This window comes from Actinophytocola sp. (assembly GCF_045807065.1).
Taxonomy (GTDB): Bacteria; Actinomycetota; Actinomycetes; order Mycobacteriales; family Pseudonocardiaceae; genus Actinophytocola.
The window spans coordinates 1-57230 of sequence record NZ_JBJMIE010000042.1 but is presented as its reverse complement, the minus strand read 5'-3'; the positions used below and the strand labels follow the sequence as shown (position 1 = coordinate 57230).

The window sequence follows — 57230 nt, the reverse complement described above, 5'->3', positions numbered from 1 at the left end:
GACCGCACCAACTCCCACCGACAGGACCGTGGACGGACTCGGGCGGAGCGTCCGGCGAAAATCGGGCAGGCTCCCGGCTCGCCACTGCTCGGCGGTCTGCTTGGCGTACCACCGGATCAGCCAGTTGAGAGTGGTCACCTCCACTCGTCCAGCGCTGTACAGCCGTACCAGCCGCCAGTGCAGCGCGGCCTGGATACCCTTCGTCTTCATCGCCCATTCGCCCGTGTTCCTGATCGGCCCGCGAACGGCGAAGTAGTAGCGCACCCGTTTCCACGTCGCGGACGCGAACTTCTGCGTGGCGTTGAGCGCTATGCCGAGCTCCTCGTGCTCGTCGAACTCCGCCGGGTTCCTGCCGTGCTCGGCTTCCCGCATCCGCCTGCGGATGTAGGAGGTCAACGCTTCCGACCCGGACCATACGACGACCAGCGCGCCAACCACGAACAGCATTCGGGGCCACAGGCTTCGCCAGGACATTCCAGAGGTCCTGACGTCCAGTGTGGCGAACAGGCCGAACACGACGACGCCGAACGCTGTCACGGCCCATGCGAACGACCGTGGCTCTCCGTCCCGCAACGGGGGCGGCGTGCCGCGTCGCGGTGACGTCGGATCGGGGTGGAAGTACTTCCACGCGCGGTCTGCTCGGTTGCCCTTCGCACGTTCCGCGGCGACGGTCGCGGAGTTCAGCCGGTCGAGCTCCTCCTGCACCGCTCCGCTGAAGATCATGTCGAGGTGCCGCGTGATCTCGGCCTGCCGTTGCTGAACGAGTGCCCGGAAGTCGTCGAGTACGACCCGCAGCGCGGCGTGTCGCGGATTGGGTGCGCTGTCGGGATCGACTGCGCACTGCACCAGCTCGCCGATGACCACGATGGCCGCCCACCATTCATCGTGCGGCTCGCGCTCGGCCACACGTATGGCGTGTTCGAGCTTGTCCAGCTCGTTGGCTCCCAGTTGGTTCAACGAACGTTCACTCAGGACGGAGATGGCGTAGTAGTACGCGACCTCCGTGGAGGCATACCCCACGTTGAGCGCCTGCCTGATGAGATCCTCCGCCGGCCTCGGTACTCCGCCGTCGATGAGGTTGCGTGCCACTTGGAACTTCTTCTCGGGGGAGTCGTCGGCGGCGACTTGGTAGATGGTTTCGTGCTTGTGGAAGACTGCGTCACCTTCAACGTAACCGATCTGGGCATCAACCGTCGCGTTTCCGGTCGCGGTGTTGGTCGCCTGTGAACCGCCGGCCGGCTTGGGGTCAGGCATCACGATCCGCCCTTGCCCGTGTCCGAGCCGAACTGGACACTGCCGTGCACCACACCGATCTGCGCGACGACGTTCGCGTTGCCCGTGGCCTCGTTCTTGACGCGATAGCGCTTCTCGTCCGCCCCACCCCGGTCGGACCGTTCTCCGGTGTCCACGATTCCGGAGATGACGGCCACCGCGAACGCGGCGGCGTTGTCGGCCGCGACCTGCGGCATCCCCTGCCGGTCGGTGAACCGCTTCGTCCTGCTGGCGAAGTCGCTGATGCCGCGGATCGTGATGGAGAGCGTCGACAGGTTCAGCTGGCTCGCCTGGGCGACTCCGGCGCTTTCCATCTCGACGGCCACCGCGTCGTTGTAGTGGTCGTGCAACTGCTTCGCGACGGGTGACGCCGAAGACTCCAAAAGTACCTCGCCGGCGGCGATGGGGCAGAAATAGACCGTCGGTTTGCCCGACATCGCCGACCACCGGACATCATCCTGGTTGACATGCCGGGCCACCTGTTCGAGCTCGTGTGAGCTGTCCCAGGCACGTGGCCGAGCCTTGAACCCGTCGTCTCGGCTGCTTCCGCCGTGGTAGCCGTAAACCCGCGTCGCCACCACGACGTCACCCAGCTGGAGCCACCCGTGCAGCGCTCCGGCGATCCCGACGAACATCACGGCAGTCGGGCAGAACTCGTTGATCGCCCGCTCGGTGATGGTCGCCGCCGGCGCGTTGCCCTCGCCGATGACCGCCAGCCCGACCTGCCGGTCCGGGTGGTCCGCGAGCGACCCGACTTCGAACAGTGTGCCAGCGTTGTGCCGATGCGTTCGCACGTCGGTCAGGTGTCGTCGAACCGCTGTGAATTCTCGTTGCAGTGCGGTGAGGATCACGATCATTGGCTCGCTCCGATTTTTACGGTCCCCCATGAACCGAAGTCTCGACGGTAGACCGCGACCCTATTTCTCGTCAACATGACGGTAATGTCGATCATTGCTTGTCGTCACGTTGACGATAACCTAGACTGCACGCATGACATCCGAAGACGGCTGGACGATCCCCACGGTGGCCGTCGCAGTCGACCTGGCAATACTCACCGTCCAGTCAGGACAGCTGCAGATATTACTCGTACGTCGTGGCATCGAGCCGTTCCTCGGGACGTGGGCGTTACCCGGCGGCTTCCTGGCATCCGAGGACGAGGACATCGACACCGCGGCGGCGCGGGAGCTCGCAGAGGAGACCGGGCTGGCGGTGGAGCGCCTGCACCTGGAACAGCTGCGCACCTACGGCGCTCCTGACCGTGATCCACGGCGCCGCGTCGTCACGGTGTGCTATCTCGCGCTGGTGCCTGACCTGCCGTTACCGGCGGCAGGCGGTGACGCACAGGCGGCGGAATGGAAACCCGTCGACAAGATCCTCAGAACAAGACGACCGCTCGCTTTCGACCACAAGAAGATCGTCGGCGACGCCGTCGAGCGGGCACGGAGCAAGCTCGAATACACCAACCTGGCCACCGCATTCTGCCCACCGGTGTTCACCGTCACCGAGCTGCGGAACGTCTACGAGATCGTGTGGGGGCAGCAGTTGGACCCGCGCAACTTCCACCGCAAGGTGACCAGCGTCGAGAACTTCCTCGACCCCACGGGCGAGCAGAGCATCAAGAACGGCGGCCGCCCGGCAATGCTTTACCGGCGTGGTTCGGCGACCGTGCTGTACCCACCGATCCTCCGGGGCTGACAAGGCGCCGACACTTCACGTCGGGCGGCATGGGACGGCCCTCCCCCAGAGGCGGCGGACACGCGCAGTGCGGGGCCCGCCTCCCACTCCTCGGCCAGCACCCGCAGCGAGACGTCCGGCGCCTCGCGCCGGGCCAGGTCGAGCAGACCCGGGCCGGTGCCGCGCCGACCAGGTCCAAGGTCTGGACGGTGAAGGTGCGCCGCAGCGCGGCGAGGTCGGGGTGAGCAGCGCCGCCAGCCGGCGCACCACCGCGGCGGTCTCGTCCCGCGGCGCCTCGGCGCGAAGGGTGGCACCATCGCCTGACCTGCCCGCAGCAGCAGATCCCGCGCGGCGAAGCCGGCGGCGGCGTGGGGTCCGCGACATCGAGGACCTCGCCGCGAACCCGCGCGCCGGGGGCGGGCAGTGCGTCGAGCGCGTGGGCGACGCGGGTGTTCACCGAGGAAGACTGGACCAAAAGAGAACCGGAAGGCAACCTGGGTGATCCGGTCAGGTGTCGGCCTTTCGGGCGTCAGCAGACCCGCTCTCCGTGCCCCGCCCTGTGGCTGTGCGCTGAATGGCGACTCCGCCTGCGCGATCAGGCGCAGCACGGTGCTTCTGGCTGTCTAGCGTTCTTCTCGCGCACTCAACTGGTGCGCCTGTCGAGGGAGGGAACTCATGAGGATGACCCAGGCGGCGGCACTTGTCGCCGGTGTGGTGCTCAGCGCGGGGTTGGCGGCCGGCACGGCCAAGGCCGATACCGTCGGGCCGTACAGCTACGTCCAGCTGAGCGGCTGCACCATTGGCAGCACGCACGCGGTCCTCTGGTACAACAACGCCAACGGTCAGTGGCACGGCCAGATCACCGGCGGCCACTACAACGACATCATCTACCTGGACTACTCCGACTCGCCGCAGCTCGGGTACAACACGGACGTCAGCTCGGTGGGGCCGGGCCAGACCTCGGTCAACACCCCGGACGAGGTCGCCGGGTGGGGCAGGGTGGAGCTGTTCCCGGCCAGCGGTGGTCACTGCGTCGGTGTCTGGCACGTCGCGCCGTAGCGCCTCCGGTCCGCTCCCGTGCTCATCGGGAGCGGACCGCCGACCGTCGCAGTTCCTCGGCGGTGGCGCCGAACTCGGCGCGTAGCGCGCGGCCGAGGTGCCGGTGGTCGAGTAGCCCCCAGCGCGCGGCGATCGCTGCCGTCGTGCGTCCGGCGAGCGTGGGATCCAGCAGGTCACGGCGGATGCGGCGCAGCCGTTCGTGTCGTACCCACGCGGCGAAACCGCGTTCGTGCCGCTGGAACAACCGGTGCAGGTACCGGGGTGAGATGCCGTGCCGGCGGGCGACCGACGTGACCGACAGGTCGGGGTCGCCAAGGTTGGCCAGCACGTGGACAACGATCTGATCCAGCAGTTCGACGGTCACGTCGGTCCGTCGCGCCGGCTCGTCGGTGAGTGTGCCGGCCAGCAGCGTGGCGAGCGCATCGCCCAGCCGTGGTCGGATCGCGCCCGTCAGCTCGTCGGCGTGGTCGCCGATACCGCACAGCAGGGCCGCCAGCACCGCTCGCATCCCGTCGTCCCCGGCGAGCGGCGCGGCGATGTGGTGGCGCAACCGGTCGGCGTGGCGGCCAAGCATCGCGCGTGGCACGCTGGCGGCCACGACGTCGCACCGCTCCGTCACCCTGATCGAGTAGGGTCTGGTGGTGTCGAACACGACCAGCTGCCCCGCTCGCACGCGGCTCTGCCGCTCGCCCTGCGCCACCGTCCAGGACCCCCGCCGATGCCAGGTCACCTTCACCAGCTCGGGGTCGGTCGAGGTGATCCACTCCGCCGGCCGGCACACCTCATGCGGCTCGCTCCGCACTCTGGCGACCGCCACCCGCCCAGCCCGGACCGCGACGACGCTGGCCCAGAACGGCGCCGTGTCCGGAGCCGTCACCCGCAGCGGCACCAGGGCCGCCGACGCCGCCTGCTGCAAGTCCTGCGCCGACGCGCACTCCACCGAAAACCCGCTCACGCGCTTCCCCTCTCCACACGCAGACCAGTCGATGGACAACGCTAGGGACGCGGCGCTACACACCGCTTACCTGCGCGGGCGGTTCGAGTAGCCGCCATGAGGCGAGGGCATGGCAGGCTGCCCGCTGGCCACTGCCACACCTGCCAACAACCCATCCCGACACCCAGATCAAGCACTTGGCGGCCGCATCATCGACATCAACCCCACGCCGGCGAAGTTCGTGCGAAGCGCCCTGTCGGGACCATATCGGTCGGAAAAGCTGCCAGGCGGACCTCGACGTGAATGCAGCGCAAGCCGCCCCAGGGGCACGAACGCACACTTCGCGAACCGGGGCCGTGGATGAGTCATCGGCGGCTGGAGCCGTCTTTCACCCACTGGCCGTCGCGTCCGCGACCTCGCCATCACCGCCGAAGCCCTGTTCCGACGACCACCGTTCCCGGCCAATCGTCGACCAAGACGGGGCAGGTCATGGTCGAGCCGAGTCCGCCAGTTACACGCTTTGACGATCAGGTCGAACCGCCGTCAGATACAATGACCGCCCTGGCGGCCTCGTCGGCATCGTGATCGCGGGCGTCATCATCTCCGTGTTGCTGAACGAAGACGTGGTGGAGTGGTACCGGCGGTGAGTAGCGCCAGAGTGTCAGTAGTGTCTAATGCACGATCAGATCGGTCAGCCAGGTGCCGATGTTCACGCCGGCGCCGCTCAGCGCCAGGCCGATGAGGGCCAGGGCGACAACCACACCACCGAGGCGCCGCATGACTCCCGCGTTGTCGCCCTTGGCGCCGCCGAGCCAGAGAATTAACAGCGCTACCAGCAGAAGAAACAGCGGAATGACGTTGTCGAGAATCCAGTTTTGCAGACCGCCTGTGCCCAGCGTCGGTGGCCCGTCAGGTGTCGGTTGAGCAACTTCGAAAGCCATCGACACGGCGGCCGCGCTCGCGCGAATATACATGGGTGATCCTCATCGAGTCTGTGGCGCTTCGCTGTCGCTCAACGTACTTCGTGGCTGTTGGCTGGGAGCTGGCTCGACCCGACCGGTCGACGGACGGTAGACAAGCTGTGTCCGGGGACCTTTGTAGTCAAGGTTCTTCGGGCGACCGTAGTCACGATCACCGGCGGGTGCTGTGTTCGGCGTCATCATCGCCCTCTTTGGTGTTGCGTGGACATCGTCGTGGACATTTCGCCTGTTGGCTGCCTTGTCGTTTCCTTCGAGGATCACGGTTCGACGCCGCCGCGCGTTCGAAGTCGATGACCTGGTCGCCCCGGCAGGGCTGTTACCCGTGTGGCGGGGTTGGGCGACAGCGGGGACGGGTGGTCGTGCCTCCGGCCGTCCGGCCGTGACCGTCCTGGTTTTCTCCTTGCCGTTTGCTCTTTCGCGGACTCCGCTCCAGAACCCACCTTGTGCCGACGCGGAGTTGTGCGATGGGCGATTGGGTCGGGTCCGGCGGGTGCGCTCGGCTGTCGGGTTGGAGATGCCCACCGCGCCCATGGAGAGGTCGACCATCTGCCAGATGCGTTGCAGTGGGCGCCCAGCGCGGATGAACACCAGTGTGACGATGGCCCCGAGTAGCATTTGGACCGTGAGGGACAGGTTCATGCCAGGGCCGAAGATCAGTTGCAGGAACTTGGAGTGCACGCCGGCCAGTATCGCGAGTACGAGGACGTTGAGCACCACTGCGGCGGCCGCCTTGCCAACCCGTCGAAGGATCTCGTGGTGGACCACGGCGACCAAGCCGATGATCGGAGCGGTGAGTGTGAGAATCCGCAGGAGCAGTTGGGCCAGCAGCACGGCGAACTTGGCGAACAGTTGGAACAGTGAGTAGACGAGCGCTTGCAGGAATGACAGGAACCCGGCACCCATGCGAGATCCGTCCGTGCCGGTGAAGGTCCCGGCGGTAGGCCCGAGCTGGTAGACGAACTGCTTGTACCGCGACTTCTTCCCGTTCTCTGTCTGGTTCCTGGATTTCTCGTTGGTGCTCTGCGCCTCCTGTTCCCAGGTCCACGCCTGCGCGTCGAGCAGTGTGCGGCCGAGCTTCCGCGCCTGCTCGGTGTCCGGACTGCCGAACTCACCGCGCAACCAGTTGTCGTACACCACCTTCGTGTGCAGCTCGGTTGGCAGTGTGTCCCTGGCGTCACCCTTCTTCTCCGGCTCGACAAAGCCGTTCTGGATGCCCGTGGTGACTCCGACGATCGTGTCGTCTATCCGGCCGTAGTTGCCCACCATTACCACAGTCGACGACGCGAACCACATCCCGCAGAGCGCGAAAAGTGCTCGCTTCGACACCGAGGCCAGGTCACCGCGCCAGATATGCCGGAACATGAGTACGGCGAGAACCAGCAGGAACAAGCCGGCGAGCTTGAGGTAGATGTTGTCGAACACCTGTTGGGCGAGGTCTTTCACCTTGTTGTTCAGACGCTCGAGGATGCGACCGTCGTACAGCGCGTAGTGTAGTGAGTTCGTGACTCCCACCACGAACTTTCCCAGGTTGAACAACTGGTTTCCGGTCCAGGTGTCAATGGTCGTCATCGGGTCGGTGACCGGCTTCGGGAGAACGCAGTTGTCGTCGTACACCTGCCAGACCATGCCCGCGTAGCCGTAGTCGCGGTACACGCTGCCCTCACTCCCGTGGCCTCGTGACGGGTCGACCGCACCCACCAGACCCGCACCTGGTCGCTGTATGTCCGGCGCGTCGGTACACGCATTCCTCACGGCTCGGTCAACCGCGTCGAAGACCTTGTCGCACGCCTCGGGCAGGTAGGGCATACTGGGGATCTTGCCGAGAATATCGGTGCACGGGTTCGGTATGTCTGGAATGGAATGACGACTCTTTGCCTCGGCGGAGGTGCCCGGTGTCATGTTGAACGCGAGAATCGCCGACACCAGGATGACGGATCGAGTCCGAGCTCGTAACCGCGGCTTGCCAGCGGTTGTGCGCCGACGTCGCCTGATGCCGACCACAGCGACCAGCAACACCGTCATCAGTGTCAGCACGTACGTCTCCGCATACTTTCGATGCCTGCCAGGTGATGGTCGTTTCGTCCTCGGTCGTCGACCTACCCGAGCGGTTCGGACCGGGCCGGTTCCGCGCTGCTGAACGGTGCCGCACCAGCGCTCCACCATGTTGCCCGCTCGATGTCGGCAAACTGTTGTGAGATTGTTGAACAGTTGATGACTGGGATACCCGTGGTTATCCGGGTGCTGTCTATCAGAGGACGCGCTGTGGCGACGAGATTCAGAGTTCTGGGCGATGTCGAGGCGTGGGTCGACGGACGGCAGGTTGACCCTGGTCATGCCCGTCAGCGGGCCGTGTTGGTGGCTCTGCTGGTCGATGTTGGCCGTGCGGTACCGACCGGGGTCCTCGCCGAGCGCGTGTGGGGGGAGCGGTTGCCGGCGCGGGCCGACCGTTCTCTTGCCAGCTATGTGTCACGTCTTCGGCAGGTGCTGGCGGGTGCGGAAGATGTTGGCATAGAACGGCGACTGGCCGGCTATGTGGTGACGACCGCGCCCGAGTCGGTGGATCTGTTCGTCAGTCGACGCCTACTCGCCCAAGCTCGCTCGGTTGGAGCTGATGACGCCGCCGCCGAGCTCTTCGCGCAGGGACTGAACCTGTGGCGAGGCGAGGCCTTCGGCGGACTGGACACTCCGTGGATCAATGCCACCCGGCTCGCGCTGAACCAGGAACGGCTGGCCGCCGAGCTTGACCGGACCGACGTCGAGCTGCGGCTTGGCCGCCACAAGGAGTTGCTCGCCCGGGTGTTGGCGCAAGTATCGGCATACCCCTTGGACGAGAGGTGCGCCAGCCAACTCATGACAGTGCTGTACCGTTGTGGACGGCAGGCTGAGGCCCTTGAGTGTTATCAACAGATCCGACTGCGGCTCGCAGAACAGCTCGGCGTCGATCCCGGCCAGCCGTTGCAGCAACTGCACCAACGAATTCTCAACGCCGACCCGACGCTGATCATCTCCACACCGGCCCCCGACACCGGTGTCGCGGCAGGGCACGCCACCGGAACTCGGACACATCGACAACTTCCGCGTGACCTGAACACGTTTGTCGGCCGGGACCAGGAAGTGGCCACCCTCACCGGCCTCCTCACCACGGAACCCACGTCGGCGGCGGGACCGGTCGTGGTCATCCACGGCGCGCCAGGAGTGGGTAAGTCGGCGCTCGCCGTGCGTGCGGCACATCTGGTGATGCCACGTTTCCCGGATGGGCAGCTGCACGTCAACCTGCGTGGCGCGACACCGGGCATGCGGCCGCTGTCCGCGGTGGAGGCCGTGCACCACCTGCTGCGGACGCTGGGCGTCGCCAACACGGAGATACCGTCTGGCGTAGAAGAAGCGGCCGCACGGCTGCGTACCGTGGTGGCCGGGCGGCGGCTGCTTATCATGCTGGACAACGCCGCCAGCACCGGTCAGGTACGACCGCTGCTGCCCGGCGGTCCGGACACCGCTGTGCTGATCACCAGCCGAAGCCGTTTGGCGGCACTCGAAGGCGCGACTCACCTGGTCCTCGGTCCGCTCACTCCCGACGAGGCCCGTATGATGCTCGCGAGCCTGCTTCCGGACATTAGACCGGTGGAGTTCGAAGCGACCTACCGGCTGGCGGAGCTGTGCGACCATCTGCCGTTGGGGCTGCACGTAGCCGCTGCCCGGCTCAACGCCCGACCGAGCTGGCGCGTGCACGACATGGTCGACCGGCTGGCCAACGAGCGGCACCGGCTCACCGAGCTCGCCGCCGACGACATCGCCTTGCGCAGCAGCCTCGCTGTCAGCCACACCGCCCTTCACGACAGTGCCAACCACATCGACCGGAAGGCAGCCCGAGCACTCTGCCTCTTCGGACTGCTACCCAGCACCGACACCGACTCGGACCTCGCCGCCGCAGTGCTCGACACGACGCCCGCCGAGGCTGACCTGATCACCGAGCGCCTGCTCGACGCGCACCTGATGGAGGAACCCAAGCCCGGGCGGTTGCACATGCACGACCTCACCAGGCTCTTCGCGCACGAACTCGGCACCAGAACCCTCGCGCCGGCGGAACGACACATGCTGATAATTCGCGTGCTGAGCTACTACATCGCCACGACCTGTCGAGCCAATGCGCTGGTCTACCCACATCGAGCGCACCACCCCGCACCCGAGGTTACCGCGCCGCCCAAACCGTTGGCCAACCACGACGAAGCGCTGCAGTGGCTCGACGAACAACACCACAACATGGTCGCGGTAGTCCTACAAGCTTGGCAGGGTCCCGCCGAGGAGGTCCGCCTCGGCGTCGGGCTCGCCCTGGCTCTGCACTGGTACCGCTTTCTCCACTCCGGCGTGAGCGACCTACCCGACACGATCAGCTTCCTCGACAGCGTCGTCGCAGCAGCCGAGCGCCTCGGGCACTCTGTCGCGCTGGCGCACGCACACGGCAACCTGGCCATGCATCTGAGCCAGATCGGTCAGCTCGACCAGGCACGTGCCCACCTTCTCGAGGAACTGGCCATCTGCCAGGAGATCCGCGACCGGTTCGGTGAGCAGCGTGCGCTGGGCAACCTCGGCCACACCCATCTCGCCCAGCGGCAACCGGAGCAGGCCATCGCCTACCTTCAACAACAACTGGACCTCGCCCGGGACATCGGCGTGCCCCTCGGCCAGGCTTTCGCGCTGGTCAACCTCGGCAAGGCGAACCACCAACTCGGCAATTCCGGCGAGGCCATCACCATGGTCGAGAAAGGGCTGTCCTGGTATAATAAAACCGGCGATCACTATCGGCAGTGCGACGCACACGAGATACTGGCGAAGATTCATGTCGACCGAGGGAACTACGAGCAGGCGATCACGATCATGACCCGCGGGCTCGACCTCGCCCGTAGACACACATATCGCTACGGGGAGATATGGGCACTCACCACGCTCGCCAGAGCTCACCGGCTACACGGTGAACCGGACCGGGCGCGCTACTACGCGGAGCAAGCCGTGCGGCTCAGCCAGGACCTGCACGGTACCCAGGTCAGGGCAGACGCATTCGACGAGTATGCGCGACTACCCGGACCCAAGAAGCCGCCACAGCCATGACAGACGACGGGCAGTCCGCTGGGTGTGGCCGGGGACCGACGGCGCCGATCCCCGGCCGATCGACCTACGGCATCATCCGGCAACAGGGGATGTCGCCGGCCACGAAGACTTCGACCGAGCTTCGAGAATGTTCGGCGGTGACCGACCTGAGCGCTGAACCTGCGACCGCGAAGATGAGAACGAGTGCCCCACCAACAAAGATTTTGAACATTTCTGCGATCCTTTCACTATGCGTTTTCGGGCACAGGAGGATCCGGCCACGTGATTTGTGGCAGTTTCCACCTGGATTGTGGCGAGATGGGATGCCGCTCGAATGCGAAATAGCCGAGGCTTTTCTTACTGCTTTGCGTCGTGGTCAACAAAGCAGGTTGCCGTACCGGCACGTTGTCGTGTGAATTTGTTCGGTCGGCGGGCCTCTCGGGTGCTTCCAGGGCCGGTTCATCCATCCTCCGCTCACCGGCACGTCGAGGGCGAGATATTCGGCACTCTCCGGTCGTCGCGAATTTTGCTGAGGAATGTTGTTCATGCGGCAATAGTGCGATACAACGAAAAACGCGCACCAGCCTGACCACAGCGGCACCGAGGAGTTTGTGATCACAGTGCCCCGGCACGTCCTGCGCGGCCGGCCCCGCCCGCCGGCCCCGGTGCACATCCTGGCCGCGCGTGAACTGACAGCCGCGATGCGGCAGCTTCGGGTGGCCACCGGCGACAGCCTGTCGAGTGCGGTGGCGATGCTGAACCCGGCGATCACATCCCTGTATCCGGGCGCTACCTGGGCCGACGCAGGAACGCACGTACGTGCGCACCCACATCTGGTTGACGAGGCCTTCCTGCAGGCTTTGGAGAAGGGCCATCATTCACGGCTAGATCTTTACCGGCTGCCCGCGTGGATCAACCTCACAAAGGTCGGCGACAGGACCCGGCTCTACACCAGCCGGGTGCCGGGATGGCTGGTTCGCGCCTACGATCTCGCGTTCGGCGCGGATGGCTACCTGGTGGACATGTACGCCTGGAGCAACGCCCTGTTGGCCGACCAGCTCCGGGATGTCCCCCGGCGGCTGCGCGACCTGCCCGCGCACGTGCCACCGGGTCGAGAACTCGACTTCTTCACCGAACACTTCCCCGATACCGACGGTCGCGTGTCCGCCGTGCTGGCGGCTCAGGCCGAGGCTGTCGTCGGGTTGCGTGACGTACGTTCAAGCCCCAACGCGCCGTGGTGGCCGTCGGCGGCGGACGAGTCGAGCGCCGAGGACGAAACCCCGGAAGGGCTACTTGTCGCTCCCGACAGCCAACTGGTCGCCAGCTGGGTACTGCACAACACCGGCTCGGTGCCCTGGCGCCACCGGGTGGTGTACCGGGTCGGCAGTTACTTGGGCGGAGTGCGGACGCCCGCGTTCATCGTCATCCCCGACGTCGACCCCGGCTCGTCCGTGCGGATCCAATGTCCGATGCGGGTACCGAAAACCCCTGGCACCTACCGGGCCTGTCTGAAGCAAGGGTGGCCGGATGGCACCTACTGCTTTCCGACCACACTGCTCGGGCTGTTCGTCACCGTGGTCGTGGCACCTGCCGATCTGATCGATCCGCTGCCGGAATGGGTTGATCATGCCGGATGAGTACTCATCTGACCAGCGACGCCACACGTTGCGGCGGCTACGCGGTGACATGTCGTTGCGGGCGTTCACAGAGCTCCTTGCCGCCAACGGCCTTGCGGCAGGCCGGCTGAGCCGGCACCGTCTTCGCGACGTCGAGTCCGGCGACTCGGAACTGCCCGACGCCCTGTGGGATGACATCGCGGCGGCAATGATCGCCAGTGGCCGTGCGGCAGGCGACGTGGCCGGACTTCGGATGGCCGGACTCCCCATCGAGCCAGTGCCCGTACCCACTCCCCGCCAGCGGCTCGAACGGTGGACCCGTGCGGCGGACCAGCTCAGCGACAATCGGTGGTGGCGATACCCGCTCACCTTGGTCGCACGCGCGACCAATCCGGCGAACATGGGCCAGTACCGCGGAATTCTCGCACGTCATGGCGTCGACCGCGTGCGTATTCTCCACGAGGCACGCAAACGCTTCGAACGCGGCGCGGCCACCGCCGGACAATGGCAGGCGAGCCCGGATGACGGCGTAGCCGTCGACCGCGTCCACTCCGTGCTCGCCGCGGAGATGACACGAGGCGAGCTGTTCCTGCTTCCCGTGCGGCTGTACAACACGGGTTCGGTTCCGTGGCGTGACCGTTTGCTGTATCGGATCGGACCGCCGGTCTCGTCGGCCACGCCGTTCACGCCCCCGATGCTGCCGGTGCCCGACACAGATCCCGGCCACGCGTGCGACATGCAGATCCCCGGGCGCGCCCAGTGGTTCCTGAGCAACGCCGTGATCAACATGGTCATGGTGTTCCCGGACTTCTCCTCCTGTCTACCCGGCCACCTGCCGGTCTGGGTCGACACACGCGAGCCGGAGCTCGACCACTCCCTGCCACTCCCACCGGGGTTTCCCGAGGCCCCACCAGCGAAATGAATCCCTACGATCGAAGCCAGCCGGTGACGACCGTGACCAATCTGCGCATCTCGGAAACCTGGAACAGCCAGCAGAAAACCACGTACGACACCACCGCACAACAGCAGCCGGCCCCGAAATAGAGCATTTCGGCGACCTTCGCCGTCGGTGCCGCAGCCAGCATATAATGCGTGAACACCGCGGTGAACACACTTGCCGCCAGCCCGGCCAGCAGGGCACGCGACATCGTCCGCGTGGCGCCGTGTGCCCAGATCACTATTTTCCGTCGCCGGAGTAGGTGGCGCGCGATCGCGATCTCGAGCAGGAAGGATATCGCCAACGCTCCCATCGTCCCCGCCGTGGCGTACCTCGGGTGAAGGACGACGAAGGCCGCGATACTGAGCACGATCCGGAGAAGATAGGTCGGAAAACCCAGCAGTGCCACTGTGCGCAGATCCTCGAATGCCCAGAATGCCATGAGAACAATCTGACTGAGCGAGAACGGAACCAACGCGACGGCCGCTACGGCGATGACTGGCGCCATGCCCGCCAGATCGGCCGGGCTGAACCGCCCCCACTGGAACAGCAACCGGCCGATGTCGCCGCTCAGCACGAGGAACACGACGGATACCGGGACCAGCAACAGGACGCAGTAGACACAGGCGAAGTCGGCCTGTGCCGCCACGTCACCACGGTCGAGGCCGTGCGCCGCCTCGCTCATCCGCGGCAACACCACCGTGTTGATCGACAAGGTGATCACGCCGTGCGCCGCGGCCATCAACAGGTAAACGTTGTTGAAGATGAAGAGACCGGCATAACCCTGGACGGATGCGCGGTTAGCGAGGATGGCGATGACGACGATACTCGCCTGACCTGAGCCCGCGGCGACCAGGCCCCAGAGAAAGTTGCGGGCCACGCTCCGCAGCGGCAACAGGGAGAAGTCAAATCGCGCTCGAAAAGTGACTCTGACCGACCGCAGGAATGGAATCAGCACGACGACCTGGAATATCGATGCCATCAGGGTGGCACCAGCGATGAGGATGGCGATCCACCGCGGGAACGTCGCCGGCGAGTCCTGACCGTCGCGCAGCGAGCCGGCGACGTACCAGGCAATGGCGGAAACGAGCATGTTGGCACCGACGGGGGCCCACGCCGCGGGACGGAACCTCCGATGAACGTTTAGCACGGCCGAGTACACGAGGTACATACCGGAGAAGATGAAGGTGGGAATGACCAGGTACAGGAACTGGGTCAGCAATGCCCGCGCCTGGACGTCCGCGAACAGGTTAGCGAGAAGATCCACCGACAGCCACATTGCTGTCGCGAGAATGCCCAGGCACACGAACGTCAGCGTGACGAGACGCTGAACGAACAAGACTTCATCCTCGCCGGACTCGAGCACGGCGCCAGTCAGGAGCCGTACCAGAAATCCACTGAACGCGGCACCCAATATCACTGACTCGACGACAGCGGGCACCAGAACGGCGTTGGCATAGATATCCGCCACCAGGCTACCGCCGAGCGCGGCTCCGAGACTCGCCGTCCGAACGTACCCCGTCAGCCGGCTGACCGCGCTAGCAACGGCAACCCCTCGCGCCTCGACCAACACCGACTTGCCCCGGTCAGACGGCCGACGATGCATATCGACATTCAAGCACCGCTTCCCCGGACGACGGTGCTGACGTGGGCGCCTGTCCATGAACTGTCGTGGAAATGGGCCATGACACCGGCCATACCACGCAAGTTGAGCGTGAAAGCCCCGATTCGCATGGCCTTGTCGCGATCTCGACCGTCGCGTCCGCTGGAGAAGACCGTGCCGGGGCCCGAGGTCCTTCACTCGCACGGTGCAGCGGTACCACCACGTGCGGAACCCACCAGGCCTTACTTCGCTGGTTATGCGTGATTCAACACGCACGCAACTATCGGTCAACATCGATCGGCGAAAGTGGTGGCGCAGGGGGGAGGAGGCTCCGTGCCAGTGGTGTATCCCAGCCGATGTCCGCTGGCACGGAGCTTTAAAATTACGTTGTCGCATAGAAGGCACGCACCAGGCGTGAGCGGTTACTGAAGCTTTTTCATCCTGTGGTAGCTGGGCGATCCAGATCGAGGCGCTGTCGCTGGCTTCGAGGATCTCGTCGGCAGTCCAGTCCAGGTGCTCGCGGGTGCGGGCGTCGGCCGGGAGGACGATAAGGCCGTCGGAGATCTGGGCGACGCCGAGGCGTTTGAGCTTACGCCAGATCGTGATCCGCGGTGTGGAGGGCTCGCGGGGTATCCGGTAGGACAGCAGCACCCAGTCGCCGGGGCCGCCAGGCTGGGACGCTCGGATCACCACGACCACCACCCTCCGCGCAGCACACCAGGACACCACCGTCTGCACTGTAACCTTGGTTGCTTTGAGCCCGATGATCGTCGGTAGCGGAGGCGGGTGCGATGAGGCTGGCCGCGCGCTCTCGCAGGCTGCTGGTGGCGGCGGGTGCCGTGGTGGTCGCCTTGGTCGTGGTCCTCGTCGTGGTCACACGCAGCGGCGGTGGGCAGCCGTCGACCGCGGCGTCGCCGTTGCGGACGGCTGGCGAGATGGCGTTGCCGGGGGATTCCTCGCGCTTCGACTACGCCAGCCTGGACGCCGACCGCGGCTTGTTGTTCGTGGCGCATCTGGGCGCCAGCGAGGTCATCGAAATCGACATCCACGCCCACCGAGTGGTACGCACGATCCAGAACCTGTCGCAGGTGCACGGGGTGCTGGTGGTGCCCGCGTTGCATCGGGTGTTCGCGACCGCGACCGGCGCGAACCGGATGGTCGTCCTGGACGAGGACACCGGGACCGTCGTCGGCCAGGCGCCGACGGGCGAGTATCCGGACGGGCTGGCCTACGACCCGCGCCGGGGTGCGATCTGGACGACCAACGAGTCCGGTGGTTCGGAAACGGTGATCGACGCCGCCACTGGAGCCGTGCGCGGCACTGTCACGTTGGGTGGTGAGGTCGGCAACGTCGCCTACGACCCGGCCAGCGACCGGATGCTGGTCGACGTCCAAGGCCGGGATGACCTCGCCGTGATCGACCCGGCTGACCTCACAGTCGAGCGACGGGTCCCGCTGCCGGGTTGCGACCACGACCACGGCCTCGCCCTGGACACCACGGACCGGTTGGCGTTCGTGGCCTGCGACGGCAACGCGACCCTGCTGACCGTGGACCTGAACACTTGGCAGGTGATCGGCACCAGCATGGTCGGCGACGATCCGGATGTGTTGGCGTACGACGCGGCTGCGCACCGGCTCTACGTCGCCGCGGAGAGCGGCCCGGTCACGGTGCTGGATCTGCGCGACCGCCGGCTGACGGTGACCGGGTCGGCGCATCTGGCCGACGGGGCGCATGTGGTAGCAGTGGATCCGGGCAGCCACCACAGCTTCTACCCGGTACCTACCGGGGCGGACGGTCGTCCCGCGCTGCTCGAGCAGGAGCCTGCCCGGTAGCGCGGGGCAATCATCCACTGCGGTCAGCTGGCGGGTTGCACGTGGGCGGCGTCCACTGCGGACCGGAGGGCTTTGGCGAAGGTGACGCCGTCGTCGACGGCCCAGAAGTGGGCCGATGCCGGCGGTGTCCAGGTCGATCGGCGGCTGGGAGCCCGGTGGTGTCGGGGCTGGGATGGCGGTGGCGTCCAGCGCGGCCTTCACGCCCTGGGCGAGCGCGGCGGGGTTGCCGCTCATGGCGTGGAGGTGGGGCCGCCAGATCAGCGGGTCCTGCTGCAGCAGGTGTTTGTGCAGTGGGCACGGAGGACGGCTACGGCTACGACGTCGTGCGCCGGTTGCGCCTGGCGGGGCTGACCGAGGTCGGGGACGCCTCGGTCTACGGCACGCTGCGCCGGCTGTACAACCAGGGCGCGCTCACGTCGTACGTGGTGCCGAGCGAGGAGGGGCCGCACCGCGAGTACTACGGCCTGAACGACACCGGCCGCCGCCGGCTCGCCGAGTCGTCCGCCGTGTGGCACGGCTTCGCCGCCACGATGACCGATCTGTTGGGAGCGAACGCGTGAACACCAACCACGCCACCGACACTCACGCCGAGATCTGCGTCGCCGAGCTGCGGCAGGTGCTCGCGACCTGCCGCACGCCGAGGTGGACGCGATCATCGACGACATCGCACCGCGGCTCGCGGACACGGCGGCGGCCGGCGAGCTCGGCCACCGGTCGAGCTCGCGGCGGAACTGCGTGCCGCGGCCGGCTTCCCGACCGGCGGGACCCGCCGGACACTCGCCGCGCGAGTCGCGTTGTGGACGCTCGTGATAGCCACCGGCACCGCGCCTACGGCGGCTTCATCTGCCACCAACTGGTCGGCGACGACGCCCGCTACTCCATGCCGGTCATCGCCGTGGCGCTCGTCGGCTCGTGGTTCCTGGTCGTCCGGCTCGGTCGCGACGCCGCCGCCGTCGAGCTGCCCGAGGTCCGCACCGTACGGGAGCTCCTCGTCGGCGCGACGTCCCCTCGAATGCTCGACGCCCTGCGGCTGGTCGAGCTGGGCTGGCTGCTCGCCCGCTTCCCGCTGATCCTCATCGGCACCCTGCTGCTCGCCGTCCAGTTCGGTTGGGACACCACGATGCCCGCGCTGGTCGCGGTCGCGGCGGCCGGCTACCGCTCCCTGACCGACCGGCGTTTGGCTGTGGCTCAGCGTGCCGGCCGGCGCGTGGGCGATCGGCACGGCCCCGCGGGTGACGACCTACGTCTCGTTGTTCGTGGAAGGTCACATCGGCTACGTGAACGGCTGGCCGGCGCCGGACGTCTACCTCGCGGGTAGGCGTCGGGGGTCGGCTTGGCATGATGCCGACCGCCACTTGATCATGTCACCGGGAGGAAGCCGCGTTGGTCGCCGTACGAAAGGCTGTGCTCGTCGGTCTGGTGGTGGTCAACGTCGCCGTGGTCGCGTGGGTCCTGCTGTCATTCCGGGACGGGGTGCTCGGCAGCGCCTACCGCATGGACCTGGATGTCTACCGGGTCGCTGTGGACGTGTGGTGGCGGGGCGGTGACCTGTACGCGGAGTTGCCCACGCTGCAGAACGGCTGGCAGCTGCCCTACATCTACCCGCCGTTCGCGGTCGTCGTGCTGGCGCCGTTCGCCGTGGTGCCGTTCTGGCTGGCCAGCGCGGTCTTCGCGCTCGTCACGATCGCGGCGGTGGCACTGGTGCTCGTGCTGGTGCTCCGCGCCCTGGACGTGCGACCCACCGCACTGCTGGTCGGCACGCTGCTGCCGGTGTCCCTGGCACTGGAGCCGGTACGCGAGACGCTGTACTTCGGCCAGGTCAACGCGTTCTTGATGGTGCTGGTCGTGGCGGACTGCCTGGTCCGCTCCCCACGTTGGCCGCGCGGCGCGCTGGTGGGCATCGCCGCGGCGGTGAAGCTGACGCCCGCGGTCTTCGTGCTGTTCTTCCTGCTGCGCGGCGACCGTCGGGCCGCACTCACCGCGGGCGTGTCGTTCCTGTGCGCGACGGCCGTCGGGTTCCTGGTGAGCTGGTCGAACTCCGTGCGGTTCTGGACGCACGAGGCGTTCTTCTCCGCCCAGTTCCGCGGCATGTCCAACGAGATGAACCAGTCGCTCAAGGTGCTGCTGGTGCGGTTCGGCGTGGACCCGAAGCTGCTGTGGCCGCTGCTCGCGGTCGCGGTGCTCGGCGTGACCGCCATCGGCATGCGACGGGCGTTCGCCGCGGGATGGCCGGCGTGGGCGTTGAGCCTCAACGCGCTCGGCACGCTGCTGTTCTCCCCCGTGTCGTACTCGCATCACTGGGTGTGGATCGTGCCGATCCTGCTGACCGGCGGCGTCTTCGCCTGGCGCACCCGACGCGTGACCGCGATCGCCGCCGTCGCCGCGGGGACGCTGCTCTTCGCCCTCGCGCCACACTGGTGGTGGGACCCGAAGGCACCATGGGGCGTCTGGCGCCTGCTGACCGGGAACGCCTACGTGTGGGCCGCGGCGGTCGTCCTCGCCGTCGCCGCGTCGCCGCTTCGGGAATGGCGCCGCGGTCGTCGTCGGGGGAACGAGCCGGCCCGGTCAGCCGAGCTGTGACCAGGCCTCGTTCACCACGTCCGCGACGGCTCGCGGGTTTCCGCCGAGGTCGCCGTTCGCGTGGGTGACGGTCACGGTCAGCTCGGCGCTCGTGCGCTGGCAGTTGACCACGAACGTCTGCCCGGTCGTGTCGTTCCGCACCACGCACGACACCGGGCCGAACTCGACCATCTCCTCCGGGGGCTTGTCGACGCCGAGGTACCCGGGGTCGGAGTAGGCCACGTACTGCGGCGACGCGCTGGGCGAACGCACCACCTCCAGCGAGAACATCGACTCGAGCTCTTCGTTCGCGTACTGCTGCACGACTGCACCAGCGCCGTCGCGGCTCGCCGACAGGCGGGCCGAGCTCTCCTTGTCCCACGTGGCCTGGTGGTCCACCAGCTTCGTCATGTCGCCGCTCTGGCCGTTGCGCTCGCGCACCTTCTGCAGGTCCGGGTACCGGTAGTAGTCACCGAGCCGCGCCGGCGCCGAGACGGCGGCCGACGAGCCGCCGCCACCGTCACCACCGAACAGCAGCCACGCGCCACTCGCCAGACCGGCGCCGACGACCACGCCGACAACGCCGGCGACGACCGCGACCGCACGACCGCCGTTCGGCGGGGCCGGGGACTCCGGGTGCGGTTCGTACCACCCGCCGGTCTCATGCGGTTCCATCGACACCGGATCTCCTGTTCCCCCGGCACCAACACCGGTCGACTCGACACCTGGCTTGAGCTGGGTCCGCCGACACGCGGACCCACGCTCAAGTTAGCGGCGGGGGTCGGCAGATGCGGTGGGAACGGCGGAGATCGTCACGTGCCCGTGACGGCCCGCACCTCCCGCTGCAGGATGTCCTGCAACGGCGCGTCGTCGCTGTTGCTGAGGACGACGCCGACCCAGCCGGTGTACGGGTAGATGTTCCAGCTGGCGGCGCTGCCGGGGTTGACGCCGGAGTGGCCGTTGGTGCCGGTGCCGGGGGCGGCCACGAGCGTCGCCTGCCGGGTCCACTGCTCGTTGTACTCGTGCACCTCCTCCCGGCTGTAGAAGACGCGTTGCAGGTCCTGCGGTCGGCGTGGCCAGGCTGTGCGTTCAGCAGCGGCGTGCCGGCCGCCACCACGCCGGCGGCCGCCAACCCGCCCCACCCGAGCAACCGCCGCCGGTCGACACCACGTACGGACTCCGACGAACTGACCGTCGATGCGCTGTGATCCATGCCCGCCACTGAAGACGCAACACCGTTGCACGCCGTATGCGATTCCGACATCCGCGATACACGGCTACGGGTGCACGGGGTCAACGCCAGGCGGTGACGGTGACGGGGTCGTTCGTGGCGATGTGGCCGGGGGTGAGGACGGTGGCCTTCAGGCCGAAGCTGACGCCGTCGGGTTCGCGGCGGTAGTCGGCGAGGGTGCGCAGCGGTTCGGGGCCGCGGCGGTGGCCGGTGGCCTGGTCGGTCATGGTCATCGCGCAGCGGATGGCCAGTTCGCTGAAGCCGACGCCGGTGGTGCCGATCGTCATGTGGTGCACGCGGTCCTCGGTGTGTGGGGCTGGCCAGCCGGTGATGACGATGTTGGGACGAAACCGGGTCATCGGCACCGCACTGGCGCCGCGGCGCTGAATGTGGGTGTTGAGCAGGTCCAAAGAGGACTCGGTGGTGATCGGCACCGTGGTGGGGTCGGGCCGGCGGGCACGCGCGGCCCTGGCGGGTTCACGGACGAGCCGAGCGGGCCTGCCCAGCACGTCACCGAGCCACCTCGCGACATCGTCACCCTGGTCGATGCCGGTACCCGGCCACTTCTCGACATCGAGCTTGACCAGAGTGTCGATCGCCTCGCGGCCGGAGTCCCCGCCGTCGTCCTCCCGGGAGAGCGCGTAGGCCTCGTCGATGAACAGCACGCCGCCCTTCGCGCTGTCGGACCGGTTCCTCGTCCTCGGCGTGTCATCGTGAACCCGCCTGATCTTCTCGACCAGCTCCCGGTCCCGGGCCGCACCAGCGGACTCGCGGCGGGTCTTGGCGGCATAGTAGGTCGACGGTGCGATCCCGGCAGGCGTGTGCTTGAGCGCCTCCAGGACCGGCTGGACACCGTGTTCCTCCCGCTGGGCGTCGACGAACTCGACCTTCATCGCGACGGACGGTCCAGCTCCGCCGCAAAGAAACTGGCCGCTGACTTCAAATCTGGTTCACACGCCGCAGCTCACGGTTCTCCCGCTCCAACTCGGCGATCCTGGCGGCCTCGGTCGAGGTCGTCCCCGACCGCACCCCGCCATCGGTCTCGGCCTACTTCACCCACGTCCGCAACGCCTCCGGATGCACACCCAACTGGTCCGAGATCCGTTTGATCGCCCCACCAGCAGACGCCGGATCCCGCCTGGCCTCGACCGCCAAACGCGTCACCCGCTCACGCAACTCATCCGGGTACTTCCGTGGTGCCGCCATAACTCCAGATCCTCCGGGTGTTCAATGTCTCCATCAAACCCGGGGCGGGACACTCGGCCACCTCAGTCTCCTGTCCGTCACGTATGAGGTTCAGCCGGGTCCATTGCCGGCGGAACTGCCTCAACCTAGCCGAACCCCTGTCAATGTGGGCTAGTCACGGGGATGATCGGCGCGGGTCGAGTCGGTGCCGACCGGCCAGAGGAAGGGGAACCAGGATGGGTAGGACGCCGCTGCGGCTGTACATGTCCATGTCGGTCGACGGGTACATCGCCGGGCCGGACGACCGGCCGGGCCAGGAGCTCGGCCGCGACGGAGGGCGGCTGTTCAACTGGCTCGACGACCGGATGTCCGAGGGGATCAACGGGCAGGTGTACGCCGAGGCCAGCTCGACCGGCGCCGTGATATCCGGACGCCGCACCTACGAGCTGGCCGGTCGATGGCACGGCGACCACCACGACGGCGTGCCGATCCACGTGCTCACCCACCACATCGACCCGGCCGACGAGCCACCGGGCAGCGTGAAGTACTACACCGACGTCAACGCGTGCGCCGACGAGGCCCGAGAAGCGGCGGGAGATCGAGCCGTGCTGGTCCACGGCGCGGGTGCGGCGCAGGCGTTGCTGGCGGCCAGCCAGCTCGACGAACTCGAACTGCACCTCGTCCCCGTACTGCTGGGTGACGGGCGGCGGCTGTTCGAGCCGACCGGACACGGCCACATCGAACTGGAGCTCGTCCGGCGGCTCGAAGGCCGCGACGCCACACATCTGCGTTACCGCATAGTCCATTGAGGAACCCGGCCATGACTGCCGCATTGCGGACGGTCGACGCTCAGTCGGTGGGCTGGGCCTTGGTCGTCGCCGCCGGTGCCAGGACGGCAAGGTCTGCCTCCGCGGCCGTGTACCGGTCCCTGAAGCCGAAGGCGCTGGGCGACGGCCCGTGCGCGCGCAGGAGTTCCAGCCGCTCGACCGCCTCCTCGACGGTGGGCACGTGGCCGGCCGGAACCCACCACATAACCTGGAACGCCGTCTTCGGCAGCTCGAACCACTCGGCGCGGCGCCGGAGCACGTCCAGGTGACCGCTGCGGTAGACGTAGTCCCACAGGCTCTCGCGGCTCTCCCAGACCGACATGTTCACGATGACGTCCGCGCCGAGTGAGGTCCGGATCGCGGTGGCGTCGTTGCCCCCGTCGCCGACCAGTCGCCACACGAACCCGGGCGACCGGTCGGCGACGCTGTTCAGGGTGTCCAGCATCGACGTGAAGCCGTGCGTGCGCGGGTCGTCCAGAGGGTGTCTCAGGGTGCCCACGTTGAGCTGGGCGAGGTGGTGTCCGCTCATGCCACTCACCTCACCATCCCGCACCTTCTAAGTCAATCGTCATTATTTTTAGAAGTCTCGACCGCGACACAACACATTCCAGGCCGCGGATCCATGCGGGCCCGCAGCCCTTCGGCGCCCTCGACAAGCCCCTCTAGCAGCGCCAGGTTCATGCCGCAGATCAGCGCGGGATGCCGCTCCGAGAGGACGTGGAACGGGCAGTTGACCAGGCGAAGGACGGCGCCGTCCGCCCGCGGCTCGTAGCCGCGCGCGGACAGCACGGCCCGCATCGCGTCGAGGTCCTCGATCGGTCCGGCGGCGGCCAGCGCGGCCCGCCCCTCCCGCGCGGCGGCGGCCCGCAACTCGTCGTCCAGCCGGGCGCAGTCCGCCACCTCGGCCAGCAGGTCGGCGGCGGTGCGGTAGTCCCGAGCGGGAACCGAGACGTGGTGTTCGGCGCCGGACCGGCGGTAGAGCTTGGCCGGCCGACCCGCGCCCGGACCCGAACGCCCGGTGAGCCGCCGGCTCTCGGTGACGAGCAACCCGGCGTCGACGAGCTTGTCGAGGTGGAACGCGGCGAGCGTCCGCTGGATCCCGGCACCCTCGGCGGCCTCGTTCCGGCTCACCTCGTGGTCCTGGGCAACCACGTACTCGTACAGCCGCCGCCGGACAGCGTCCTGCAGCACGACGATCGCCTCGATGTCCTCCATCCCACCATTCTAAGAACAACGCAGGCTTTCGTTAGAAACGGTCGCCAGAAACACCGCCTCGGCCCGGCAGCCCCAGGATGGCGTCAATGACGGTGTTCTGGCTGCTAGTGCCCCGCGGCCGGCGGTGGGTTGGGGTGCGGGTACTCGTGGATGAGGTCCCGGATGTCGTCGACCGGCTCGTCGGCCGCCGCCCATTTCGCTCGAATGCGGTCGAGGTAGGAGCGGACGGTGGGGATGGCGATGCCGAGGCGGCGCGCGGTGGCCGCGAGCGTACTACCGGTGCCGTAGAGGTAGAGGACGTGCAGCTCCTGGGTCGACAGCTCGGGCGGGTCGTCGTTGATGAGGGTCATCAGCTCGGTGGTCAGCGCCAGCTGTCCCTTGTGGACGGTGCGGATGGCGTCGGCGAGCTTGTCGGCTTCGTCGTCCTTGATGAGGTAGCCGGAGGCGCCCGCGCGGATGGTGGCGCGGACGTGGCGGCGGTCGCCGTGTACGGAGTGGACGAGGACGGCGATGCCGGTGGCGCGTAGCGCCGCGACGTTGGCCGCGGGGTTGCTGCCGTCCTCCAGTCGCAGGTCGAGCAGGACGACGTCCGCGTCGCCGGGAGTGGCCGCGAGGTAGTCGCCGACGGTGGTGGCGGTCTGGGTGAGGGTGATGTCGGTGGTGTCGGCGAGCAGCGCCTGGAGACCGGCGGGCACGAGCTTGTCGTTGTCGATCACGGCGATGCGGATCATGCCGGCCACCGCAGGTCGATGCGGGTGCCTTCACCTGGCTGGCTGTCCACGGCGGCCGACGCGCCGATCTCGCTCATCCGGTCGATGATCGAGTGCCGGATGCCGTACCCGATTTCTGTGGTCGCCGGGTCGAACCCCTTGCCCTGGTCGACGATCGCGACGGTCACGACCTCCCCACTGGCCATCGCGGTGAGGCGCGCACGGGTGGTGCCGGCGTGCGCGGCGACGTTGCTCAACGCCTCGGCACTGGCGAGGCGCAACGCCTCGACCACGGTGCTGGGGAGGTTGTCCGGCAGGTTGGTGAAGTGGTACTCCACCCGCAGCCCCAGTGCGGCGCTGCTGCTGCCGGCCTCCATGAGGGCCAGTGACAGGTCGGTGAGGGTGCCGCCGGTCTCGTCGGGGGCGGCCCCGCGCAGGATGTCGACGCTGACCGCGCACTGGCGTCGCACCGTAGGATCGGGATGTGCGGCGGGTCCAGGACCGGCGATCGCGGTCAGGATGCGCAGCGGCCCGTCGTGCAGGGCGCGGTAGCGGCGGACCTGCTCGCTGAAGTGCCTGGCGCGTTCCTCGGTGTGCGCGCGCTCGGCGGCGAGCCATTCCCGTGCCGTGATCACCTGCGTGGTGGCGACGTCCACCTGATGTGCCACCTGCCGCAACCGCTTGATGAACACCAGGCAGCACACGGCGAAGCCGACCTGCCAGCCGACCGTGCTGACCAGTGACGCGTCGTCCGCGCCGCTCTTGGAAAGCGGCGCCTGTCCGACGACGTAGGCGATTGCGAGCGCGGTGCAGCTGACCGCGGTGCCCCGCGCCGAACCGCTGACCAGCGCCACGGATGCCGCGACGCTGACCATGATCGGCTCCAGGTAGGAGTTGGACACGAGCGAGAAGGCCGTGTTGTCCACCGTCAGCGGCAGCATGATCATGGTGGCGACGGTGACCGCGACGTCCGCGACCATCACCTTGCCGGACACGGCCGCGCTGCGGAGCACCAGCGTGATCAGCACCGCGCTCCATGCGAACAGGGTCGCGTACACGGTGACGGCCAGCGCGACCCGCGCGTAGGCGTGGACTTGTACGGCACCGACGATGCTGATGGCGACCATCGCCAGTGTGGCCAACCGGGAAAGCACCACCACCGCCGCCACGATCCCGCGCACCTGCCGATGCAGGCTCACCACACCTGGCTCGCGTGCCGGCAGAGCTTCGCCCTCCGACATCGCCGACTCGGTACGGGTACTCATCCCCTCCAGCCTGGCATCGGCTCCCCGATGCGTCCATGCCGCACACGTGCGGCATGGACCGCGCACGCGAGACCACACCAGGATTCGATGCTGGAACTCATACCCAGGCGTCATTCGAAAACGCTGCTGAAGGGTCGAACAATGTTCATTCCTGCGCACAAAAAGCGCGGTTCGGGTGAGGAATGCACGAGAATGCCGCGAGCGCTGTCCGTGGCGACAGTGGGCGTGGTGTCGGTCGGCGCCGCGCTGGGTCTGCTGCCGTCGGCGTCCGCGGACCCGGTTTCTGCGCCGCCCCACAGTCTCGCCGTGACGGTCGACGTCGTCGGCGACTCCTACATGGCAGGCGACGGGGTCGGCGCCGACTACCTCGACCCGGCCGATCCACGCCACCGCTCCTCGGCCGCACCGACGTTGCAGGCGCTGTCCCGGGTGGCGAGTGACAACGTCCAGCTGAAGGTGGACGCGAACATCGTCGCGGCCTCCGGCGCCGAGATCGCCAACTTCTTCCAGGCACAGACCGGGCTGAACCACGTCGTCGTCAATCCGGCACAGCGCGACCAGGTCCGTCCCGACGCCCAGTTCGTCATCGTTGGCTTCGGCGGCGAGGACGCCCAGCTGGCGACGGTGATCGCGAACGCGAGGCGCACCGCCGGCGGGCCGAACGCGTCGCTGGACAAGGTCGTCCACGACCTCGGTCCGTTGCTGGACACCGGCGCGTCGGACGAGGAGTACGTCGAGCAGGCGAAGTCGTCGCCGATGGGGCAGGCGCCGACCCTGGTGTCGCGGATGCTGCAGGTGGTGGCCGGCGTCCGGGCCAGGGCACCGCATGCCACGATCGTGGTCACCAACTACCCGCTGGCCGTGGACCCGCAGAACCCGCACGCCGCGAGCACGATCGGTGAGGACGACCTGACCACCGTGCGGAAGTTCGGCTACGACCTGAACAAGGCGATCGACCGGGCCGTGCGGATCTGCCAGTGCGCGTCCCTTGTGGACATGTCCGGCGCGGTGGCGGGCCACGAGGCGTACACCACCGACTCGGCGTTCAACGAGCAGCTCACCCAGGCCGGTCTACCGGCACCGCAGGCACAGTTCCAGCCCAACGAGAAGGGCGCGTCCCTGATCGCCAACCCGATCGCGGACACCATCGCCCAGCTGCTCTCGGTCACCGCACCGGCGCCGAGTGACGGGCGGATGACCACGCCGGACAACATCGACGTGCGGAGCGGCGCGTCCGACCGGGATGGCGACCGGGTGTCCGACGCCGAGGACCGGGCGCCCGACGACCCGTCCCGTTCCCAGGACGCCCCCGCGCCGGGCGACAGGCGGTCACGCCCGCCCGTCGCGGTCGACGTCGAGGGACTTCGCGACACGCGGCCGGCCCACCCCAGCCGCGGTGGGGACGACGAGCCCCCGCGCATGGAGCGCGTCGACTACCAGGTTCCGGCGCGCGAGGACACCCTCGTCGTCGGCCCTGTGGCCCTGTCGGTGGAACCCGCCGCGGCACCGCCCGAGCCCGGTGGCCCGGACGCCGGCGAGGACGTGGCTGTCCAGGAAGACGCCGCCACGCCCATGATGGCCTCGCTGGACGGTTCGGCCGTCGACGGGCCCGTCACCGCCGACGGCATGATGACCCTCGCGGCTGCTGACATGCCCACCACGCCCCCGGCCATCTACGGTCCTTCCGTTCCCGGTCCTGGCGACACGGTCGCTTCCCGACCGTCCAAGGCACAACAGACGCCGCCCATGCCCACCCCCAGCCCGATCCGCGGGTATGACATCGGCGAGACGCCGATCCCGGAGTTCAGTCTTCCCGGCTACTTCGGGGACGTCCCGAACAGGGAAAACACCATGCGGCAGCTGGACGCCGCCGACTATCTCACCCAGTTCGTGCCGAACAACGATCCCGTCACCGTCGACACCGCCGGCACCCTCACGGCCGCGGGGAAGGCCGGGAAGGGTGGGGAGAAGTCGAACCAGTCGGCCAAGGCCGTCAGGGACGCCGAGAACGGCACGGCCGAGTTCGAGGTGACCAGTCGGGACGGAACCACCTACGAGATCCCCGGGGGCTTCGCGCGGTACTCGAACCAGGACGCGGACCGGACGAGCGCCAAGGTGGGACCGCAGTCGCTCGAGCTCGGCAACAAGATCCCCAACTTCAGCAACATGCAACCGGGTGACTCGATCACGCGCACGCCCGCCGGCAAGGTCACCGAGTACGGCGTGGGACGGCCGGTGGGCAAGTTCGCCGAGGTCAGCGTCGGCAAGGGCTATGAGGGGCCGCAACTGACCTACACCGTGAAGGCGCTGGGCGACGGGCTCTACAGCCTCACTTACGGTCAGGCCGACTCCGCACGCACCCGCTTCACCGGTCAGGCCTCGTGGATGGCGAACACGGTCGGCAACAACGTCGACTCGACGGAGACCAACCTCCACGGCACCGAGGTCGTGTACGACGCCAAGACGCCGGAGGGACTGAACGCCCTCCGGACAGCCCGCGAAAGCCTCGAGAACCAACAGGTTCCAGTCCAGGAGCCGGGCACGTACTACACCGACGTCAGCTCGAACAAGCTGGAGGGCGTCAGCTACGCGGGCGACAGGGTCTCCGGGAAGAGCATTCCCGGCCTGCCCGAGGGCGAGGCCAAGGGCGCGGTCAGCCGGACCGGGGTCGTCACCACGAACTACACGCTCATGAAGTCGGTGGACGGTGACCCCAGCCACGCCGAGCCGGTCGGCTACACGAAGACGGAGATCAGCCGGCTGGGCACCGGTGGTCCCTTCGGAGACGTCTCGGTCCAGTACGGAGGCCACACGATCTTCGGTGGCGAGTCGGTCCCCGTCGACGCGACGATTCGTAGCGTCAAGGACAGTGGCGTGAACGTCAACGAGGTGTCGTTCCGGGCTCTCGGCCAGAACTACACCCTGTCCCAGGGCGACATGATCCAGCGGGCGCGGGACCTGGCCGAGACCGACCCGGACACCGTGGCGAACAACCGAGTCCTCAGTGACCTCGCGGACCGCATCGGGGTCCAGGCGGCCATGACGAATCCGCCCAACTCCCTGAACCTGCCGGGTTTCGCCCTCACCAACAAGGACATCAACGACGCCCTCGTGGCGTTGGTGACCCCGCCGGTCCCCGAGCGCAACCCGTTCGCACCGCCGCCCGACCCGGAGCGCAACCCGTTCGCACCGCCACCGCTGCCCGAGCGCCGGGCGGACGACCTGACGCTCGACCCCGAGCAGCAGACGGCACTGGCCGATGTCGACCCCGATATGGACACCGAGACACCGTCCGAGCTGAGTGCCGAGGCTCCCACCCCCGACGACACCTACGACGACGGGTATGCCCCGACCCGGGACTACAGCACGGAAACCACCGACACCGTGGTGAGTCCCGAGGCCCCTGCGACCACGACCGACACCCTCGGCGGGTACGCGCCGACCGGCGACTACAGCACCGATACCGACACCACGACTACCAGTTCCGACAGCGAACCCGCCTCCAGCGACAGCGCGGCGACCTCCTCGATGGACGGAGACACCTCGACCAGCTATGGCGGCGACACGTCGTCGACCAGCAGCGAAAGCAGCAGCATGTCCAGCGACAGCAGCGGTATGTCCAGCAGTACGTCCAGCGACAGCAGCACGTCCAGCGACGGCGGCGGCTTCTGACCTCTTGTCCCGAAGGGATCGGCGCCCACCGGATGCCGATCCCTTCGGGAAGGGCATGGCGACAGGCGTCAGGATCCGCGCACCAGCGGCGACGATGGAGGCGCTAGCCGACCATCGGCGGCAGCGGACGTCCGCTGCGAGACGGGGTTATGGTTCTCACGTGGTCTGCTCGGCCAGCGCGACGAAGATGCCCGCGGGCCGCGCAGATAGGCGAGCCGGTAGCTGTTCTCGTACGACACCACCTCGCCGACGAGTTCGGCGCCGCGTGGTTTGAGGCGGTCGATGACGTCCTCGATGTCGTGGACGGCGAACATGACGCGGTGCATGCCCAGCGCGTTCACCGGGGGTGGGCTCGGCGCCACCTGGGCTCGCCGGCGTGTGATCCGGTTGGAGGGGCGCCAGCTCTCGGTCTAGTCCAGCACGGCCCGAAGTTCGGCCGCGAAGCGCGCGGGGTTGTCGACGAACCCGGTGTGCCCGCCGCTGAACATGGTGGGCTCGATCCCCAGCTCGAGGGCCAGCGCCCGGGACGTGCGGTCGCACAGCTGTCCGGCCGAGTCCTTGCCGATGCCCACGACGACGCGTGGGCTCGCCGCCCGCAGCGCGGACAGGTCGGGCCGCCAGGCGATGGTGGCCCGCATCTCGTGTGCGAACCAGCGCCGCTCGTCGGCCACCTGCTGGGCGTCCCGGTCCGGCCGGGACATCATGTCCAGCACGCCGTCGGGCAGCTGGATGCTCGCCGTGACCATGAACTTCGCCCAGGCGCCGCGAACGTCGCCGCCCAGGTAGGTGGCGATCGTGTCGTCGGTGGCCGCGAGCAACGCCTCGCGGTCGGGCAGCAGCTGGGCCAGCGGCGGCTCGTGGGCGATGACGGTGTGCACCCGTTCGGGGTGCGCCTGGGCCAGCGCGAGCGCGGTGACCGCGCCACCACTGGAGCCCAGCACCGCGGCCGGACCGGCGTCGACATGGGCCAACAGCAGGGACAGGTCGCCGGCACGCAGGTCGGGCGTGGACTCGGCGGTCGGGTCGTCCAGCGGGCTGCGGTTGATGCCGCGCGGGTCGGTGGTGAGCACCGTGTGGTCGGCGGCCAGCGACTCGGCCAGCGGCGCGAACGCGGCGGCGTCCATGGGGCTGCCAACGAGCGCCACCAGGGGGCCGGCGCCGCGGAGTTCGTAGTGCAGCCGTACTCCCGGCACGGCAAGGCTGCTGGCGGTGGACATCATGGGTGGCTCCCCTCGAAGTGACTGTACTGAACGGTACAGGTCAGTTTTGATGTACGCAACAGTACAGTTATGCTGGTGGTCATGGTCGCCACCGGAACCGAGCCGCCCTCGGGCAAGCGAGCCGAACGCAGCCGCCGGGCCATCGTGGCCGCCGCGCGGGCGGAGTTCCTGCGAGACGGGTTCGACGCGAGCATGGACACGATCGCCGCGCGCGCCGGCGTGTCCAAGGTGACGGTGTACAACCACTTCGGCAGCAAGGAAGACCTGTTCACGGCGGTCATCGGCGAACTGGGCGACGAGACCAGCGCCCTCACCATGGACGCCGCCACCGCGGTCCTGACCGACGCCACCGACCTGCGCGCGGCACTCACCGAGGCCGCCCGGTCGCTGATCGCCAGCGTCACCAGGCCGGACGTCCTGGCCATGCGCAACCTCATGTCGGGCGAATTGCGCCGGTTCCCCGACCTCGGCCGCACCTGGGAACGGCGTGGCCCAGCACGGTTCGCGGGCTACTTCGCCGACTGGCTACGCGACCAGACCGCACACGGCCGCCTGGAAGTGCCCGACCCGGAGGTGGCCACGATCCAGTTCTACGCGCTCACCGTGTACCCGCACCTGGTGGCGGCCTCCTTCGGCGACACACTGCCCGGCGACCTGGCCGACCGGCTGACCACCGGCGCCGTGGACACGTTCCTCGCCCGATACGAACCCCGCTGACGGTCCACATCGGACCAGACTTGTTCCCGCGACCACTCTCGCACCGTTCGCACTCCATAGCAACTGGACCGCGGCCTGATCCACTGATGGGAAAACGGCGCCGAGACACACGAGAACTGTCCATAGTGGACCTCGCTATCGTGAGGAACTGATCGAGATCCACCGCCAGGACGAAGCGGAAAACGGGACCGAGCCTCCTCCGTCCCGCTGGGCAGGTGCGACGCTCAGCAGGTGCGACACTCCCGAGGAACCCAGATGGTGAAGGTGACACTGCCAGCCGAACCGGCTGCGTCCGTCGCGGTGACCGTCACGGTGTAGCGGCCGGCCGTCGCGATCCCGGAGATCAGGCCCGTCGACGGGTTGATGTTCAGCCGTGTGCTCAGCCCGGCCGCCGCCCACGTGTACGGCGAGGCACCGCCAGTCGCGGTCATCTGAAGCTGCACCGAATCGAACTCGACGAGCCTCTGGTTACCCGGATTCACCACGGCCACCGCACTCGCCATGGTGATCTGCGGTGTCGTCTGAGCGGCGGCCGGGGCGGTCGCCAGAGCGAGCGCGGCGACAAGGGCCATGGCGAATCCGGCTAACCGGCGGATCACGGAAAGTCTGTCCATGACGGCTATCTTGGGCCGCCCCGACCGGCACCAACACCATTCAGACCGTGTTTGCGTTGTACGGCCTAGCAAAATGAGCCGGACGGCTCCACCCCCAGCAACGAACCGCGAGGACGTGCACTGGCCAGCGAGGTCGGCGGTGACAGTCCTGGCTCGGTTGAGGGCGCGTTATCGCTTGTCCACGGTGGGGACGGGCAGCGGTCGGCGTGGGACCGGCTCGGATACGACGATCGACGTGGTGGTCTGGCCGAACATCAGGAACCGATCGAGTATTTCTTCGAGTTGGCTGATTGACGGGCCGTGCATCTTGAGTAGGAAGCAGTCCTCGCCGGTGATGCGGGAGCACTCCACCACCTGTGGCGTGTCTCGGGCCGCTGCCGCGATCTTGGGGAGTTGACCGGGGCCGGGGCGGATGCGCACCAGCGCCGTCACGGGCATGCCCAGGGCGGCCGGGTCGACCTCCATCCGGAAGCCGGTGATCACACCGGTGCGTTCCAGGCGTTGTACACGCTCAGTTACCGCGGGGGCCGACATGCCGACGCGGCGGGCCAGTTCGGACATCGACAGCCGCGGGTTCTCGTGCAGTTCGTTCAGCAGTCGCACGTTCACCTCGTCCAGCAGCCGGGACCGCTCGGGGAAGGAATCTTGGCCGGTTGGCCTTGAAGTTCCAGGCAACTCAGGCCTTCTTCCTGGATAGTGCCATTCCGGCCTCGGGGTATTGCTTTGGAAGATACTCCGCATGACGACACCGTCCGGGATCGCGTCTCGGATGCCGGCGCCGGTCTACTTCGGCGTCAGCGCGGTCTTCCACTACCTCGGGCCGGCCTTCGCCGTGTTGCTGTTCGCCCGCGTGGACGTGCTCGGCGTGGCCTGGCTGCGGATCGCCAGTGCCGCCGTGGTGTTCGCGGTGTGGCGCAGGCCCTGGCGGCTGGTCCGGCGTCTCGCACCGCGCCAGCGCCGCGTGTTGCTCGGGCTCGGGGTGGTGCTCGCGGTCATGAACACCACGTTCTACCTCGCCATCGACCGGCTGCCGCTCGCGACCGTCGGGGCCATCGAGTTCCTCGGCACGATCGTGCTCGCTGCGGTCGGGGTGCGCAACGCCCGCAACCTGATCGCCCTCGTGCTCGCCGTGGGTGGGGTGGTCGCGTTGACCGATCTCCAACTCGCCGGTGCGGCGCTCGGCTTCGTCTTCGCGTTCGTCAACTGCGCGCTGTTCATGCTCTACGTGGTCCTCGGCCACCGGATCGCCAACACCGGCGCCGGCATCGACCAGTTGGGCGCCGCGATGCTGGTCGCCGCGGTGGTCGCGACACCGTTCTCCGTCACCGCCGCCGCGCCGGCCTTCATCAGCCCGGCGGCGCTGCTGGCCGGGGTGGGCGTGGGCATCTGCTCGTCAGTCATCCCCTACGTGACCGACCAACTCGCCATGGCCCGGTTGCGCCGGGACACCTTCGCGCTGATGCTGACCATCCTGCCGGCGGTCGCGACGGTGATCGGGATCGTCGTGCTCACCCAGGTGCCCACCATCCGGGAGCTGACCGGCATCGCGCTGATCGCCACAGGCGTCGCCGTGCACCAGGAACCCCAGGGAGAAGAGGAAAACTGATGGACTACACCCGGTTGGGCACCTCCGGCCTCGCCGTGTCCCGCATCTGCCTCGGCATGATGAGCTACGGCAGCCCCACCAAGCGGGACTGGATCCTCGGCGAGGACGCCGCGGAGCCGATCGTCCGCCACGCCGTCGAGGCGGGCGTGACGTTCTTCGACACCGCGGACATGTACTCCGACGGAGCCAGCGAGGTGATCACCGGCCGGTTGCTCGCCAAGCTGTTCCCCCGCCGCGACGACTACGTCCTGGCCACCAAGGTCTACTTCCCAGTGGGGCCCGGTCTGAACGACAAGGGCTTGTCCCGCAAGCACATCATGGCCGCCATCGACGCCTCGCTCGACCGGCTGGGCGTCGACCACGTCGACCTGTACCAGATCCACCGCTGGGACCCCGAGACCCCGATCGAGGAGACCATGAACGCCCTCGACGACGTGGTCTCCGCCGGGAAGGCCAGGTACATCGGCGCGTCGAGCATGTACGCCTGGCAGTTCGCCAAGGCACAGCACGTCGCCGATACCCACGGCTGGACCAGGTTCGTGTCGATGCAGAACCACTACAACCTCGTCTACCGCGAGGAGGAACGGGAGATGATCCCCCTCTGCCTCGACCAGGGTGTCGGCCTCATCCCGTGGAGCCCGCTGGCACGCGGACTGCTCACCGGCACCCGCGGACGCGGCGGCGCACAGACCACCGTGCGGTCCGGCTCCGACCCCGTCGCCGACAACCTGTACACCGACGACGACTTCGACGTGGTCGACGCGGTGCGCACGGTCGCCGCCCAGCGCGACCTGCCGCCGGCGCGGATCGCCCTGGCCTGGCTACTCGGCCGGCCAGGGGTGAGCGCACCGATCATCGGCGCAACCAGAACAGAACACCTGACGGACGCGATCGCCGCGGTCCATACGGGACTGACCGAGGACGAGGTGGCCACGCTGCACGCACCGTACCGACCGCACGCCGTGCTCGGCCACCATTGACTGTTCGCCGGGGCGGACGGACTCGTGGGAGCGGTTCGCGCTATTTGACGCTTCCCGCGAGTAGGCCGCTCACGATGTAGCGGTTGAGGGTGAACCCGATGACGGCGGGTACGGCGATCGCGATTACGCCCGCGGCGCTGAGCAGCGTCGTCGGTACCACGTGTTGTCCTTGCAGTGCCTGCACGACGACGGTCAGCGGTTGGGTGGACAGGTCGGTGGAGAGCACCAGTGGGAAGAGGAACTGCGTCCACGAGAACAGGAACGTGATGATGGCCGTCGAGATGATGCCGGGGCGGGCCAGCGGTAGGAGCACGTGCCAGAAGACCTGCATCCGGTGTGCGCCGTCGACGAGGCCCGCTTCCTCCAGGGAGGCGGGCAGGCTCTGCAGGTAGTTGTACATGATCCAGGTCGCCAGCGGGAGGAAGCCGGAGACGTACACCAGGACGATGCCGGTGTAGGTGTTGACGAGGCTGAACTCGGTGAGGATCTGGTACAGGGGTATCAACGTCGTGTAGGCGGGGAAGGCCATCGTCGCCAGGGTCGCGTAGAACAACACGTTGCGGCCCTTGAACTTCATGCGTGCGAACGCGTACGCGGCAAGGGTGGACAGCACGACCGTGATGATGGTCGCGGCGGCGCACTCGACGACGATGTTGACCGCGGAGGCGCGGATCTGGCCGGGCACGGGGCCGGATCCGCTGAGCAGTGCCTCGTAGTTCTTCAGCGTCGGATTGGGTGGCAGGTAGTGCGCCGGTTTGCTGCCGAGGTCTGCCTCGGACTGCAGGCTGATGTTGATCGTCCAGTAGATCGGGACGAGCGACCACAGCAGGATGAACGCGATCCCGAACCACCGCAGCCGGATCCGCGCGCGCATCAGTACTCCACCCGTCGGTACACGAGCTTCACCGCGCCGAGGGACAGCACCAGCGTGGCCACGGTGACGAGCAGTGACAACGCATATCCTTCGCCGAAGTTCAGGTTCTGGAAGCTGACGAGGTAGGTCTGGATCATCACCGACGACGCGGTCGACGCGGCGCCGTTGAGCACGTACGGCTGGTCGAAGACGTTGAGTGTGGTGATCACCGCCTGCACCATCGCGATCGCGATGCCCGGCCGGGCCAGCGGCAGCGTGATCCGCCGGAACGCCTGCGGGCCCGAACAGCCGTCGAGCCGGGCGGACTCGTACAGGTCGCCGGGGATGTTCTGCAGCGCGGCCAGCACCAGCAGCGCCGACAGCGGCGTTATCTGCCACACCTGCACGATCTCGATCAGGAAGATCGTCAGCCACCGGTGCTGGCCGAGGAAGACCTGGTAGTGGTCGATCAGGTGCAGGGAGGTGAGCACGCTGTTGAGCAGTCCGGTGTTCGCGTCCCAGATCCCGGTCCACACGATGCCTTCCACGACACCGGGCAGCGCCCACGGCAGCACCAGGATCGCGATGAGCACCGAGCGCCCGGCGAAGCGGTGCTGGAGGGTGACCGCCATCGCGATGCCGAGGATGGTGGACAACGCCGTCCCGATCACGACGTAGCCGAGCGTGTTGACGACGGTGGTGCGCAGCAGCGGATCTCCGAAGATCTGCCGGAAGTTGCCGAGGCCGAAGAACCGGGTCGGCGGGTCGAGGGTGTCGACCTTGAAGAACGACTCCACGACCGTGAAACCCGCCGGCACCAGCGCCAGGCCGACGATGAACAGCGCCAGCGGCGCGACCAGCACGTACGGCAGGAGATCGAACCGGCGACGGCGTTTTCGCTGCCTCGGGCTGGGCTCGCTGGTCGTCACCGGCCTGGTCGGGAGCCGGGTACTGGTCACTGGCCGCTCGCCAGCCGGTCCGTGGTGCCGGCGATGGTCTTGATCGCTGTGTCGACCGACATCGCGCCCGTCGCGGCCGCGTGCAGGTTCGTGTAGACGGCGGTGGAGAACTCCGGGTACCACTTCGGTGCGCCGCCGGGGAACACCGGCCGGGCCTGGTCCTTCAGCAGCGAGGCGAGCGTGTCCCCGCCGATGATGTTGCCGTTCTTGTTGAGCTGCTCGACCGCGCTGAGGCGGGACGGCATGTTGTAACTCTTCCACGCCTTGTCCGGCCCGTTCAGGCCCGCGAAGTCGGCCTGGTTCTCCGCCGAGGTGAACCATTCGATGAACTTCGCCGCGGCCTTCGGGTACTTGGCGTTCACGGGGATGCCGATGCCGTCGGGGTTACTCATGTTCGGCCCCGGTCCGCTCACCCCGGGCGTCGGCAGGTAGCCGACCTGATGGACCACCGTCGAGGATTCCGGCACGTCGTACAGGCTGCCGACGTTGCCGGAGTAGTCGCCGAACACGCTGGCCGTCTGCCCGTGCGCCATCAGGGTCTGCTGTCCCTGGCTGTCGGTCACGTTGATGTTGCCTGGCGCGACGAGGCCCTGCTTCAGCGCGTCGACCATCCACTGTGCCGCCTTGTACCCCGCGGAACCTCGGCTGGCGAACTGCGGCTTGCCCTTCTCGTCCAGTACCTTGCCGCCGAACGCCGCGGTGGTCTGGTACCAGTAGGTGGACAGGCCCTCGGCCGCCGCGAACGGGATGTTCAGCGGGTACTGGACGGCGCCCTTTGCCTTGATCTGCTTCAGATCCTGTGTGTACTGGGCGATCGTCGTCGGCATCGACGTGACGCCGGCGTCGGCGAACATCTTCTTGTTGACCGTGGCCACGAGGAACGACGCGTCGTACGGGATGCCGACGACGTGGCCGTCGGTCGTGAACGACGACAGCTGCGGCATGTCCGAGGTCAGCTTCTTGGTGTCGAGGTATTTCTCCATGGGATAGAACCAGTTGAGCTTGCCCAGCTGGCCCACCCGCGACCAGTCGACGTCGGTCGCGTCGGCGAAGTAGGTCTTCGCGGTGGCGGCCGCCGCGATCTTCGTCTGCAGGCTGTCCCAGTCGAGGTTCGTCCAGTTCACCTTGATGCCGGTGGACTTCGTGAACGCCTCCAGCGCCGCCTGGGGCGGCGACGCGGCTCCCAGGGTGACGTTGATCGTGACGCCGGTCGTCTCCTGGGACGCGCCGCTGTCGCCGCCCCCGCACGCGGTGCCCAGCAGGGCGAGGCTGGACAGGACGGCGATGCCGGCGGTCAGCCGGACGTTCCTTCGCGGCGAGAACATGAGCGACGCCTCTCACAACTGGGACTGGCCGGGCCGGCGAACTCCGAGCATTTCGATCAGAAAACGCGCAAATATTTGCGCGTTACATGATCGGTCCGAATGTTGAACTGGACTATGGCACGCGTTCATCGGCTGGTCAACAGAGCGAAGTCCGATACTTCCGCTTTGTTGGGGTTAAGACCGGGTAACGCTCTCCTGTGCGCAAATTGCGCGCAGGACGGGGAAGCTATGCGCACTCTGCTTGTTCGTGCGATACCCTCGGCGCCATGCGGCGCAACCAACGTCTCAACCAGATCCTGTCCACTGTGGTCGCGCACGGGTCGTTGGAGGTTCCGGAGCTCGCCGAGATGTTCGACGTGTCGCATGCGACCATCCGGCGCGATCTCGAGCTGCTCGAACAGCAGCGGCTGGTCAGCCGGACCCGGGGCGGCGCGACGATCCACGCCGCGTTCAACGACCTGCCGCTGAGCTACAAGACCACGCAGGACCTTACCGAGAAGCGCAAGATCGCGCACGAGGCACGCAAGCACCTGGCCGGCGCCAGGGTCATCGGGGTGACCGGCGGCACCACGGTCACCGAGTTCGCGCGGCTGCTGCTGGAACACGAGGGGCTCACCGTCGTCACCAACGCCCTCAACGTCGCGCTGCACCTGCTGGACAACCCGCGGCTGCGGGTGTTCTCGGCGGGTGGGGAGATCCGCAGCAGCAGCCAGGAGGCGGTCGGCCACTCCGCCGAGACCTTCCTGTCCGAGTACAACCTCGACGTCGCGTTCGTCGGCGTGGACGGGGTCGACGCCGAGGCCGGCTGCACGAACTACGACCCGGCGGGATCGCGTGCGAACGGGGTGATGCGCAGCCGCGCGCGGCGGACCATCGTGCTGGCCGACGCCACGAAGATCGGCCGGGTCGCGCTCGCGCGGGTGTGCGAGATGGGCGAGGTGGACCTGCTGATCACCGACGACCGCGCCGACGAGGCCAAGATCGGCGCGATTCGGGCGCTCGGCTGCGAGGTCACGCTCGTCTGAGGTACGCATGATCAAACGCGCAGTAAACGGCGTAGAAGTTGCGCGTTTGAGTCGAGTCGTTGTTTGCTTCGTGCAGTCGGTGTCATAGTGCGAGCATGACCAAGGTGGCGTTCATCGGCGCGGGCAGCGTCGAGTTCACCCGCAACGTCGTCACCGACCTGTGCGGGTTCACTGCGCTGCACGGCCAGCTGGACCTGATGTTGCACGACATCGACGAGGAGCGGCTCGGGTACGCGGAAGCGTTGGTACGGCGGATAAACCAGCAGACCGGCGCGGGTGCCCGCGTCGGCTCGAGCCTCGACCGGCAGGCCGCGGTCGAGGGCGCGGACTACGTCATCAACGAGATCCAGGTCGGCGGCTACCGGGCCACGCGGACCGACTTCGACATCCCCGCGCGTTACGGCGTCCGCCAGACCATCTCGGACACCATCGGTGTCGGCGGCGTCTTCCGTGGCCTGCGCACGATCCCGGTGCTGATGGCGATCGGTGAGGACCTGGCGAAGGTCGCGCCGGACGCGTACCTGCTGAACTACAGCAACCCGATGGCGATGCTGCCGTGGGCGGTCTACGCCGGGACGCCGTTCGCCCGGGTCGTCGGGATGTGCCACTCGGTCCGGGACACGCACCGGTTCCTCGCCGGGGTCGCCGGCCTGCCGGTGTCCGAAGTGGACTTCCTGACCGCCGGCTTCAACCACCAGGCGTTCGTGCTTCGCTTCGAGCACGACGGAACCGACCTGTATCCCCGACTTCACGCCGCGATCGACGCCGATCCCCAGCTGCGGCGCAGGGTCCGGGTCGAGATCTTCCGCCGCTTCGGCTACTTCCCCACCGAGTCCAGCGAGCACGGCGCGGAGTACGTGCCCTGGTTCATGCGCCACGACGACGAGATCGAGCACTTCCGCATCCCGGTCGGGGAGTACCTGCGCCGGTCCGAGCGCAACCTCGACGAGTACGGCGAGACCCGCAGGGAGCTGGAGAGCGGCGGCCCGCTCACGCTGACACCGACCTCGGAGCTCGCGTCGGAGTTCATCCACGCGCACCAGACCGGTGCCGCGCGGGAGATCTACCTCAACGTCCGCAACGACGGGCTGATCAGCAACCTGCCGGCGGAATGCTGTGTGGAGGTACCGGCCGTCGTCGACGCGTCGGGGCCGCACCCGCAGCCGGTCGGCGCACTGCCACCGCAGCTGGCGGCCCTCAACCGCACGTTCCTCAACGTCGTCGAGCTGACGGTACGCGCCGTACTGGACGGCGACCGCCGGCACGTGCACCAAGCGGTACTACTCGACCCGAACGCCGCCGCCGTGCTGACCACCCGCCAGGCCGAGGCGATGTGCGACGAGCTGTTGGCGGCGCACGGTGAGCTCATCCCGGCCGCGTTGCGCCAGCCGAGACGTCCACCGTGCTGACCGTTGCCGTCTCGCGGCGGCGCCGATCTGCCCGGCCCGGTCTCGTGTGAGCGCGTTCACTCGCCCGAGTCAGTGGTTGGCGCCTCGGAAACCTGGTTGGGCGGCCAGCACCAGTGCGAGGAAGGTGATCGCGACGCCGGTGAACGTGGCGGGTGAGGGCTGCCGGCCGGGGGTGAGTGCGTCGAGCACGACCGCGCCGAGCAGTTGGCCGGTGACGCTGGCCAGGCCGAAGACCAGAACACCGATGTGCCGCACGGCGATCGTGGCGACCGCGATGACGCCGATACCGATCACTCCGGCCAGGTAGAGCAGCGGTTCCGTCGGGAGGCGGCCGGGTGGGCCCCCGCGGAACACGACCCGCACGGTCAGGGCGAGGGTGAGTGAGACGGCGGCAACCGTGAAGTTGATCAGCGTGGGCGGCCACGGAGACCTCGCGACCGCGCCGACCCGCCCGTTCAGTCCTGACTGGACCGCGATCGCGATCCCGCCGATTAGTGGCAGCACGACCAGTGCCAGGGATCCGGAGCCGTCCCACGCTCCGTGCCCGGCGATCGCGACCGCCACCACACACACCCCGGCCCCTGCCGTCCGCGCCATCGTGATCGGCCGCGGACCGCTGGGGCCGCCGCTCCAGAAACGGTCGACGACCAGACCACCGACGGCCGTGCCGCCCACGACGGCGACAGTGAACACGGCGACCCCGACGGCTCCGACGCTGATTCCCTGGCCGGCCACGAACACCGCGCCGCAGACACCGCCGGCCAGGTGGTACCAGCGCAACTCGCCGGTGCGCACTGCCGTGCGGATCAGATCCAGCCCGCGTCGGCCGGCCGGGAGCAGCGGGACAACCACCAGCAGCAGGACGAGCCCGACCGTCGTCGACGCCAGTGTCGCCGCGATACCGTCGCCCACCCACGAACCGAGCTCCCCGTTCAACCGGGCCTGCACCGCCAGCCCGACGCCAGCGGTCACCGCCCCCACAACAGGGACAACGCCGCGTGCCGTCGACGACTCCGGCCCCACCAACTCATCACGCCCGGTCACTGGTCCCACGGTGACAGCCCCGACCCCCGTCCGAGCCGACATGTCACGAACACCACAGACCCGTCCCAGGCCGACAGTCACACGCCGGCTCGTGCGGTGCCTCAGTGGGTGAGTATCGCCGGGTCACTCAGGCCTGGCTTGCCGTTCTCGACGTGGCCTGCGAACCGGCGGCGGAACGTCCTGTCCTTGTCGCACGTCACGGTCACGTCGTACCAGCGGTCGGTGCGGTCCAGGTCGACCGTGTGCGTGAGCGTCGCGTTGCGGTGCAGGGTGAACGTCCGCTGTCCGCCGTACGCGCTGGTGACGGTCAGACTCACCGTCGTGGTCGACGGGTTGTGCAGGGTCAGGGTCAGGGCCTCCCGGCCGCCGTTGTGCCGGGCGGTCACCTCGGCCACCGGCGCCGCGCCCGCGAACGTGCGCAGGAAACCGTTGGGCCCGAACACGGTCAGGTCGTACGCACCGGTCCACGTGTCCGTGACCGTCTTGCCCGCCTCGGTGGTGTACGTCCACGGGCCGTCCGTGCGGTTCGCGGCCGTGACGTGGAACGCGCCGCCCGCCGCCGGGCCGGTGCCGAAGGTCAGCGTCAGTGCCGACCGCTGCACGTGGGCGTCCACGAACGGCTGGTACTGGAGGGGTCTGGTGTGGCGCCGGCCGCGTTCCTGCACCGGCAGCTTCGGGTCGGCGGGCACCGGCGGCACGTAGTCGGGGTGGCGGTCGCGGTCGGGTGGCTCGTACCCGCCGGTGCCGGGCAGTCGCGCGGGCCGCGGATCGGCCTGCGCGAAGTCGAACGCCGAGGTCAGGTCACCGCAGACGGTACGGCGCCACGGCGAGATGTTCGGCTCGTGCACGCCGAAGCGTTCTTCCATGAAGCGGATGACCGACGTGTGGTCGAACGTCTCCGAGCAGACGAAACCGCCCTTGCTCCACGGCGACACGACCAGCATCGGCACCCGCTGCCCCAGCCCGTACGCGCCGGGCACGCGGCTCGCGTCGCCGGGATAGAGGTCGAGGCCCACGTCGACGGTCGACCTGCCCTGCGCGGGTGAGAGCGGCGGCATCGGCGGGACGACGTGGTCGAAGAAGCCGTCGTTCTCGTCGTAGGTGATGAACAGGGCCGTCCTGCTCCACACGTCCGGGTTGCTGGTCAACGCGTCGAGCACGCGCGCGACATACCAGGCGCCGTAGTTCGCCGGCCAGTTCGGGTGTTCGGTGAACGCCTCCGGCGCGGCGATCCAGGAGATCCGCGGCAGCCGGTTCGCGCGCACGTCCGCTTCGAGGATGTCGAAGAAACCCTGGCCCGACTTGGCGTTGGTGCCGGTGCGCGCCTTGTCGTAGAGCGGGTTCCCCGGCCGCGCGGTGCGGTACTGGTTGAAGTACAGCAGCGAGTTGTCGCCGTAGTTGCCGATGTAGGCGTCGTTCGTCCAGCCCCAGGAACCGGCGGCGTCCAGGCCGTCCCCGACGTCCTGGTAGATCTTCCACGACACGCCCGCGCGCTCGAGGCGCTCGGGGTAGGTGGTCCAGCCGTAGCCGGCTTCGTCGTTGCCGAGCACCGGTCCCCCGCCCGTGCCGTCGTTGCCGGTGTAGCCGGTCCAGAGGTAGTAGCGGTTCGGGTCGGTGGAGCCGATGAACGAGCAGTGGTAGGCGTCGCAGACGGTGAAGGCGTCGGCGAGCGCGTAGTGGAACGGGATGTCCTCGCGGGTCAGGTACGCCATGGTGGTCGGCGTCTTGGCCGGGATCCACTGGTCGTACCTACCGCCGTTGAGCGCGCGGTGGCCGCCCTGCCAGTCGTGGTTGAGGTCCTGGATGAACTGCAGGCCGAGGTCGTCGGCGGCCGGGCGGAACGGCAGGACGTCCCTGGTGCCGTCGGACTGGTGCCACACCGACCTGCCGTTCGGCAGCGACACCGGGCGCGGGTCGCCGAAGCCGCGGACACCGCGCAGCGCGCCGAAGTAGTGATCGAACGACCGGTTCTCCTGCATCAGGACCACGATGTGCTCGACGTCGCGGATGGTGCCGGTGCGGCGGTGGGCCGGCAGGGCGGCGGCCGCGGCTATGCTGTCCGATAAGGCGGTGAATGTCGCGGTCGCGCCGGCCAGTTGCAGGAACCTGCGGCGGTTGAGTCCCGTGGTCTCTGACATGGGGCAACATCAGCAGCCCTCGGTGACGGGCCCGTGGCCGGCGGACGAACCTCTGTCGCTGCCGATGCCAACAAACGTCCTCAGCGGACCCGGTCGACCTCGATCGTGAGCAGCACTCGCGTACCGCCGCGCCCGAACGAGTAGGGCTTGCCGGTGTACCGGTGTGACAGCTTCTCGATGTGCTCGGCGGCACCGTCCGTGGAGATGCCGACGACCCGGCCACGGACGTCGAAGTAGCGCACCGGCCGGTCCGGATCGGCGATGTTGAGCGCCACCCTCGGGTCCCGCCGCACGTTCTTGATCTTCTGGAACCCCTCGACGGTATTCACGAGGATGTGCGTGCCGTCGGTGTCGACCCAGGTCTCGGTCAGCTGGGGCGCGCCGTCGGGCATGACCGTCGCGACGAAGCAGAGGGCGCGGTTCCGCAACAGGTCGAGCAGTTCCTCGGGAAGGTCCACGGCTTGATCGTCCTCCAGGCGCCGCCGCCGCGCCGATCGAGGTCGCGTCCGTCACGGTTCGGGTAGGTGGGTCCACACCTTCTTCGCGACCGCGGTCGCGGCCTGGTCCCGGACGACACGATCACCGCGCAGCCCGGGTTAGCCGACGCGCACCCGGTTGCCGTCCCCGGCGGGCCGCCACAGGAAGACCGAAAGTCTCTGGTGGCGGGCAGGTGTCATCACACGACGATGTCACAGGGAACCGCACGTGACCGCCGGCCATCACAGGTCGCGTGGAGAGCAAGACGCCCAGCCAGGTTGTCAGGTCCTGGTGGTTCCGCGGCCTGGCGGTGCTCACTGCGGTGGGTATCGCGGTGGGGATCTGGTCCCTGGCCACGCCGTCGCTACCCAGTCAGCATGAGGCCGAGCAGGACGTGGCGTCGGGCGTCGGGCGGGAAGAGCACACGACGGTCACCGCCCACTGCACCGTGCCCGACGACTCCGGCTACACCTGTCGCCTGCGCGACGCGGCCGGCCGCTACGGCTACTCAAGCACGTTCTTCCACGACGAGCGCCGGGCGAACAACAGCCGCATCACCACGCGGTACGGCATGACCACCTGGAGCTTCCCGCTGAACGCCGACGGGACGGGTACGACGACGCTGGACGCGGCCCCGCCCCGCGACCTCAAGTCCGCCATCTTCGGCGTGCTGATGATGGTCAGCGGCGCGACCGGCCAACCGGACGCGTACAGCCTGTACGGCGCGATCGACTGCGGTGACTACGTGACCAGGGAGGCCACGGCGTGCACCGTGCGCGCCCCGGTGCTGTCGGCCACGGTGCGGGTGGTCGACGGCTACGAGTACGAGCTCACCTACCGTGTGGCGTTGCCGAGATCGTGATCTGGGCGGCCGGGGACTTCGTCGTGTCGAACGCGAAGCGGCGGCGGACTATGCCGGCCGGGGCCGGTCCGCGCCGATGGCGACGCCGACGATCGTGCAGGTCTCGGTGCCGTGGTTGCGCCAGGCGTGCCGGGTGCCGTTCTGGATGACCACGTCGCCTGCTCGCAACACCGTCCGCTCGCCGTCGTCGAGTTCCAGCGTGACCTCGCCCGACGCGACCAGGACGTAGTCGAGGCTGTCGGTGGTGTGCATCCCCGGGGCGTCGGGCTCCATCGTGGCCGCCGCGCCCGGCATCTGCCGCTCCAGCTCGTCCCAGGCCGCGGCCACGTCGAGGTCCGGGGATGGGACCAGCTCACCGGGCGGGATCGTGTTGATCATGAAGCGCGATCCGTCCCGAGGCGGGAAGTACGCCTCCGCGCCGCGCGGCGCGCCGTCGTCCGGGAACGTGGGCCGCTCGTCCCGGCCCCACAGCCGGTAGGCCGCACAGCCGGGCATCAGCTCGGACGTGATGGGCTCGACCACGCCGTCGTCGACCACGCGGGCCCTGCCCTCGGCGTCGTGCCCGGTGACCACTCGGCGAACTCCCATGCGCTCCACTCCTTAATACGCCACCGTATTGATACGGTACCGTATCCAGCGCTGGCGGGACCGTCAATACGCACGCGTATCCTGTGGCCCGTGGTGAGCGAGTCGACCCGGCTGTCCGCCCGGGACTGGGCGCGGGCCGCGCTGAAGGCGATCGCGGACGGCGGGCTGGCCGCGGTCGCGGTCGAACCGCTGGCGCGGACACTCGGCGTGACCAAGGGCAGTTTCTACGCGCACTACCGGAACCGCGACGAGCTGGTCACGGCCGCGCTCGCCGAGTGGGTACGAACCCACGGCGACGAGGGGCTCGCCGAGCTCGCCGCGATCACCGATCCGGCGCAGCGGTTGCGCGACCTGCTCACCACGGTCGTGCACGCCGTCCAGCCGCTGGCCCCATCGGTGCACCTGAGTCTGCTCGGCGACCGCAACGACCCCCGGGTCAGGAACGCGGTCCGCCAGGTGAACCGGGCCCGGCTGGACCTCCTGGCCCGCACGTACCGCGAGCTCGGCCTACCGCCGGACCGGGCGGTGTCCCGGGCGCGGGTCGCCTACGCGGCCATCCTCGGACTGCTGCACCTGGCGCAGACCGACCCGGACGCCCCCAACTCCGCCGCACTCGCCGACGAGGCGACGACGATCTTCCTGCCGTCGTGAGGCACGCGCGTCCCGCCTCGCGTACCTTCGCTACCAGCGCATACGCTGAATCCGACCGGAGGAGCTGGACATGCCCCATGCCGTGGACTTCGACACCGTGTCGACCGTCGGCCTGGAGTCGTCGCCGGTCGCGCCCGCGCTCGCCGGCCTGCGGGCGAACGAGGCCCGGTACTTCAAGAACAAGTACGACCACGTCTTCACGGTCGAGCCCGCGAGCGACGCCGGGCCGACCATCGACTGGGTGGCCCGGATCCTCAAGGAGGAACGCGGCATCGAGATCTCCGCCCGCCCGCTCGAAGCGACCGCGTTCGAGGTCGAGAACATCCGGATGGCATACGTGTTCTACGAGAACGGCCTGTCGATCAACGTGATGTACACCCTCGAAGACTCCGGCAAACGAGCCGTCGGCTTCAAACTCTCCGACGGGATGGAGGTCCCCGCCGAACTCTCCTCGTTCAAGTTCGCCCGACAGAAGTCGAAGCTGGCCGGAACCATCCGCGGCTCCTACTTCGTCATCAAGAACGAGTACTGACCCCGGGGGCGGCGTGCTGCTCAGCCCGCCCTGCGTTCGAAGGTGACCAGGACCCCGTCAACACCTCCCGGCCCGATGCGGCCCTTCACCTCCGTGGCCGTGATGGCCTTCAGTTGCCAACCCTTCGCCGCGTGCTCGTTGAGCACGCTTTCGAGCTTCGCGCCGGACATCTTGCCGCCGAGCAGCTTCTCCCGAAGCTCGACAACCTTGTACTCGTACTTTTCCGCCATACCCCGAATGATGGCGCAAACCCCCACGCGCCGCCGGTCGGAAGTTTCGTGGACGGGTAGCGTGCGCGAGTCTGGACCGGGTGTCATGGGCTGTCCTGAGCGGGTCATGATGAACGCGGCTGCCGCGCTGAGCATTCACGTGACGGCCGCCTCGGCAGGTCTTACCGCCGCCAACTTCAGGCTGCAGAAAGGCGCCTACAACCCGGCCATCGCCGAGCTTGACGGGGTGCTACCAAGGCGAAGCTCTCCGATGTCGTCGACCCCGAAGCGCCCTTCCACCCCGCCTGCGGCTGACCCGTTGTCCGGTCCCTGATGTCCGGCGTCCGAACCACGAAGCCGGACAACGCATCGCGCGCTAGACACGGCGTCATGAGCCGTGAACCAGACAGGAGACAACGATGCGCGCGACCGTGATCGCGGCTGTGCTGACGCTTCTGCTCAGCGGGGCTGGTCAAGCCACAGCGGAGCCCGCCGATGCGTTCCAGGTGTTCCTGGACCCCGCGGGGTCGGACACCAACTCCGGGCTGAGCGCCTCGGCGCCGGTGAGGACCCTGACCCGGGCACAGGAGGTGCTGACCGCGGCGCAGCCACAGACAGATGTCGAGGTCCGGATCAAGCAGGGCACCTACACCGCCCCGACGACCACCTGGACCTACATCGTGCCGGGCCACACCGTGAACTTCATGCCGACCGACTACGAGTACGGCGACGGAGTCGACGACATCGCGGGACGCCCCGTCTTCCGCGGCAACGGCACGGCGGGGTACTGGTTGCGAGGCAAGATGCCCGACACCATGCCGCAGGGCGGCGACGGCGGCCTGCGGTTCTACTATCTGCGGGTGGAACGCTACAGCGAGGGCGGAATCGCCCTGGCGGGCCGCTACCAGACCGTGGACGGCCTCCGCGTCCCGGCGGACGCGGGCTTCAACCACAACAAGGTCTTCGGCATGGAACTGGTCGACATCGGCTCCAAGTGGTCGTCGGCCGGCTACGCCTACGGCGGCGTGGACCTGGTGAACTCCAGCGGGAACGTCATACAGGACAACCATTTCGTGCACCTGGAGAACACCGGCAGCCAGACGGCGCTGCTGCACGGCGTGTACATCGCGCACCACAGCAGCGACAACGTCATCGTCAACAACGAGTTCGCCTATGTCAGCGGCGACCCGGTCCGCGCCCGCAACGACAGCAACCACAACGACATCTACGGCAACGTCCTCGAACGCACCGGCCAGAAGGGCCAGTTCTCGGACTGGTTCTGCGACACCAGCACCGGCTGCGTCGACTCGACACACCCGCGCGAGTGCGCGTCACAAGGCAACCTCTTCCACGAGAACGACAACATCTCCGGCTACGACGGCGCCTCCCTGTCGAACTGGGCCATGATCGTCGGCAGCCTCACCTACTCCGGCGCCGCCCCGTGCACCAACGACGGCGAACAGCGGGTTCGAACGTGGGGCAACACCTGAGTTCTTGCCGTGCCTCCTTGCCGGGGCGTCCCGGCAAGAAGGCAGAACGGATGCCTGTACTACCGAGTGATGGTGAGGGGCACCGCTCGGCGCGGCGCCCCTCAGTACCGTTCCGGAATGGCCCGGTGCCTGCCCGCACTTAGCGGAGTTGACCTGCACTGGGACGACCAGCTCGTGCGGGTGATCCGCAAGGGATCGAGGCCGAGCAGTGGCTGCCGGCCAAACAGGAGTCGTTCGTGTGGCTGCACCGGCTCCGTCACGACAACGACAGCACCATTCCCCTGACCGGGCGTTACGACACCACGAACACGTGGTCGGCCCACCGTTACTGCACCTGTTCCAGCACAAGCCCAACGGCTGGAAGTGGGAAGTCCCACGCGATACCACCATTTACAAGTTGCTCGACCAGGCCCTCGGCCACACCAGCTTGACAGCCGCCGACAACGAACCGCTGCGTTACCGGCCCCACGACTTCCGGCGGATGTTTGCCACGGAGGCCGTCACCGGCGGCCTCCCGGTCCACATCATTTTTGGCCAAACAATCCCGTCTAGTGCATGATCTCCTCACCAGGACGGGTTCACACCAGCCATTGTCCCTGCTAGTTGTGGGAAGGTGAGAATTCCCAGGGTGGGGCCGATTCGCTCGGTTGTGGTGAGCACCGGCGATCTCGAGCGGAGTGTCACTGCTTACCGGGACGGGCTCGGGTTCGGTGTCGTGGCCGTCGGCGTGATCGATGATCGGACTGCGGCACGCTGGCTTGCGCCGGCTGTGGCGGGCGCGCCGTACGTGACGGTTGCCTCGGCGAGCGGCGTGGGTGGTGTGATCCAGATGGTGGAGGGCGCGGCCACACCTGGCTACCTGCCGATGCGCAGTTTTGGCTGGGCGGCGCTGGAGTTGTCGGTGGCTGACGTCGATGTGGTGTTCGCTGGCCTTGGCGCGGGGTTCACGACGCTGCGCGCGCCGGCGCCGCTGACCGGCAGGGCGGGAGCAGTGCTGCGGTCGGCCCAGGTGGCAGGGCCGACCGGCGAGGTGTTGTACCTGACTGAGATTCGCGGCGAGCTGCCGCCGTTCGAGTTGCCGGGCCGGCCGGATCCTGGTGTTGGTGCGGTGGATGGTGTCTACGGCGTCGTGTATGCCGCCGAGGATCTGGAGCTGGCTCGGACCTGGTGGGAGGAAACGTTTTCGGTGCGCCGCTGTTCGGACCGGTTCGGTGCGATCGGTGTGCTCAACCAGGCATTCGGGTTGCCCGCGTCCGCCGTGCACCGGCTCAGCTCGGTTCAGCTGGCTGGACGGAACCTGGTTGAGATCAACCAGTATCCGCCGCTGGCTGTCCGGCGTCCGGTGCTGTCCGGTGCCCTTCCGCCGGGAGTCGCCGTGGTCGTCGTCGATGCGCCGAAAAGCGCGCCGCGCGTGCTGGTGACCCCGGACGGTGCGATTCTCGAGTTGCGGCCGTCGGCCTTTCGTTGAGTTGATGATGAATACTGGCTAGCGTTTCTCTCGCGGCGACGGGTCGGGCGAACGAGGGAGTTACCGATGCTGTGTTCCTCGACAGGTCCTGGCTGTCGCCGATTCATCGTCGTGTTGTCGATCGGCATGCTGATGATGTCCGGCTGCGGTTCCGACGGCGAGGGTGGCGACGCCGCGACGGCCGGGGTGCTGCGTGTCGGGGTCCAGACCTTGCCGCCGGGTCAGGGAAATCCGTTCAGTGCAGTGGGCTCTCCGAGCATCTACACCTGGTCGCCGATGTTCGATGCGCTCACCGTGGTGAACGCGAACGGCGAACCGGCCCCTGCTTTGGCGCGGAAGTGGGCGTCGACCAGCCGCACGACGTGGACGTTCACCCTGCGTTCCGGTCTGAGGTTCAGCGACGGCGAGAAGCTCGACGCCGCCGCGGTCGTGGCCACGTTCGACTATCTTCACTCCGACCCGGGCAGGGCCACCGTCGTCGGGAAAGAGCTGCTCACGCTGAGCGCGAGCCGGGCGGTCTCCGCAACCGAGGTCGAGTTCACCACAGCGGCGCCGGATCCGATCCTGCCGAACCGGATTGCCACGATGTACATCGTCGCGCCGAAAGCCTGGGCCGAGCGGGGCCCGGGAGGGTTCGCCGCCAGTCCGGTGGGTTCCGGTTCTTATCAGGTCGAGTCGTGGAATCCGGGAAAGGTGACCTTCACCGGCTTCAACGGCTCCTGGCGTAGACCCGTGGTGCCTCGACTCGAGATCACCGAAATTGGTGAGCCGGCGGCCCGCCTGCAGGCTCTGCAGTCCGGCCAGCTCGACCTGGTACTCGGCCTGTCCCCTGACCAACAGGCACGGATCACCGCGGCTGGCGCCACAGTCCAGGTCACCCCGGCCCCGCAGGTGATGTCCCTGGCGTTCGTCACGACCAGGGGCAGCACACCGCTGAGCGACCGGCGAGTGCGACAGGCGCTCAACTACGCCGTAGACAAGAACTCCATTGTGGACAACGTCATGGCCGGGCTTGGCCGGCCGGCGAGCCAGGGCGCCACCCCCGGTGCCTTCGGCTACGCCGAGGACGTCAAACCGTATCCCTACGACCCGGCGAAGGCCAGACGGCTGTTGGCCGAGGCGGGCGTAGGCAGTGGTTTCGCGCTGCCCGCCGAGGTCGTGGTCGGCACCTACCCCGCCGACGCGGAGATCTACCAGGCGATGGCGGCCGACCTGGCCAAAGTCGGGGTGCGGGTGACGTTGCGTCAGGTGCAGTTCGCGGCCTGGCTGGACAAGTACACCAAGGGCACCTGGGACACGCCCGCGTTCGGGTTGTCCTGGAATACCGCACCGATCCTGGACGCCTCCCGTCCGTACGCCCTGTTCTCCTGCGCGAAGACGCCGGCGTTCTTCTGCGACGAGGCGGTAATGCCGTTACAGGCCAAGGCGAGCACCGAATTCGACACCGGACGGCGGGCAACGCTGCTCGCTGACCTGGCCAGGGCAGCGCACGACAACCCACCAAGCCTGCTGCTGGTCGAACAGATCGACCTCAACGCGACCGCCGGTGGGGTCAAGGGCTACCACGACGTCAACCGGGTGATCAACTACCACGAGCTGACCGTGGGCTCGTAGCGACGTGGCGCGCGTCCTGCTCAACCGCGCCGCGCAGTTGGCGATCCTGCTGATCCTCATTTCGACGGTGCTGTTCTTCGTGCTACGGCTGACCGGTGATCCGGCCGTCGTGCTCGCCGGCTCGGACCCCACCCCGGACGCGGTGGCCCGGATCAGCGCCCACTACGGGCTGGACCGACCCTTGCCGGCGCAGTACGCGACGTTCGTCGGCAACGTCCTGACCGGAGACCTCGGCACGTCACTGGCCACCGGTCAACCTGCCCTGGACCTGGTGTTCGCCCGGATCACCCCGACCCTGTCGCTGGCGGCCACCGCGATCACCGTCGACGCGGTGCTCGCCGTCGTGGTGGGTACCTGGCTTGGTGCCCGCACCGGCTCCATCGGCCGCCGGGTGGTCAGTTCGGGCGTCTTCGTCGCCCAGGCCGTACCCGCCTATGTCGTCGGCCTCCTGCTCATCCAGGTCTTCGCCGTCGACCTGCGCTGGCTGCCCTCGATCGGCGCCGCCGGACCGGGCAGCTGGGTGCTGCCGTCGCTGACGCTGGCTGCTTTCCTTGCTCCGCAACTGATCCGGATCGTGGCTACCAACGTCGCCGAAGCCATGCGCGAGGACTACGTTCGTACCGCGTTGGCGACCGGTGCCGGCGGTGCGGCCCTGCTCGTCAGGCACGTGCTGCCCAACGCCCTGCTGGCCACGGTCGCCGTCATCGGCACCCAGTTCGCCTACCTCATCTCCGGTGCCCTGCTCACCGAGGTCATCTTCGGCTGGCCGGGGCTCGGCCGGCTGCTGGTCGAGGCGGTCACCCGGCTGGACTTCCCGGTGGTCCAGGCCACCGTCGTCGTCGTCGCCGTCGGCGTGTTCGTCGTCAACACCGGGCTGGACCTGGTGTTCCGGATGCTCGACCCACGCCTGCGGAGCGCATCGTGACCGGGCGGCGGGTCGGCCTCGGCATCGCGGCGCTGCTCGGCGTCCTCGCGGTCATCCAGCCGGTGCTGGCGCCCGCGAACCCGTACGCCGCCGACCTCCCGCACCGGCTGGCGGCTCCGGACTGGCCTTCGCACCTGCTCGGCACCGATCAACTCGGTCGCGACGTGCTCTCCCGGGTGCTGGCGGGGTTCCCGTGGTCCCTGGGTATCAGCCTGGTGGCGACCATCGTGGGCGCGGCCATCGGCACGCTCGTCGGGCTGCTTGCCGGCTGGCGCACCGGCTGGTCGCGTGCCGTGTTGACCAGGCTGATCGACCTGATGATCGCCTTCCCGTACCTGGTGGTCGCGGTCGTGGTCGTCGCGCTCGCCGGTCACGGGTTCTGGCCGCTGGCGCTGACGCTCGGCCTGGTGACCTGGCCCAGCTACGCGCGGGTGACCTACGCCGAGACGCTCAGCGTCCGGACCCGCCCCTACGTGCTCGTCGCACGCCTGACCGGCGCGGCGTCGGCACGCATCCTGGTCACCCACGTGCTCCCGGCACTGGGCGCGACCCTGCGGGTGCTGTGCGCGCTGCAGTTCGCCGAGGTGATCATCGCGGAGTCCGGCCTCTCGTTCCTCGGTCTCGGTGCCCCGCTCGGCACACCGACCTGGGGCAACATGCTCGCCGACAGCCGCGCGCACCTGGTCGACGCGCCCTGGCTGCTGCTCGGACCCGGCATCGCGATCGTGCTGGCGGTGACCGCGGCCAACCTCGTCGGAACCGACTCCGCGATCCGCGGCCAAGTGCTCCCCCGCCGGCGCACAGCAGGCCCCGGTCCATCAAGAGCGATCGGCGAGCCGGACGACGCCGCGGCGATCACGGTGCGGGGGCTGACGGTGACCTTTCCCGGCGGCACCGGCCCCCGTCCGGTGGTTCGTGACGTCAGCCTGTGTCTACGGCAGGGCGAGACGCTCGGTCTGGTCGGCGAGTCCGGTGCCGGCAAGACGACGCTCGCGATGAGCCTGTTGGGGCTCGTGCCCCCGCCCGGCGTGGTCACCGGCTCGGTGCGCGTGACGGGCGAGGAGATCCTCGGCGCGGACGAACGCCGGTTGCGCTCGTTACGCGGCGCGCGGATCGCGATGGTGTTCCAGGACCCGATGATGGCACTCAACCCGGTGCGGACCATCGGGTCGCTCCTGGTCGAGTCGATCCGCCGACATCAACACCTGTCCAGGAAGGACGCACAGGTGCAGGCCATTCGGACGCTGCGACGGGTGGGTATGCCGGCCCCCGAAGAGCGTGTGCGGGCCTACCCGCACACACTGTCCGGCGGCCTACGCCAGCGAGCCGTGATCGCCCTTGCGCTGGCCAATTCGCCGGCAGTACTGGTCGCGGACGAGCCCACCACCGCGCTGGACGCGACGATCCAGGCCCAGGTTCTCGACGTACTGCGCGAGCAGGCCAGCACCACCGCCATCATCCTGATCACCCACGACCTCGGCGTCGCCGCGCAGACGTGCGACAGCGTCGCCGTGGTCTACGCCGGGCGGATCGTGGAGATCGGACCCACCGCGAGCCTGCTGGCCATACCGCGCCACCCCTACACGCGGGGGCTGCTGGCCGCCCGGCCACACTTCGCCACCCCCCGGGCACCACTGCACCCCATCCCCGGACAACCACCGGCACCGGGCCAGGAGCCGCCCGGGTGCCGATTCGCCCCGCGTTGCCCGGTCGCCGAAACTCGGTGCGAGGGCGACGAACCCGCGCTGCGGGCCGTCGGCGACGTGCAGGTTGCCTGCGTCAAGGCCGGCGATGCCGATGGCTGAGCCACTGGCTGAGCCACTACTGCGTGTCGAGAACCTCACCGTCACGTTCACAGCCGGAGGCCGGCCGCTGCGCGCCGTCGACGACGTCTCACTGACCGTTCACAACGGGCACACGGTGGCGCTGGTCGGGGAGTCCGGTGCCGGCAAGTCCACGGTGGCGCTGGCCGTGATGCGGACCCATCGCCCGGACGCCGGCCGCATCCACTTCGCCGGGCAGGACATCACCGATCTCAACACCCGCGCATTGCGAGCCGTGCGGCGGCGAATGCAGCTGATCCCCCAGGACCCCTATGCCAGCCTGGATCCGCGGATGCCAGTGGGACGCATCGTCGCCGAACCGCTACGTGTACACCGGATAGCCGGTGGCCAACACATCGCGACCAGAGTCGGCCGGCTACTGACCGAGGTCGGCCTCGAGCCTGACGCCGCCGAGCGGCTTCCCGCGCAGTTCTCCAGCGGACAGCGCCAGCGCATCGCCATCGCCAGGGCGCTCGCCCTCACCCCCGAGCTGCTCATCGCCGACGAGCCGGTCAGCTCGCTGGACGTCTCCGTACAGGCGCAGATCATCAACCTGCTCACCGGCCTGCAACGCACGCGCGGCATCGCCTACCTCGTCATTTCGCACGACCTCGCACTCGTGCACCACATCGCCGACCAGATCGTGGTGATGTACCTCGGTCGCGTGGTCGAACAGGGCAGCACAGAAGACATCGTGGCACGCCCACAACACCCCTACACCGCGGCGCTGCTGTCAGCAACGCCGGTGATCGGCCGCACCGGCCGGGAACGGATCGTGCTCCGCGGTGAACCGTCCTCAGCCCTCGACCGGCCCTCCGGATGCCACTTCCACCCACGCTGTCCCATTGCCGAAAGCCGTTGCGCCACTGAGGATCCCGTACTGAGCGAGGTGGCGCCCGGGAAATGGGTCCGGTGCTTGTTCCCCGGCCGGCTGATGCCGGGCAGATGAGGAGGACCCGAGTGGGGCGGCCGTTCATCGAGTTCATCCAGGCACAGGCACTTCCCTGGCGACGCGACACGGTGCCGGGTCGGCACTCGGTCGAAACGCGCGAGCTCAGCGCCGACGTCGACACCGGGGCAGCCAGCCTGCTCCTGCGCTACCCGCCCGGATGGCGGACCGTCGAGCCAACAGTCCTGAGCATGGACGAGGAACTGTTCGTGCTCGCCGGCGACCTCACCATCGGCGCAATACGCCATACCCGATACGGATACGCACACCTGCCAGCCGGCTACCACCGCGACGGCATGGCCTCCGCCTCCGGAGCCATCGTGCTGACCTTCTTCTCCGGCCTGCCCACCGCGGCAGCGGATCGGGACCGGCTCGTCGAACGACGAAGCGCCCTCGACGGGACATGGAGCGGGAACTTCCACCCGCGGTTCCCACCGGGAGCCGGACGCAAGTTCCTCCGCCAAGATCCGCACAACGGCGAGGAGACCTGGCTGCTGGGCACCATGCCACTACGCAACGGACAGCGCCCGGAACGCCACCCCGTCGTCGAGGAGATGTACCTGCTCTCCGGCGAACTGATCGGACCCGTCGGCGTGATGCGCCCCGGCGCCTACTTCTGGCGACCACCACACGAATGGCACGGCCCGTTCGGCACGCTCACCGGCAACCTGATGCTGTTCCGCACCAAAGGCGGCCCACTGTCCACCACCTACACCGAGCACGAAACCCACTTCACCTGGTCGCCGGACCACCACCCGATCCTGCCGGACCACCTCCGCCGCTACGGCACCCCCACCGCGAGCACAACCGCATACTGAGCAACGCCGACGAGGGACCGCATCCTGACCGAGGCAGCCCCTCGAGCCGCGAGCTACCCGGACGGTGAGTTCGGCACACACTCAAGGACCAGTGGCGGGTTTTTCGGCCGTTCGGCTGTAGGGGCCATGGTCCGGCGGTCTTTCGTTCGACGCCGCCTCCTCCAGCGGGCTGGGCGCCCATCTCACTCGGGTGGCTTCGGCCTGCCGTTGCGCGGGTTGATCTCGATATACGTCTTCTGCCCTTTCCACTTGGTGATCGGGTTGATGGATCCGGCGCCGTCCGGATCCGAGGGACCGTAGGACGTGATGACGTCTTTCTTGCTGCCCGCGACAGTGATCGCCACATCGCCATTCTTGCGATAGTAGACATCCACCGGTAATCCGTTGTCGTTCACTCCGGTGAAGATGTTGTCTGGTTTGTTGAGGATTTCAGCCTGCATTTCCTGGGTCCATTTGTGGCTGGACTGCGCGTGGCCGGGGCGGCCTGCCACGCCTTCAGCCTCCCGGGCGCCCGCCACCTCTCGCGGCGCGAGTTGCCTGCGGAAGTTCGCGCGTATCTCCGGCGACTGCTCGATGCGGGCGCGAGTGGCGGCCTGGACCGGGTTGTCTCTGGCGAACGGGCCCTCGAGGATCCGCTCGTTGGGCAGGTCGCCTTCGGTGATGCGGCGGAGGGTGGTCTCCACCGACTCGATCTCGGCGCGGATGGCGTCGACCCGGCGCTGGGTCTCCCTGATCAGCTCCTGGTTGCCGAGGTCGCGTGCGGTGGCCGCGTCCTTGCGTGCCTCGTCGAACCGCTCCTTCAGGGTCTTGCCCGCGTGGTCACGCAGCCGTCCCTTCAGCTTGCCCTCGAAGGACCTGTCCTTGCGGGCCGCACGCACGGCCGGGTCGCCGAGCAGCTCGTCGATGGTGTGCAGGCGGTCCTCGACCTTCGGCGTCCGAGGGCCGGACCCTGCGGGTTTGCCAGACGCCTCGATGGGTTTCGGCGGGGCCTGGAGCTCACCCGTGCGACCGCCGAGGAGCTTCACCAGCTCGGGCGCCTTGACCGCGCCGGTCGCGACCAGCCTGCGCAGCGCCGCGACCACCTCGGCCGACGACAGCACCGACACGGTGGCGGTCGCGGTCGCGCCACCCATGCCACCCATGCCGCCGATGCGGGGTGAACCACCACCGCCGCCGCGGGGCGGGGCGCCGAGCACCGGCAGCATCCAGATGTCGAACGCCGTCCACGCCAGCATGGCCACGTGGAGCCAGCCCGCGAACCGCAGGTGAGCCTCGATC

General features: G+C 68.2%; 54 protein-coding genes and 1 other annotated feature (1 of these 55 running past the window's edge). Of the genes, 27 read left to right on the top strand and 27 right to left on the bottom strand.

Annotated elements, in window-relative coordinates; translation table 11 throughout:
- Positions 1 to 1254, bottom strand: partial view of a hypothetical protein gene (locus ACJ73U_RS02580; protein ID WP_407775863.1) — the 5' portion only. 957 nt of this gene lie to the left of the window's left edge; only the first 1254 of its 2211 coding nucleotides appear in the window; it begins with the start codon at positions 1252 to 1254; its stop codon lies off the left edge, out of view.
- Positions 1254 to 2129 (bottom strand): purine phosphorylase, encoded by an 876-nt coding sequence (locus tag ACJ73U_RS02575; RefSeq protein ID WP_407775862.1) that lies wholly within the window; start codon positions 2127 to 2129, stop codon positions 1254 to 1256. Before ACJ73U_RS02575 ends, ACJ73U_RS02580 begins: the two co-directional genes overlap by 1 nt.
- Positions 2130 to 2262: 133 nt before the next feature.
- Between ACJ73U_RS02575 and ACJ73U_RS02570 the strand changes: the two genes are divergently transcribed.
- Together ACJ73U_RS02570 and ACJ73U_RS02565 are read left to right on the top strand one after the other, a co-directional pair.
- A complete protein-coding gene (locus ACJ73U_RS02570) occupies positions 2263 to 2967 on the top strand; it encodes an NUDIX hydrolase (protein ID WP_407775861.1) in 705 nt (234 codons plus the stop codon).
- 654 nt (positions 2968 to 3621) lie between these two features.
- A complete protein-coding gene (locus tag ACJ73U_RS02565; RefSeq protein WP_407775860.1) occupies positions 3622 to 4005 on the top strand; it encodes a hypothetical protein in 384 nt (127 codons plus the stop codon).
- 22 nt (positions 4006 to 4027) lie between these two features.
- On the opposite strand, the gene ACJ73U_RS02560 is transcribed toward ACJ73U_RS02565, so the two are convergent.
- From ACJ73U_RS02560 to ACJ73U_RS02550, 3 genes are all read right to left on the bottom strand, one after another.
- A complete protein-coding gene (locus ACJ73U_RS02560; protein ID WP_407775859.1) occupies positions 4028 to 4960 on the bottom strand; it encodes a helix-turn-helix domain-containing protein in 933 nt (310 codons plus the stop codon).
- 650 nt (positions 4961 to 5610) lie between these two features.
- Positions 5611 to 5880: a hypothetical protein gene (locus tag ACJ73U_RS02555; RefSeq protein ID WP_407775869.1), complete on the bottom strand. Its 270-nt coding sequence runs from the start codon at positions 5878 to 5880 to the stop codon at positions 5611 to 5613.
- A gap of 42 nt (positions 5881 to 5922) precedes the next feature.
- The gene (locus ACJ73U_RS02550; protein ID WP_407775858.1) at positions 5923 to 7953 is read right to left on the bottom strand and encodes a magnesium transporter; all 2031 of its coding nucleotides are present in this window, start codon (positions 7951 to 7953) and stop codon (positions 5923 to 5925) included.
- Positions 7954 to 8145: 192 nt separating this feature from the next.
- Between ACJ73U_RS02550 and ACJ73U_RS02545 the strand changes: the two genes are divergently transcribed.
- From ACJ73U_RS02545 to ACJ73U_RS02535, 3 genes are all read left to right on the top strand, one after another.
- On the top strand, positions 8146 to 11025 hold the full coding sequence (locus tag ACJ73U_RS02545; protein ID WP_407775857.1) for a BTAD domain-containing putative transcriptional regulator: 2880 nt from the start codon (positions 8146 to 8148) through the stop codon (positions 11023 to 11025).
- 590 nt (positions 11026 to 11615) lie between these two features.
- Positions 11616 to 12641, top strand: coding sequence for an NBR1-Ig-like domain-containing protein (locus ACJ73U_RS02540; RefSeq protein WP_407775856.1), 1026 nt, complete (start codon positions 11616 to 11618; stop codon positions 12639 to 12641).
- Positions 12642 to 12696: 55 nt separating this feature from the next.
- Entirely contained in the window at positions 12697 to 13542 is an 846-nt protein-coding gene (locus ACJ73U_RS02535; RefSeq protein ID WP_407775855.1) for a hypothetical protein, read from the top strand.
- Positions 13543 to 13546: 4 nt separating this feature from the next.
- Here ACJ73U_RS02535 and murJ read toward each other — a convergent pair whose 3' ends face one another.
- Positions 13547 to 15130: a murein biosynthesis integral membrane protein MurJ gene (murJ, locus tag ACJ73U_RS02530; protein WP_407775854.1), complete on the bottom strand. Its 1584-nt coding sequence runs from the start codon at positions 15128 to 15130 to the stop codon at positions 13547 to 13549.
- An 821-nt stretch (positions 15131 to 15951) separates the two neighbouring features.
- Here murJ and ACJ73U_RS02525 point away from each other — a divergent pair.
- From ACJ73U_RS02525 to ACJ73U_RS02510, 4 genes are all read left to right on the top strand, one after another.
- Positions 15952 to 16992, top strand: coding sequence for a YncE family protein (locus ACJ73U_RS02525; RefSeq protein ID WP_407775853.1), 1041 nt, complete (start codon positions 15952 to 15954; stop codon positions 16990 to 16992).
- A 290-nt stretch (positions 16993 to 17282) separates the two neighbouring features.
- The gene (locus ACJ73U_RS02520) at positions 17283 to 17552 is read left to right on the top strand and encodes a PadR family transcriptional regulator (RefSeq protein WP_407775852.1); all 270 of its coding nucleotides are present in this window, start codon (positions 17283 to 17285) and stop codon (positions 17550 to 17552) included.
- A 236-nt stretch (positions 17553 to 17788) separates the two neighbouring features.
- Positions 17789 to 18310, top strand: coding sequence for a hypothetical protein (locus ACJ73U_RS02515; RefSeq protein WP_407775851.1), 522 nt, complete (start codon positions 17789 to 17791; stop codon positions 18308 to 18310).
- A gap of 65 nt (positions 18311 to 18375) precedes the next feature.
- Positions 18376 to 19572: a glycosyltransferase family 87 protein gene (locus ACJ73U_RS02510; RefSeq protein ID WP_407775850.1), complete on the top strand. Its 1197-nt coding sequence runs from the start codon at positions 18376 to 18378 to the stop codon at positions 19570 to 19572.
- On the opposite strand, the gene ACJ73U_RS02505 is transcribed toward ACJ73U_RS02510, so the two are convergent.
- The 4 genes from ACJ73U_RS02505 to ACJ73U_RS02490 form a co-directional block, all read right to left on the bottom strand.
- Complete coding sequence (locus ACJ73U_RS02505; protein WP_407775849.1) at positions 19558 to 20226, bottom strand: hypothetical protein; 669 nt, start codon at positions 20224 to 20226, stop codon at positions 19558 to 19560. The two genes, ACJ73U_RS02510 and ACJ73U_RS02505, sit on opposite strands and share 15 nt — an antisense overlap.
- Positions 20227 to 20363: 137 nt before the next feature.
- Positions 20364 to 20693, bottom strand: coding sequence for a hypothetical protein (locus tag ACJ73U_RS02500; RefSeq protein WP_407775848.1), 330 nt, complete (start codon positions 20691 to 20693; stop codon positions 20364 to 20366).
- A 151-nt stretch (positions 20694 to 20844) separates the two neighbouring features.
- On the bottom strand, positions 20845 to 21675 hold the full coding sequence (locus ACJ73U_RS02495) for an MOSC domain-containing protein (RefSeq protein WP_407775847.1): 831 nt from the start codon (positions 21673 to 21675) through the stop codon (positions 20845 to 20847).
- Positions 21583 to 21714, bottom strand: a sequence feature (AL1L pseudoknot). (Overlaps the previous gene by 93 nt.)
- A 115-nt stretch (positions 21715 to 21829) precedes the next feature.
- Positions 21830 to 21988 carry a transposase gene (locus ACJ73U_RS02490; protein WP_407775846.1) on the bottom strand — a complete coding sequence of 53 codons (159 nt, stop codon included), beginning with the start codon at positions 21986 to 21988 and terminating at the stop codon, positions 21830 to 21832.
- A gap of 215 nt (positions 21989 to 22203) precedes the next feature.
- Between ACJ73U_RS02490 and ACJ73U_RS02485 the strand changes: the two genes are divergently transcribed.
- Positions 22204 to 22776, top strand: coding sequence for a dihydrofolate reductase family protein (locus ACJ73U_RS02485; protein WP_407775845.1), 573 nt, complete (start codon positions 22204 to 22206; stop codon positions 22774 to 22776).
- Between the two features lie 40 nt (positions 22777 to 22816).
- On the opposite strand, the gene ACJ73U_RS02480 is transcribed toward ACJ73U_RS02485, so the two are convergent.
- The 4 genes from ACJ73U_RS02480 to ACJ73U_RS02465 form a co-directional block, all read right to left on the bottom strand.
- Positions 22817 to 23323 (bottom strand): DUF3291 domain-containing protein, encoded by a 507-nt coding sequence (locus tag ACJ73U_RS02480; protein WP_407775844.1) that lies wholly within the window; start codon positions 23321 to 23323, stop codon positions 22817 to 22819.
- 32 nt (positions 23324 to 23355) lie between these two features.
- Positions 23356 to 24009 (bottom strand): helix-turn-helix transcriptional regulator, encoded by a 654-nt coding sequence (locus tag ACJ73U_RS02475; protein ID WP_407775843.1) that lies wholly within the window; start codon positions 24007 to 24009, stop codon positions 23356 to 23358.
- A 104-nt stretch (positions 24010 to 24113) separates the two neighbouring features.
- Complete coding sequence (locus ACJ73U_RS02470) at positions 24114 to 24740, bottom strand: response regulator (protein WP_407775842.1); 627 nt, start codon at positions 24738 to 24740, stop codon at positions 24114 to 24116.
- The gene (locus ACJ73U_RS02465) at positions 24737 to 25984 is read right to left on the bottom strand and encodes a sensor histidine kinase (protein WP_407775841.1); all 1248 of its coding nucleotides are present in this window, start codon (positions 25982 to 25984) and stop codon (positions 24737 to 24739) included. Before ACJ73U_RS02465 ends, ACJ73U_RS02470 begins: the two co-directional genes overlap by 4 nt.
- A 192-nt stretch (positions 25985 to 26176) precedes the next feature.
- On the opposite strand from ACJ73U_RS02465, the gene ACJ73U_RS02460 reads away from it, so the two are divergent.
- Complete coding sequence (locus ACJ73U_RS02460) at positions 26177 to 29656, top strand: hypothetical protein (RefSeq protein ID WP_407775840.1); 3480 nt, start codon at positions 26177 to 26179, stop codon at positions 29654 to 29656.
- Between the two features lie 68 nt (positions 29657 to 29724).
- Here the strand turns inward: ACJ73U_RS02460 and ACJ73U_RS02455 are convergent, their stop codons facing one another.
- Positions 29725 to 29997, bottom strand: coding sequence for a hypothetical protein (locus ACJ73U_RS02455; RefSeq protein ID WP_407775839.1), 273 nt, complete (start codon positions 29995 to 29997; stop codon positions 29725 to 29727).
- A gap of 69 nt (positions 29998 to 30066) precedes the next feature.
- Positions 30067 to 30876, bottom strand: coding sequence for an alpha/beta fold hydrolase (locus tag ACJ73U_RS02450; RefSeq protein ID WP_407775838.1), 810 nt, complete (start codon positions 30874 to 30876; stop codon positions 30067 to 30069).
- Positions 30877 to 30957: 81 nt separating this feature from the next.
- Here ACJ73U_RS02450 and ACJ73U_RS02445 point away from each other — a divergent pair, with 81 nt between their 5' ends.
- Positions 30958 to 31593 (top strand): TetR/AcrR family transcriptional regulator, encoded by a 636-nt coding sequence (locus ACJ73U_RS02445; protein WP_407775837.1) that lies wholly within the window; start codon positions 30958 to 30960, stop codon positions 31591 to 31593.
- Positions 31594 to 31817: 224 nt separating this feature from the next.
- Here the strand turns inward: ACJ73U_RS02445 and ACJ73U_RS02440 are convergent, their stop codons facing one another.
- Together ACJ73U_RS02440 and ACJ73U_RS02435 are read right to left on the bottom strand one after the other, a co-directional pair.
- Positions 31818 to 32207 (bottom strand): Ig domain-containing protein, encoded by a 390-nt coding sequence (locus tag ACJ73U_RS02440; RefSeq protein WP_407775836.1) that lies wholly within the window; start codon positions 32205 to 32207, stop codon positions 31818 to 31820.
- Between the two features lie 168 nt (positions 32208 to 32375).
- Positions 32376 to 32948, bottom strand: coding sequence for an Lrp/AsnC family transcriptional regulator (locus ACJ73U_RS02435; RefSeq protein ID WP_407775835.1), 573 nt, complete (start codon positions 32946 to 32948; stop codon positions 32376 to 32378).
- Here ACJ73U_RS02435 and ACJ73U_RS02430 point away from each other — a divergent pair.
- Both ACJ73U_RS02430 and ACJ73U_RS02425 read left to right on the top strand, forming a co-directional pair.
- Positions 32947 to 33813 carry an EamA family transporter gene (locus ACJ73U_RS02430; RefSeq protein WP_407775834.1) on the top strand — a complete coding sequence of 289 codons (867 nt, stop codon included), beginning with the start codon at positions 32947 to 32949 and terminating at the stop codon, positions 33811 to 33813. The two genes, ACJ73U_RS02435 and ACJ73U_RS02430, sit on opposite strands and share 2 nt — an antisense overlap.
- Complete coding sequence (locus ACJ73U_RS02425) at positions 33813 to 34793, top strand: aldo/keto reductase (RefSeq protein WP_407775833.1); 981 nt, start codon at positions 33813 to 33815, stop codon at positions 34791 to 34793. Before ACJ73U_RS02430 ends, ACJ73U_RS02425 begins: the two co-directional genes overlap by 1 nt.
- A gap of 40 nt (positions 34794 to 34833) precedes the next feature.
- Here ACJ73U_RS02425 and ACJ73U_RS02420 read toward each other — a convergent pair whose 3' ends face one another.
- The 3 genes from ACJ73U_RS02420 to ACJ73U_RS02410 are packed head-to-tail and all read right to left on the bottom strand — an operon-like array spanning position 34834 to position 37930.
- Positions 34834 to 35667 (bottom strand): carbohydrate ABC transporter permease, encoded by an 834-nt coding sequence (locus ACJ73U_RS02420; protein ID WP_407775832.1) that lies wholly within the window; start codon positions 35665 to 35667, stop codon positions 34834 to 34836.
- On the bottom strand, positions 35667 to 36605 hold the full coding sequence (locus tag ACJ73U_RS02415) for a carbohydrate ABC transporter permease (protein ID WP_407775831.1): 939 nt from the start codon (positions 36603 to 36605) through the stop codon (positions 35667 to 35669). The genes ACJ73U_RS02420 and ACJ73U_RS02415 overlap by 1 nt, the downstream gene beginning before the upstream one ends.
- The gene (locus tag ACJ73U_RS02410) at positions 36602 to 37930 is read right to left on the bottom strand and encodes an ABC transporter substrate-binding protein (RefSeq protein ID WP_407775830.1); all 1329 of its coding nucleotides are present in this window, start codon (positions 37928 to 37930) and stop codon (positions 36602 to 36604) included. Before ACJ73U_RS02410 ends, ACJ73U_RS02415 begins: the two co-directional genes overlap by 4 nt.
- 266 nt (positions 37931 to 38196) lie before the next feature.
- Between ACJ73U_RS02410 and ACJ73U_RS02405 the strand changes: the two genes are divergently transcribed.
- Together ACJ73U_RS02405 and ACJ73U_RS02400 are read left to right on the top strand one after the other, a co-directional pair.
- Complete coding sequence (locus ACJ73U_RS02405) at positions 38197 to 38955, top strand: DeoR/GlpR family DNA-binding transcription regulator (protein ID WP_407775829.1); 759 nt, start codon at positions 38197 to 38199, stop codon at positions 38953 to 38955.
- A 95-nt stretch (positions 38956 to 39050) separates the two neighbouring features.
- Positions 39051 to 40364, top strand: coding sequence for an alpha-glucosidase/alpha-galactosidase (locus tag ACJ73U_RS02400; RefSeq protein WP_407775828.1), 1314 nt, complete (start codon positions 39051 to 39053; stop codon positions 40362 to 40364).
- A gap of 69 nt (positions 40365 to 40433) precedes the next feature.
- On the opposite strand, the gene ACJ73U_RS02395 is transcribed toward ACJ73U_RS02400, so the two are convergent.
- From ACJ73U_RS02395 to ACJ73U_RS02385, 3 genes are all read right to left on the bottom strand, one after another.
- The gene (locus ACJ73U_RS02395; protein WP_407775827.1) at positions 40434 to 41336 is read right to left on the bottom strand and encodes a DMT family transporter; all 903 of its coding nucleotides are present in this window, start codon (positions 41334 to 41336) and stop codon (positions 40434 to 40436) included.
- 173 nt (positions 41337 to 41509) lie between these two features.
- Entirely contained in the window at positions 41510 to 43546 is a 2037-nt protein-coding gene (locus ACJ73U_RS02390; RefSeq protein WP_407775826.1) for a phosphocholine-specific phospholipase C, read from the bottom strand.
- An 80-nt stretch (positions 43547 to 43626) separates the two neighbouring features.
- Positions 43627 to 44004 carry a TIGR03618 family F420-dependent PPOX class oxidoreductase gene (locus ACJ73U_RS02385; RefSeq protein ID WP_407775825.1) on the bottom strand — a complete coding sequence of 126 codons (378 nt, stop codon included), beginning with the start codon at positions 44002 to 44004 and terminating at the stop codon, positions 43627 to 43629.
- A 272-nt stretch (positions 44005 to 44276) separates the two neighbouring features.
- On the opposite strand from ACJ73U_RS02385, the gene ACJ73U_RS02380 reads away from it, so the two are divergent.
- Positions 44277 to 44885, top strand: a complete 609-nt coding sequence (locus tag ACJ73U_RS02380; RefSeq protein ID WP_407775824.1) for a hypothetical protein — start codon at positions 44277 to 44279, stop codon at positions 44883 to 44885.
- Positions 44886 to 44933: 48 nt separating this feature from the next.
- On the opposite strand, the gene ACJ73U_RS02375 is transcribed toward ACJ73U_RS02380, so the two are convergent.
- Positions 44934 to 45473 carry a cupin domain-containing protein gene (locus ACJ73U_RS02375; RefSeq protein ID WP_407775823.1) on the bottom strand — a complete coding sequence of 180 codons (540 nt, stop codon included), beginning with the start codon at positions 45471 to 45473 and terminating at the stop codon, positions 44934 to 44936.
- A gap of 90 nt (positions 45474 to 45563) precedes the next feature.
- Between ACJ73U_RS02375 and ACJ73U_RS02370 the strand changes: the two genes are divergently transcribed.
- Together ACJ73U_RS02370 and ACJ73U_RS02365 are read left to right on the top strand one after the other, a co-directional pair.
- Positions 45564 to 46124, top strand: a complete 561-nt coding sequence (locus ACJ73U_RS02370; RefSeq protein ID WP_407775822.1) for a TetR/AcrR family transcriptional regulator — start codon at positions 45564 to 45566, stop codon at positions 46122 to 46124.
- A 70-nt stretch (positions 46125 to 46194) separates the two neighbouring features.
- Positions 46195 to 46656 (top strand): phage tail protein, encoded by a 462-nt coding sequence (locus ACJ73U_RS02365; protein ID WP_407775821.1) that lies wholly within the window; start codon positions 46195 to 46197, stop codon positions 46654 to 46656.
- A 20-nt stretch (positions 46657 to 46676) separates the two neighbouring features.
- On the opposite strand, the gene ACJ73U_RS02360 is transcribed toward ACJ73U_RS02365, so the two are convergent.
- Positions 46677 to 46886, bottom strand: a complete 210-nt coding sequence (locus ACJ73U_RS02360) for a DUF4177 domain-containing protein (RefSeq protein ID WP_407775820.1) — start codon at positions 46884 to 46886, stop codon at positions 46677 to 46679.
- Between the two features lie 398 nt (positions 46887 to 47284).
- On the opposite strand from ACJ73U_RS02360, the gene ACJ73U_RS02355 reads away from it, so the two are divergent.
- The 8 genes from ACJ73U_RS02355 (at position 47285) to ACJ73U_RS02320 (ending at position 55952) form a co-directional block, all read left to right on the top strand.
- The gene (locus ACJ73U_RS02355) at positions 47285 to 48355 is read left to right on the top strand and encodes a hypothetical protein (protein ID WP_407775819.1); all 1071 of its coding nucleotides are present in this window, start codon (positions 47285 to 47287) and stop codon (positions 48353 to 48355) included.
- Between the two features lie 310 nt (positions 48356 to 48665).
- Positions 48666 to 48914 (top strand): hypothetical protein, encoded by a 249-nt coding sequence (locus ACJ73U_RS02350; RefSeq protein ID WP_407775818.1) that lies wholly within the window; start codon positions 48666 to 48668, stop codon positions 48912 to 48914.
- A gap of 93 nt (positions 48915 to 49007) precedes the next feature.
- On the top strand, positions 49008 to 49823 hold the full coding sequence (locus tag ACJ73U_RS02345; RefSeq protein WP_407775817.1) for a hypothetical protein: 816 nt from the start codon (positions 49008 to 49010) through the stop codon (positions 49821 to 49823).
- A 111-nt stretch (positions 49824 to 49934) separates the two neighbouring features.
- Positions 49935 to 51437 (top strand): ABC transporter substrate-binding protein, encoded by a 1503-nt coding sequence (locus tag ACJ73U_RS02340; protein ID WP_407775816.1) that lies wholly within the window; start codon positions 49935 to 49937, stop codon positions 51435 to 51437.
- A gap of 4 nt (positions 51438 to 51441) precedes the next feature.
- Positions 51442 to 52362, top strand: coding sequence for an ABC transporter permease (locus tag ACJ73U_RS02335; RefSeq protein ID WP_407775815.1), 921 nt, complete (start codon positions 51442 to 51444; stop codon positions 52360 to 52362).
- Entirely contained in the window at positions 52359 to 54167 is a 1809-nt protein-coding gene (locus ACJ73U_RS02330; protein ID WP_407775814.1) for a dipeptide/oligopeptide/nickel ABC transporter permease/ATP-binding protein, read from the top strand. The genes ACJ73U_RS02335 and ACJ73U_RS02330 overlap by 4 nt, the downstream gene beginning before the upstream one ends.
- Positions 54160 to 55134 (top strand): ABC transporter ATP-binding protein, encoded by a 975-nt coding sequence (locus tag ACJ73U_RS02325; RefSeq protein ID WP_407775813.1) that lies wholly within the window; start codon positions 54160 to 54162, stop codon positions 55132 to 55134. Before ACJ73U_RS02330 ends, ACJ73U_RS02325 begins: the two co-directional genes overlap by 8 nt.
- Positions 55135 to 55145: 11 nt before the next feature.
- A complete protein-coding gene (locus tag ACJ73U_RS02320) occupies positions 55146 to 55952 on the top strand; it encodes a DUF4437 domain-containing protein (RefSeq protein ID WP_407775812.1) in 807 nt (268 codons plus the stop codon).
- 182 nt (positions 55953 to 56134) lie between these two features.
- Here ACJ73U_RS02320 and ACJ73U_RS02315 read toward each other — a convergent pair.
- Positions 56135 to 57230 (bottom strand): hypothetical protein (locus tag ACJ73U_RS02315; RefSeq protein ID WP_407775811.1); only part of this gene is annotated, 1096 nt, incomplete at its 5' end.

What these genes read in the sequence shown, in the direction of transcription:
- ACJ73U_RS02360 (WP_407775820.1), bottom strand. Translation starts at nt 46,886, where the DNA reads ATGGCGGAAAAGTACGAGTACAAGGTTGTCGAGCTTCGGGAGAAGCTG.
- ACJ73U_RS02440 (WP_407775836.1), bottom strand. Translation starts at nt 32,207, where the DNA reads ATGGACAGACTTTCCGTGATCCGCCGGTTAGCCGGATTCGCCATGGCC.
- ACJ73U_RS02355 (WP_407775819.1), top strand. Translation starts at nt 47,285, where the DNA reads ATGCGCGCGACCGTGATCGCGGCTGTGCTGACGCTTCTGCTCAGCGGG.
- ACJ73U_RS02435 (WP_407775835.1), bottom strand. Translation starts at nt 32,948, where the DNA reads ATGCGGAGTATCTTCCAAAGCAATACCCCGAGGCCGGAATGGCACTAT.
- ACJ73U_RS02430 (WP_407775834.1), top strand. Translation starts at nt 32,947, where the DNA reads ATGACGACACCGTCCGGGATCGCGTCTCGGATGCCGGCGCCGGTCTAC.
- ACJ73U_RS02460 (WP_407775840.1), top strand. Translation starts at nt 26,177, where the DNA reads ATGCCGCGAGCGCTGTCCGTGGCGACAGTGGGCGTGGTGTCGGTCGGC.
- ACJ73U_RS02400 (WP_407775828.1), top strand. Translation starts at nt 39,051, where the DNA reads ATGACCAAGGTGGCGTTCATCGGCGCGGGCAGCGTCGAGTTCACCCGC.
- ACJ73U_RS02405 (WP_407775829.1), top strand. Translation starts at nt 38,197, where the DNA reads ATGCGGCGCAACCAACGTCTCAACCAGATCCTGTCCACTGTGGTCGCG.
- ACJ73U_RS02570 (WP_407775861.1), top strand. Translation starts at nt 2,263, where the DNA reads ATGACATCCGAAGACGGCTGGACGATCCCCACGGTGGCCGTCGCAGTC.
- ACJ73U_RS02525 (WP_407775853.1), top strand. Translation starts at nt 15,952, where the DNA reads ATGAGGCTGGCCGCGCGCTCTCGCAGGCTGCTGGTGGCGGCGGGTGCC.
- ACJ73U_RS02490 (WP_407775846.1), bottom strand. Translation starts at nt 21,988, where the DNA reads ATGGCGGCACCACGGAAGTACCCGGATGAGTTGCGTGAGCGGGTGACG.
- ACJ73U_RS02555 (WP_407775869.1), bottom strand. Translation starts at nt 5,880, where the DNA reads ATGGCTTTCGAAGTTGCTCAACCGACACCTGACGGGCCACCGACGCTG.
- ACJ73U_RS02485 (WP_407775845.1), top strand. Translation starts at nt 22,204, where the DNA reads ATGGGTAGGACGCCGCTGCGGCTGTACATGTCCATGTCGGTCGACGGG.
- ACJ73U_RS02450 (WP_407775838.1), bottom strand. Translation starts at nt 30,876, where the DNA reads ATGATGTCCACCGCCAGCAGCCTTGCCGTGCCGGGAGTACGGCTGCAC.
- ACJ73U_RS02475 (WP_407775843.1), bottom strand. Translation starts at nt 24,009, where the DNA reads ATGGAGGACATCGAGGCGATCGTCGTGCTGCAGGACGCTGTCCGGCGG.
- ACJ73U_RS02365 (WP_407775821.1), top strand. Translation starts at nt 46,195, where the DNA reads ATGCCCCATGCCGTGGACTTCGACACCGTGTCGACCGTCGGCCTGGAG.
- ACJ73U_RS02575 (WP_407775862.1), bottom strand. Translation starts at nt 2,129, where the DNA reads ATGATCGTGATCCTCACCGCACTGCAACGAGAATTCACAGCGGTTCGA.
- ACJ73U_RS02410 (WP_407775830.1), bottom strand. Translation starts at nt 37,930, where the DNA reads ATGTTCTCGCCGCGAAGGAACGTCCGGCTGACCGCCGGCATCGCCGTC.
- ACJ73U_RS02470 (WP_407775842.1), bottom strand. Translation starts at nt 24,740, where the DNA reads ATGATCCGCATCGCCGTGATCGACAACGACAAGCTCGTGCCCGCCGGT.
- ACJ73U_RS02390 (WP_407775826.1), bottom strand. Translation starts at nt 43,546, where the DNA reads ATGTCAGAGACCACGGGACTCAACCGCCGCAGGTTCCTGCAACTGGCC.
- ACJ73U_RS02420 (WP_407775832.1), bottom strand. Translation starts at nt 35,667, where the DNA reads ATGCGCGCGCGGATCCGGCTGCGGTGGTTCGGGATCGCGTTCATCCTG.
- ACJ73U_RS02505 (WP_407775849.1), bottom strand. Translation starts at nt 20,226, where the DNA reads ATGGAACCGCATGAGACCGGCGGGTGGTACGAACCGCACCCGGAGTCC.
- ACJ73U_RS02565 (WP_407775860.1), top strand. Translation starts at nt 3,622, where the DNA reads ATGAGGATGACCCAGGCGGCGGCACTTGTCGCCGGTGTGGTGCTCAGC.
- ACJ73U_RS02325 (WP_407775813.1), top strand. Translation starts at nt 54,160, where the DNA reads ATGGCTGAGCCACTGGCTGAGCCACTACTGCGTGTCGAGAACCTCACC.
- ACJ73U_RS02465 (WP_407775841.1), bottom strand. Translation starts at nt 25,984, where the DNA reads ATGAGTACCCGTACCGAGTCGGCGATGTCGGAGGGCGAAGCTCTGCCG.
- ACJ73U_RS02480 (WP_407775844.1), bottom strand. Translation starts at nt 23,323, where the DNA reads ATGAGCGGACACCACCTCGCCCAGCTCAACGTGGGCACCCTGAGACAC.
- ACJ73U_RS02375 (WP_407775823.1), bottom strand. Translation starts at nt 45,473, where the DNA reads ATGGGAGTTCGCCGAGTGGTCACCGGGCACGACGCCGAGGGCAGGGCC.
- ACJ73U_RS02445 (WP_407775837.1), top strand. Translation starts at nt 30,958, where the DNA reads ATGGTCGCCACCGGAACCGAGCCGCCCTCGGGCAAGCGAGCCGAACGC.
- ACJ73U_RS02495 (WP_407775847.1), bottom strand. Translation starts at nt 21,675, where the DNA reads ATGAAGGTCGAGTTCGTCGACGCCCAGCGGGAGGAACACGGTGTCCAG.
- ACJ73U_RS02425 (WP_407775833.1), top strand. Translation starts at nt 33,813, where the DNA reads ATGGACTACACCCGGTTGGGCACCTCCGGCCTCGCCGTGTCCCGCATC.